The following is a 56526-nucleotide window of genomic DNA, read 5'->3' as shown; positions in this document are numbered from 1 at the left end:
CAGGCCGCTGAACGTGATGCACAGGACGTCGTCGGCGGCGAACGTGGCGGTGTGGTGGTGGGTGGCGCCGTCGAACAGGATCTTCTCGTAGATCTCGTCGCTCAGGAGCACCAGGTCGTGCTTGCGTGCCAGCTCGGCCAGCCCCTTGACGGTCGACTCGCTGTACACCGCGCCCGTCGGGTTGTTCGGGTTGATGATCACCAGTGCCTTCGTGGCGGGAGTGATGCGGGACTCGATGTCCTCCAGGTCCGGGTTCCACCCGTTGGACTCGTCGCAGCGGTAGTGCACGGGCGTGCCGCCCTGCAGGCTCACGGCCCCGGTCCACAGCGGGTAGTCCGGCGCCGGGACGAGCACCTCGTCGCCGTCGTCGATCAGGGCCTGCAGCACCATGCTGATCATCTCGGAGACGCCGTTGCCGATGTAGACGTCGTCCACGTGCGTGTCGATGCCGTGCGACTGGTAGTAGTGCGCCACGGCGGTGCGTGCCGAGTAGATGCCGCGGCTGTCGCTGTACCCCTGCGCCTGCGGCAGGTGGTGGATCATGTCCGCCAGGATCGCCTCGGGCGCCTCGAACCCGAACGGCGCGGGGTTGCCGATGTTCAGCTTGAGGATCTTGTGACCCTCGGCCTCCAGGCGGTACGCCTCCTCCAGGATCGGACCCCGGACGTCGTACCGGACGGACTTCAGCTTGCGGCTCTGCCTGATCTCTCGCACCCGCTCATGGTCGCAGGTCCGGTGCCCTGCCCGTGCACCCTCGCCCCGGGTCGAGATGACCGTTCCGAGTGCTTTTGGGAAGTTCACCCGGGCTGCGGTCCGATTTCGCCCGGGCAGGTCCGGCGGCGCCAGTAATCTCCGGTCGGGCACCGACGCCCCCCAGGATCCCGACCACCCCCGGACAGGTAACCGATGGCCACCACGCGCGACGCGGCGCCGACCGCGACCTTCTTCGACCCGCTGGCACACGTGCCCGACGGCGCCGCCCTGCGGGCGGCCCGTGACGCGGGGGACCCGGCGGCGGCGCTCGCGGTCGTCCGCGGCCTCACCGTGCCCGACGACATCGCGGCCGCGCTGTGGGAGATCGCGGACACGACAGCCGGTGTCACGGACGAGGCGCAGCGCCTCACGGCGGCGATCGAGGCCGCCGACGACGGCACGCCGCTCGCGCGTACCCTGCGCGCGGTCCGGTACGTCACGGTGGGCTGGGCCATCCGGTCGCACGCGCGCGCGGAGCACGTCTCGGCGAGTCAGTTCGAGCAGTTCCACGACTGGCTCCGGCAGGCCGAGCGCGTCCTGTTCGACGTGTGCTCGGAGCACCCCGGCTACGCACCGGCCTGGGAGCCCCGGATCACGACGGCTCGTGGCCTGCAGCTCGGGCATGGTGAGGCGCGACGCCGGTACGACCGGCTCGCGGCGCTCGACCCGCAGTTCTTCGCCGCGCAGCGGGTGTACCACCAGCAGATCCTGCCCAAGTGGAGCGGGTCGTGGGAGGAGGCGTCCCGGTTCGTCGAGGAGTGCGCGGCCGACGCCGCACCTGGAGCCCTCGGTCCGGCTCTCGTGGTCGACCACGCGATCGAACGGTGGCTCGACGGCGAGAAGAAGGTCCCGTCCGCGATGGTGGACCGGGTTCGTGAGGCGGCCGCCGCCACGGTGCTGCATCCCGACCACTCCCGTACCGCGGCGACGGCGACGGCTCACGCGAACTTCGCGTTGTTCTTCACGATCGCCAAGGTGCCTGCCGAGGCCTGGCCGCACTTCGAGGCCCTCGGGAACTCGCCCGTCGAGGGGATGTGGGGCTACTACGACGTCCGGGCCGAGGTGCCCTACAAGGTGCAGCGGGACAACGCCGCCAAGGCCGCAGCCAAGGTCTCCGCTCGTTCGGGCGTGCCGGCATGACGATCTCCGCGCTTCCGGACCTGGCGGACTTCCCTGGTGTCGTGCTTTCCGAGTCCGACGGGGTCCCTGTGCTCCTTGCTCCGCGTGAGGGGAACCTGGGCGCGGGGATCGTCTTCCGTGTCGGCACCGCGCACGAGACCCTCGCGACGTCCGGCATCACCCACCTGGTCGAGCACCTCGCACTGCGGGGGCAGGTCCTCAGCGAGGCGCACCTGAACGGACAGACGCACGCTGATGTCACGGTGTTCCATGTGGCCGGATCGGTCCACGACGTCGTGTCCTACCTGAACGATGTCTGCGCGTCGTTGCAGGACCTGCCGCTCGACCAGATCGAGACCGAGAAGGACATCCTGCGGTCCGAGGCGGAGGGCAGGAATCCGGGCTTCGGAGGCGCGCTGCGTGTCAACCGGCACGGGGCGCGCGGCTACGGACTGGCGGGGTACGGCGAGCGGGGCCTCGACCGGATCACGCCGGCCGAGGTACGGCAGTGGGCGGCACGGATGTTCACACGTGAGAACGCGGTCGCCTGGGTCACTGCCGACGCGCTTCCCGCGGGCCTGGACCTGAGCCTGCCGTCGGGTGAGCGCATGTACCCGCCCGCCGTGACCGACGTGCTCAAGGGCACACCCGCGTATCTGTCCGGGCTACGGGACGGCGTGTCCCTCGACGCGTTGGTGCCGCGAGGATATCCGGCGCTCCTGGCGACCGGGGTGATCCGGGAGGTGCTGCACCGCGACCTGCGCCGTAGCGCCGACATCGCACAGTCCTTGAGCGTGTCCTACGACCACCTGGACGATGAGCTCGCGCGGGTCTCCGTTGTCGTGCGGGCGGCCGAGGGGCGCCAGGACGCTGCGGCCGGTGGCCTGGCCGACGCGCTGGGCGGCCTCCGGTTCCACGTGACCGAGGACGACCTGGCCGCGGCCCGCGAGGGGATGCTCGAGGAGATGGCGGAGGCTGCGGCAGCGCCTGCCGCCGACCTGCTGCCGTCGCTCGCCTACCGCATGGTGACCGGTCGAGACCTCGACGGTTCGGACCAGGCTCGCGCCGCCGTGGAACAGGTGTCGGCGAACGACGTCCTCGGCACGATGCGCGAGGTATGGGGCAGCGCGCTCTGGTACGGGCCGGCACCCCTGGACTGGGCCGGGATGGCACCCGCCCCGGAGCAGTCACCTGCACTTGCGAAGGGGCGGTCCTACCCGCGCATCGACGTGCCGGACGTCTCGCTCGTGATCGGTCCTGACGGTGTCGGGAGTGCCTCGCCCGACGGCGTCGTGACGGTCCTGTTCGCCGACTGCGTGCTGATGGAGACGGTGCCCGACGGCGCGCGAGTGCTCACCGGGGCCGACGGGTTCCGGGTCGTGATCGAGCCGACGCTCTATCGCTCCCTCACGGTGGCTGACATCGCCGCGTCCGTCGACCGGCACGTGCCCGAGGACGTCGTGGTGCACCATCCCGCACGCGCCCCGCAGGACATCCCGGTTGCTGTGCCGCCGAAGAAGGCGGGCAAGGTCGCGCGCTCGGTGTGGGGGACCATCGAGCGTCTGATCGCGCTCTGGTTCGGCGTGTTCGTCCTGTTCGTCGTCGCGGAGCTGATCGCGCGGGAGCTTTTCGGAGCCGAGCTGCGCCTCGGCTTCCTTCCCCTGCTCGTCCTGGTGGCGACCACTGTCCAGCTCCTGCGCAAGCGGCACGGGAAGGGGGAGCGATGACCGGCGTTATGCGCGAGCTTCCCCGGACCCTCTTCGCTCGGCACCCCGGCCGCGTCGCCGGAGGTCTCGTGTTCCGCGTGGGCCTTGCCGACGAGACGCTCGCCACCAGCGGCATCACCGCGCTGGTGGTGGCGCTCGCCCTGCGCTCGGTCGAGCGGCCGGGTCTGGACATCACTGCCTCGGTCGGCCCTGTCGTGACCCACGTGCGGGTGAGCGGCTCCGCCGAGCGCGTGCGAACGACGCTCCGGGACCTGACACATGCCCTGGCGAACCTGCCGGTGCAGCACCGCGAGACCGAGACACGTGCGCTCGACGAGCGGCAGACAGATGCAGTCGGGGTCATGGCCTGGCGGTACGGGTTCCAGTCGTACGGCCTGGGCCCGGGGCAGCACGTGGGACTCCATGGCGCGACCGCCGCCGATCTCCGGTCGTGGTCCGCCGAGCGGTTCGCGAGCTCCAACGCGGTCGCGTGGTACGCGGGTGACGAGGAGCCGGACCTCGGCCTGGCGTTGCCGGCCGGAGGGCTCGCCGCAGCACCCTATCCGCCGCCGGCTGTCCCGGAGCCGGTGCTGTCACTCCCCGCCGAGGCTCCGGCCGGCGGCCCGAACGTCGTGTGGGAGGTCGTGGCCCCGGACGTGCCCGCGCTCCAGGTGCTCGCCGAGGTGGCCCGTCGGACGCTGTTCCGGCGCATGCGCCAGGACCAGGGCTGGACGTACGACGTCTCCGCCGCGATCGGCGTGCTCGACGGGCGGGAAGCCACGCTGCGGATCGCCGCGGGGCTGCGACCGGAGACGGCCGCCGAGGCCACAGGCGAGTTCCTGGACACCCTTGGTCGGCTGCGGTACTTCGTCGCCGAGGACGATGTCGCGGCAGCGCGTGCGCACCTGCTCCTGGCGTTCGACGAGCCCCACCAGGAGGCGATGTGGCTGCCCGACGAGGCCCTGCTGACGCTGCTGGGACAGCCCGTCCCGTCGCCGGCCGAACGGAGAGCGGCGATCGCCGAGGTCACCGCCGCCGACGTCGTCTCCCTGGCGCGCGCCGCCTGGGACACCGGGCTGCTGGTCGCGCCGGTCGGGTCCGGTTGGGCCGGGACCGCCGTCGCGCGGCGGGGTGCGGGTGAGGCCGTCACCGGCCGCGCCTTCGAGCGCATCGACGTGGACGCGACGATCGTCGTCGGGGACCACGGCGCCACGCTCCGGGACGGGCGGACCCGGACGACCGTCCGGTTCGCCGAGACGGCCGCGCTGCTGGCTCACCCCGACGGCGGGCGCCTCCTGGTCGCGCTTGACGGGGCGCGGATCCCGTTCGAGCCCACTCTGCACGACGACCTCGACGCGTCGACCGTCGCCGAGCTGGTGGACCGGCACGTGCCTGAGGAACTGGTCGTGCCCGTTCCCCGCGCGACGGCACCGGAGCGTCCCGACAAGGAACGGATCAAGCAGGCGGGCCGGGCCCGCGCCGACCGGGAGGTCGAGGAGGACGGGATCCTGCGCACCGCCGGAGCCGCGGTGGCAGGCACCGGCAAAGCCGTGCTCGAGCTCGGCAAGCTGGCCGGCATCCTCGCCCTGGTCCTCGTTCTCCTCGCCGCCGTCGGCGGCACGCTCTTCTCCGGCGTGCTGCTCATGGTCTGGATCGGCAGCCTGCTCGACGGCGAGCGGGACTGGCTGACGCTCGCCGTCGTCGTGCCCGCGGGTCTGGCCTGCGCCGGCATCACCTGGCTCACCTACAAGGCGGTCATCCGGCTGGGCGGCGAGGACAAGGGCAAGGCGGACGACGCCGGCTGACGCCCGGTGGCGGCGAGGCGGGTCAGCCCTCGGCGAGACGCGCCGGGAACCCGCCCGTCGCCACCGGACCCCAGCGCTCGATCGTGATGCGCACGAGCGACTTGCCCTGCTCGACCATCGCCGCGCGGTACTCGTCCCAGTCCGGGTGCTCCTTGCCGGCCGCCGCGCGGAAGTAGTCGACCAGAGGCTCCACCGACTCGGGGACGTCCAGCACCTCGGCCGTGCCGTCCACCTGCACCCAGGCGCCCCCGAAGTCCTCGCCGAGCGCCAGGAACGACGCCGCGGACCGCGCCTTCAGGTTCCGCACCTTGGCCCGCTCCGGGTACGTCGAGACGACGACACGGCCCTGCGGGTCCACGCCGTACGTCACGGGGCTGAGCTGCGGGGCGCCGTCGGCCCTGCTCGTCACGAGGATCCCGTTGCGGCGCGAGCGCAGGAACTCCAGCAGCTCGTCCCGGGACACGGTCGTGTTGGTCGCGATAGTCCTGGCCATGGGCGTCAGGCTACGCGCAGCGGCGCCCACCACGGCCGGCGGCGCGAAGGAGCCCCGGCGGTGACTAGAATTCTCGTCGACCCTCACCTCACGCTGGAAGGACTTCTTCGTGCTCCGCACCCACACGGCCGGCTCACTGCGGGCCGAGCACATCGGCCAGACCGTCACCCTCACGGGCTGGGTCGACCGCCGCCGTGATCACGGGGGAGTGGCGTTCATCGACCTGCGTGACGCGTCCGGCATCGCCCAGGTCGTCATCCGCGACGAGGAGATCGCCCACCCGCTGCGCGCCGAGTTCGTGCTGCAGGTCACCGGCGAGGTCGGCCGCCGCCCCGAGGGCAACGCCAACGCCAACCTCGCCACCGGCGAGATCGAGGTCGTCGCCACCGAGGTCGTCACCCTCAACGAGTCCGCGCCGCTGCCGTTCCAGGTGTCCACGGCGCTCGCGGACACCGAGGTGATCGGCGAGGAGGCGCGTCTCAAGCACCGCTACCTCGACCTGCGCCGTCCGGCCCCCGCGCACGCCCTGCGCCTCCGTGCCAAGGCCAACCAGGCCGCGCGCCGCGTGCTCGACGAGCAGGACTTCGTCGAGATCGAGACGCCGACCCTGACCCGGTCCACCCCGGAGGGTGCCCGCGACTTCCTGGTCCCGGCGCGCCTCGCGCCCGGCTCCTGGTACGCGCTGCCGCAGTCGCCGCAGCTCTTCAAGCAGCTCCTCATGGTGGGCGGCATGGAGCGCTACTACCAGATCGCGCGCTGCTACCGCGACGAGGACTTCCGCGCCGACCGCCAGCCGGAGTTCACGCAGCTCGACGTCGAGATGAGCTTCGTGGACCAGGAGGACGTGATCGCCCTCGGCGAGAAGATCCTCCAGGCGCTCTGGGCGTTGGTCGACGTCGAGATCCCCACGCCCATCCAGCGCATCACGTTCCACGAGGCGATGCGCTTGTACGGCACCGACAAGCCGGACCTGCGGTTCGAGAACCCGATCGTGGAGCTCACCGACTACTTCAAGGCCACGCCGTTCCGGGTGTTCCAGGCCGAGTACGTGGGCGCCGTGGTCATGACCGGCGGGGCGGCCCAGCCGCGCCGCCAGTTCGACGCCTGGCAGGAGTGGGCCAAGCAGCGCGGCGCCCGCGGACTCGCCTACGTGACCTTCACGGAGGAGGGAGAGCTCGGCGGCCCCGTCGCCAAGAACCTGTCCGACGACGAGCGCGCCGGCCTGGCGGCCGCGACCGGCGCCCGGCCCGGCGACGCCGTCTTCTTCGCCGCGGGCAAGACGTCGGAGGCGCGGGCCCTGCTCGGCGCCGCCCGCCTGGAGATCGCGCGGAAGCTCGGACAGATCGGCACGCCTGAGACGGATGACGCCTGGTCCTTCGTGTGGGTCGTGGACGCGCCCCTGTTCAAGCCGGCCGGCGAGGACGACGACGTCGACCTCGGCTCGTCCGCCTGGACCGCCGTGCACCACGCGTTCACGTCGCCCACGCCCGAATGGATCGACTCGTTCGAGAAGGAGCCGGGCGAGGCCCTGGCCTACGCGTACGACATCGTCTGCAACGGCAACGAGATCGGCGGCGGCTCGATCCGTATCCACCGCCGTGACGTGCAGGAGCGCGTCTTCGAGGTGATGGGCATCGGGCACGAGGAGGCGCAGGAGAAGTTCGGCTTCCTGCTCGACGCCTTCGCGTTCGGCGCCCCGCCGCACGGCGGCATCGCGTTCGGCTGGGACCGCATCGTGTCCCTGCTGACGAAGTCGGCCTCGATCCGCGACGTCATCGCGTTCCCGAAGTCGGGCGGCGGGTTCGACCCGCTGACGGCGGCGCCGGCGCCCATCACGCCGGAGCAGCGCAAGGAGGCCGGCGTCGACTTCACGCCCGAGGCCGCACCCGTGGCGGCCCCCACGGCGTGACGCGGCTGGGCGGCCACGGGCTCGACCACGTCTTCCACCGGGCGCGCTCCGACTTCTTCGAGGTCACGCGGACCTGGACGGACCGGACGAGTCCGGACGACGCCGGTGCGGCCGCCGTCGTCGAGCTCGTCGACCCGACGGGGGAGCGGCCCGGCCGGTGGCTCAACGCCGTCGGCCGGGCCGACCGGCTGGCGCGCCTGATGACCACGGTGGTGCCCGACGGCGACGTCGTGGCCGCCACGGTGACCCGCGGCACCGGGGCCCTGGCCGGCGAGACCCTCGCGGGCTGGGGCCTCGCGCCGGATTCCACCTGGGACCGCATGGTCACGGAGGTGGCGCCGCCCGTGCGCGACGGGTCGCCGGCCGTCGAGGTGCTCGACCTGGACCGGCACACCGACGAGATCGTCGGCCTGCTCGCCCGGGCGAACCCCCGCACGCGTTCCGGCGCGTCGGGACCCCGGGCACGACTGACCCGCTGGTACGGGGTGCGTGCCCCGTCTGCGTCCCCCGGGGAGCGCGCCGGCGCGCTGGTCGCCGTGGGATCGGCGACCCCGACCCCGACCGGGTCCGTCCACCTCGGGTCGATCGGGACCGACCCGACGCGCCGCGGGCGGGGGCTGGGCAGCGCCCTGACGGCCCGCATGACGGCGGACGGCGTCGCGGAGCACGGGCTGGTGACGCTCGGCCTCTACGACGACAACGCGCCCGCGCGCCGCGTCTACGAGCGCCTGGGCTTCGTGCTGGCGCACCAGGTGGAGACCTGGCGGCGCGAGTGAGGGCACTGCCGCGCGCGCAGGTCTGCGTCATCCCTGGTTAGGTGGAGGAGGGGCATCGGTCCCGGTGCTCCCAGCTCCCTGAACTGGAAGGGAAGGCAGCCTCATGACCGAGAACGAGGGCGGTACGCCGCGCGATCCCCAGCGGGAGACGCCGCCTACGCAGCCGTTGCCCGGGTCGACCCCTTCGCAGGGTTCGGACCCGACACCCACGCAGCCTCTTCCGGGCGAGCCGTACCGCGCGGAGCAGCAGCCCGCCGGACAGCAGCCCACACCGCAGCAGCCCGGCCCGCAGCAGCCCGGCCCGCAGCAACCCGGCCCGCAGCAGCCCGGCCCGCAGGAGCCGTACCCGGGCTCGGCGGCCGGTCCCGACGCGGGCGCACCCTACGGGCAGCAGGGCGTCCCGACGCCCTACGGCCAGCCCGGCGCCCCGGCCGCACCGCAGTACGGGTACGGGCAGACGCCGCCCAAGAACGACCTGGGTGTGTGGGCGCTGATCACGGGCATCCTCAGCTATGTGTTCTGCCCGCTCCTGCTCGGGATCGCGGCGATCATCACAGGCACGATGAGCCGCCGGGCCGCCGACGCGGGCCTGGCGAACAACCGCGGCATGGGCACCGCGGGTCTGATCCTGGGCTGGATCAACGTGGTGCTGGTCGTGCTCGCCATCGTGTTCTTCGTCATCGCGCTGGCGGTCGGGCTGTTCGCCGGCGGCCTGAACGGATGGGAAGACATGGACCCCAACGACTGGAACTACTGACCCCGCGCACGTGCGAACACGGGTAGGACTCCCCGCGCGGTTTTCCTGCCGCGCGGGGCGTCCTACCTGTAGGTTTGGCACCTCCGGGCCGGTCCAGTCCCCCGGCTCACCGCAAGCAGAGAGGTAGCACGATGACCCAGCCTGACGGCGGCCAGTCGCCCTACGACCCGCCGCAGCAGCCGCCCGAGCAGGGACAGCCGGCGACACCGGCTCCGGGCCCGGTCCCCGGCCAGCCCGCCCCGTACCAGCAGGCGCCGTACGGGCAGCAGCCGTACGACCAGCAGCAGCCGGTCTACGCGCAGGGCGGTCAGCCCGCCTACGGCGCGCCGCTGCCGAAGAACAGCCTCGCCGTCTGGTCGCTCGTGCTCGGCATCCTGTCCGTGCTCGGCTGCGGTCTGCTCACGGGTATCGCCGCAATCATCACCGGTACCAAGAGCCGGCAGGCGCAGCGCGAGGGTCTCGCGGACAACGGTGGCATGGGCCTCGCCGGTCTCGTCCTGGGCTGGATCGGGACGGTGCTGGTCACGCTCGGCGTGATCGCCTACATCGCGTTCGCGGCCTTCCTGGTCTCGACCCCGGAGTTCCAGGACAGCTTCGAGAACAGCTACGAGCAGGAGCTCGGCGACTCCGGCGCGACCATGGACCCTGAGCTCCAGGAGCTCATGGACGAGCTCGAGAACAGCTGAGCCCGCTCCGCAGCAGCCGGTCAGCCCGCCGCACCCGAGGTGAGACTCCCTCGGTCGTGCGGCGGGCTGACTCGTCGTCTCCCGTCAGCGCCCCCTGGCGCGCCCGAGCATGGAAGGCAGCACGATGACCCAGCCCGACGACGGGCACGGCCCGCGGGACCCGAACGACCAGCCGGCCGGCCCGCAGCCGCCGGTCGAGCAGACGGCGCCGGACCAGCCGACCGGGGAGCAGACGGCGGTCGCGCCCACGCCCCCGGCGCCGCCCCCGGGCCCCGCGTACGGGTATCCCGTGCAGCACCCGTCGGGCCAGCAGGTCCCGTACCCGGGTCAGCCCGGCCCTTATCCCTCGGGTCAGTACCCGTCCGGCCAGTACCCGTCCGGCCAGTACTCCTCCGGCCAGGTGCAGCCGTACCCGCCGCAGGGCCCCGCCGCGTACCAGTACGGCGCTCCGCCGCAGTACGCCTACCCGGTCGCGCCCCCGAAGAACGACCTGGGCGTCTGGTCGCTGGTGACGGGCATCCTGAGCTGGATCCTCTGCCCGCTCGTCCTGGGCATCGTCGCCATCGTCACCGGGAACGCCAGCCACAAGGCGGTCCGCGAGGGCCTGGCGAACAACCCCGGTTCGGCGACGGCGGGCCTGGTCCTGGGCTGGATCAACGTGGCGCTGACCGGCGCCGCGGTGCTGGTCTGGATCGTCTTCCTGGTGGTCGGGCTCCTCGGGGCGGCATTCTCGGTGACCCAGGTATGACCGCGGTCCGGCGGCCTGCGGCAGCACGCAGCATCCCGCGCACCCCGTGGAAGGGGGAGGCATGAGCCAGCCCGACGAGTGGAAGTCGCCCTACGACCCGCCGAAGCAGCCGGACGCCCCGCAGCCCGGCCCGGCCTATGGTCCCGGACCAGGGTCCGCGCCCGGCCAGGCCGGACCGCCGAGCCCCTACCAGCAGCCGTATCAGCAGCAGCAGTGGGACCAGCAGGGACAGCCCTACCCGGCCCAGCCCTACCCGCCCCAGCCGTACCCGGGGCAGCAGCCCTACCCGTACGGCGCGCCCTACTACGGCTACGCCGCACCGCTGGAGAAGAACTCGCTCGGGGTCTGGTCCCTCGTGCTGGGCATCCTCAGCGTCATCCTGCTGTTCGCCTGCGGTGTCGGCGGCTTCCTGGCCGGGATCCCGGCGATCATCACGGGGCACCTGAGCCGCAGGGCGCAGAAGGAGGGCCAGGCCGACAACGGCGGCATGGGCCTGGTCGGCATCATCACGGGCTGGGTGACGATCGGGCTGACCCTGCTCCTGGTCGTCGGGATCGTCATCCTGTTCAGCATCCCGGAGTTCCGGGAGGGTTTCTTCGACGAGAGCACGTCCGGCTACAGCTACGAGTACTGAGCCGCCGGGCACCAGGCCGACGTCGCCGGCGGTCGCGGGTCACGCACCCGCGACCGCGCCGGCCACGTAGCCGTCGGGGCGCACCAGCAGGGCGGTCGCGCCGCCGTCGGACCGGCGGACGACGACGCGCTCGGCCGGGTCGACCTCGCCGGGCGCGGCCGGCAGGCCGGGAGCCGGCGCGTCCGCCGGGGCGACCAGCACGAACCGCCCGGCGCGGAGGGCCTCGGCGAGACGCGACCCGCCCTCCAGCGGGAGGTCCCGCGCCCGGCTGCCGACCAGCGGGTGCGCTCCGCGGGGGTGCGGGTAGGCGACGCCCAGCGCGGACACCGTGAGCGCCGCCCGCCGGCGGACCGGGGCCACCCGGGAGACCAGGCCGACGACGCTGCGCCGTACAGCCGCGACCAGCGGCCCCGGCAGGGTGGCGACCCGCAGGATCCCGCCGCTGGTGCGCAGCACCTGCCGCCCCACCGGGTGCCGTTCGGCCTCGTAGCCGTCGAGCACGGCGTCCGCCGCGTCGTCGGGCAGGCGCAGCGCGGCGGCGAGCCGCCAGCCGAGGTTCGCGGCGTCCTGCATGCCGGTGTTCATGCCGAGCCCGCCCGCGGGGCTGTGCACGTGCGCGGCGTCGCCGGCCAGGAGGACGCGGCCCGCGCGGTAGGCGGGCGCCTGCCGCTCGTCGGCGTGGAAGCGGGACAGGAAGCGCGCCTCGGTCATGCCGAAGTCGTCGTGCAGCGTGGCGCGGGCGATGGTGCGCACCTCGTCGAGGTCGACCGGCTCGTCCTCGCTCACGTCGCGGTCGCCGTGCCAGCCGATGAACCGGTACCAGCCGTCGCCGAACGGGGCGAGGAACCCGAGGGAGTCGTTCGCGGCGGCGACCGTGAGCAGGTCGGCGGGCTGCCGCGCCAGCCGGACGTCGGCCAGGACCATCGAGCGGATCACTGCCCGGCCGGGGAACGGGATGCCGACGGCGTCACGCACCGTGGACCGCGCGCCGTCGGTGCCGACGACGTACCGGGCGCGCAGGTCCGGGCCGTCGGCGGTGGTGACCGTGACGCCGTCGTCGTCCTGGGCCAGGGCGGTGACCCGGGTGTCGTGCCGGAAGACGGCGCCCGCCTCCTCGGCGCGGCGCCGCAGCAGCCGCTCCACCTCGTACTGGGGCGCGACGAGCACGTACCGGAACCGGGACGGCAGGTCCGCCAGGTCGATGGTGAGCCGCTGGAAGAGCCGGAGGCTGGTGACCTGCTGCCCGCGGGTGAGCAGCTCGTCCGCCAGGCCGCGTGCGTCGAGCACCTCGAGGCTGCGCGCGTGCACGGCGAACGCCCGGGTCAGGTTGCTCAGCCCGGCCGGCCGCTTCTCCAGCACGGTGACGTGCGCCCCGGCCGTGGCGAGGTCCCCGGCGAGCAGCAGGCCGGTCGGGCCGGCCCCGACGACGACGACGTCCGTGTCCATGGTGTCCTCCTGGGGTGGGCCAACGAGTGTTTGCCAACGCTTGTTGACCAACGTAGCGGACCGGCTGGGCGAAGGTCAACGTGTGTTGGCATACAGTTGTTGGCATGACAGACACCGATGCTCCGCGGCGCCGCTCCGACGTGACCCGCGCGTCGATCCTGGACGCGGCCCGGGCACGGTTCGCGGCCGACGGCTACGAGCGCGCCACGGTGCGCGCCATCGCGCAGGACGCGGGGATCGACCCGTCGATGGTGATGCGCTACTACGGCTCCAAGGAGGGCCTGTTCGCTGCGGTCATCGACGTGGAGCTGGTGCTCCCGGACCTGGCCGCGATCCCGGTGGACGACGTCGGGGCGGTACTGGTGGGGCACTTCCTCGACCTCTGGGAGCACGACAGCGTGCTGCAGACGCTGCTGCGCGTGGGGGTGACGAACGAGGCCGGGGCCGCGCGGATGCGCGACGTGTTCTCCGGCCAGATCCTGCCGCTCGCGCAGCGGTTCGTCGGGGCCGGCGAGGACGCGGCGCGGCGGGCCGCCCTGGTCGCCTCGCAGGTGCTCGGCATGGCGCTGGTGCGGTACGTGCTGCGGTTCGGCCCCGCCGCGGACCTGACCAGGGCGGACGTCGTCGCCTGGCTGGGGCCCACCGTGCAGCGGTACCTCACGGCACCGCGGCCGTGACGGGCGGCGGGGGTGCCGTGATTCACGTTGCGCCCCGGCGTCGTCCCATGTCAGGCTGTGTGCGCTCCTGCGGGTGTGCCGCGCGTGTGAGGGAGCTACGGACAAGGACTGTGATGACGGGCATCTCCCGGTACGAGAACACCTCGCGCTGACGCCTGCCCTCCACGAGGGCTCCGGGCGTCGGCACCACGCCACCTCCCGGGAGTCCCTGCTGTGTTGTCCAACCCTTCTGTCGTGCTGCACGACGTCACTTTTGCCTGGCCCGACGGCGCCGTCGCGCTCGATCACGTCTCCGGCGCCTTCGGCCGCGGCCGCACCGGCCTGACCGGTCTCAACGGGGCCGGCAAGTCCACCCTGCTGCGCGTCATCGCCGGCCTGCTCACGCCCACCTCCGGCCGGGTCGCCCTGAGCGGCACCGCCGACTACCTGCCGCAGCGCATCACGCTCGACGTCCACGCGACGGTCGCCGACCTGCTGGGCATCACGCCCGTCGTGCGCGCGCTGCGGGCCATCGAGTCCGGCGACGTCGACGAGGCGCACTTCGACGTCGTCGGCGACGACTGGGACGTCGAGGAGCGGGCCGTCGCGCTGCTGGCGGCGACGGGCCTGCCCACCGGCCTCGACCGGTCGGTCGCCACCCTGTCCGGCGGCGAGACGATGCTGACGGCGATCACCGGTGTGCGGCTGCGCCAGTCGACCGGGAGCGCCGCCGTCGCGCTGCTCGACGAGCCGACGAACAACCTCGACGGCGCCGCCCGCGAGCGCCTGTACGAGCTGGTCCGCGGCTGGCGGGGCGCGCTGGTGGTCGTCTCGCACGACCTGGCCCTGCTGGAGCTGATGGACGACACGGCCGAGCTGCGTGCCGGGTCGCTGACGACGTTCGGCGGCCCGTACTCGGAGTACCGGGCGTGGCTCCAGGTGCAGCAGGAGGCGGCGGCGCAGACGCTGCGTGCGGCCGAGCAGACGCTGCGCCGCGAGAAGCGGCAGCGGATCGAGGCCGAGGAGCGGATCGCGCACAGCGAGCGCAAGGGCCGCAAGGACGCCGCGAACAGCAAGTACGTCAAGGCCGTGATCAACGACCGGCGCAACAGCGCGGAGAAGTCCGCCGGTGCGCGGCGCGGGATGCTGGACGACAAGGTGGACGCCGCACGGGCCGCCGTCGACCTGGCGGAGCGCGCGGTGCGCGACGACGACCGGATCTCCGTGGACCTGCCCGACCCGGGGGTGCCGGCCGGGCGGCGGCTGGCGGTGCTGCGGGGCGCGGACGGCCGGGAGGTCGTGATCCAGGGTCCGGAGCGGATCGCGCTGACGGGTCCGAACGGCGTCGGCAAGACGACCCTCCTGGAGCGCCTGCTCTCGATACCCGCCCCTGCCCCGTCGGGTGCTGGGTATGTGTCGGGCCAGGCCCCCTCGGGGCCGCAGACACCCAGCACTCAAGGAGATGGGCGGGACGGGCAGGGGTTCGCGGACGGGGAGCTGCTGACCGAGCGCGCGGCGTACCTGCCGCAGCGGGTCGACGTGCTGCCGGACGCGTCCTCCGTGCTGGACGCCGTGCGGGAGGGCGCGCCGCACGTGCCACCGGGGGAGCTGCGCAACCGGCTGGCGCGGTTCCTGGTGCGGGGCGCCGCCGTGGACCGGCCGGTGGCGACGCTGTCGGGCGGCGAGCGGTTCCGGGTGGCGCTGGCGCGCCTGCTGCTGGCGGACCCGCCGGCGCAGCTCCTGGTGCTGGACGAGCCGACGAACAACCTCGACATCGCGAGCACGGACCAGCTCGTGGACGCGCTGTCGGCCTACCGGGGTGCGCTGCTCGTGGTGAGCCACGACGGCGCGTTCCTGGAGCGGCTGGGCCTGGACGCGGAGATCCGGCTGGATCCGGAGGGAAATCTGACGCAGGTGCGCCGGTGACGTGTACGGGTTAACCCTGATGCGCCATTTTTCACCCGCTGTGTACGGTCTCGGTACGCATCCGACCGACATCTTCGGGAGACGACGATGAAGACCAACCCGAGGCGCCTCGCCCTGCTCAGCTCCGTGACCGCGATGGTCCTGGCGGCCGGCGGCATGGTCGGCGCCGCCGCGACGGAGGTCGCCGGGGCCCGGGCCGCCGGGCAGTCCGAGCCGCAGGCCGCCGCGGAGAAGCTGCCCGGCGCGCCCTACCTCTACCTGGGCTGGGGCGACCCGCAGAGCGCCACCTCGGTGATGAGCGAGACCGGGGTCTCGGCGTTCACCATGGCGTTCATGCTGTCGTCCGGCGGCTGCACGCCGGCGTGGGACGGGCAGCGTCCGCTGACCGGCGGCGTCGACGAGCAGACGATCGACGCGATCCAGGCCGCCGGCGGCCAGGTGCAGATCTCCTTCGGCGGCTACTCGGGCAACAAGCTGGGCCCGAACTGCTCCAGCCCGGAGGCGTTCGCCGGGGCCGTGCAGCAGGTGATCGACGCGCACGGGCCCGACGTCGTGGACTTCGACATCGAGAACACCGACGAGTACGAGGACTACGCCGTCCAGGACTTGATCCTGCAGGGGATCGCGATCGTCAAGCAGAACAACCCCGGCGTCAAGGCCGTGGTGACGATCCCGACCACCACGACCGGCCCGGGCGGGGCCGGCTCGCGCCTGATCACGCGGGCCGCCGAGCTGGGCACGCCGATCGACAACTACACGATCATGACGTTCGACTTCGGCGGCTCCGACATGGTGGCCGACACGATCAGCGCCGCCGAGGGCCTGAAGGACCAGCTCAAGGCGGCGCACGGCTGGTCCGACGCCGAGGCGTACTCGTACTCCGGGATCTCCGGCATGAACGGGCTGTCCGACGTCGGCGAGACCACCACGCCGGCGCAGTGGACCGAGATCCGCGACTGGGCGAACGCCCAGGGGCTGTCCCGGTTCGCGTACTGGGCGGTCAACCGGGACCGGGGCTGCGAGGGCGGCGGCGTGACGTCCAACTGCAGCGGCATCGCGCAGCAGGACCTCGAGTTCACGCGGATCACCGCGGGGTTCTGACCCCCGCCGCGCAGTGGTCGGGCACCGGTTCGCGGTCCGCGAGCCGGTGCCCGACGTCGTCCCGCCGGTGCCCGCTGCCGTCGGCCGGCCGAACCTGTGTGGTACCTGTACGGGTTAGCCCCAATGTTGCGGGTGGCAAGGAAGTCGTACGTTCTCCTCACTTACAGGCTTGAAAGTTCATGAGGAGGACGACCATGCAAGCACGTCTACGGCGCCGTGTCCTCGGCGGCCTCGCGACACTGTCACTGGCCCTCGCCACCGCGCTCGCGCTCGGCGGGGGCGCCCTGCCCGCGCAGGCCGCGACCGGGGCGATCACCGGGTACGGCGGCAAGTGCGTCGACGTCGCGGCGGCGAGCTCCGCGAACGGGACGCAGATCCAGCTCTACGGCTGCAACGGCACGAACGCGCAGAGCTGGGACGTGCGCACCGACGGCACGGTCCGCGCGCTCGGCAAGTGCCTCGACGTCGCGGACGCGAGCACCGCCAACGGGACCCGCATCCAGCTCTGGGACTGCAACGGCAGCGCCGCGCAGACCTGGACCGCGGGCGCGGACGGCACGCTGCGCGCGCTCGGCAAGTGTCTCGACGCGACCGGCCCGAGCTCCGCGGACGGCACGCCGCTGCAGCTCTGGGACTGCTTCGCGGGCGCCAACCAGCGCTGGACGCTCCCGTCCGGCGGCGGCAACCCCGAGCCCAACCCGGCGAAAATGCCGGGCGCGCCCTACCTGTACCTGGGCTGGGGCAACCCGCCCAGCGCCACGTCGGTGATGAGCCAGACGGGCGTGCGGGCGTTCACCATGGCGTTCATCCTCTCGTCCGGGGGCTGCAACCCCGCGTGGGACGGCAGCCGCCCGCTGACCGGCGGCGTCGACCAGCAGACCATCAACGCGATCAAGGCCGCCGGCGGCCAGGTGCAGATCTCGTTCGGCGGCTGGTCCGGCAACAAGCTGGGCCCCAACTGCTCGTCGCCCGCCGCGTACGCCGGGGCCGTGCAGCAGGTCATCAACGCGCACCAGCCCAACGTCGTGGACTTCGACATCGAGAACTCCGACGAGTTCGAGAACTACACCGTCCAGGACCGCATCCTGCAGGGCCTGACCATCGTCAAGCAGAACAACCCGAACGTGAAGATCGCCGTCACGATCGGCACGGGCCGCGGCGGCCCGGAGGGTGCGGGCACCCGGTTGATCAACCGGGCCGCGCAGCTGGGCGTCCCGATCGACAACTACACGATCATGCCGTTCAACTTCGGCTCCTCGAACATCGCGCAGGACACGATCAACGCGTCCGAGGGGCTGAAGAACCAGCTCAAGTCGGCCCGCGGCTGGACGGACGCCCAGGCGTACGCCCACATGGGCATCTCCGGCATGAACGGCAGCTCCGACCAGGGCGAGATCACGACCACCGCCGCCTGGACGCAGATCCGTGACTACGCGCGGAACAACGGGCTGACCCGGCTGGCGTTCTGGTCCGTCAACCGGGACCAGCCGGGGTTCGAGTTCACGCGCATCACGGGAGGCTTCTGATGGGGATCCGCAGCAGCAAGGCATCCGCCCGCACCCTGGTCGTGCTCGCCGTCGCCGTGGGGCTCGTCCTGCCCGCGGCCGCCGCGGGCACGGCGAGCGCCGCGCCCGGGGCGCGCGCCGCCGTCGGGCAGCAGGCGCCCGCCGTACCCGACGCGGTGCCGGACGCCGCTCCTGGTGCCGCGCCGGTGGCCGCTCCCGCCGACGTGCCCGCGACGTTCACGCACCCGGGCGTGCACGTCAGCGCGCCGCAGCTCGACTACATCCGGCAGCAGGTGCAGGCCGGCGCCCAGCCGTGGCGCAGCGCCTACGACTCGATGATGGGCAGCCGGTACGCGTCGCTGTCCTACACGCCGCACCCGCGGGCCGTGGTCGAGTGCGGGTCGTACTCCAACCCGAACTACGGGTGCACCGACGAGCGGGAGGACGCGATCGCGGCGTACACCCACGCTCTGGCCTGGTCGGTCACCCGGGACACGCGGTACGCAAACAAGGCGATCTCGATCATGAACGCGTGGTCGCCGGTGATCCGGGACCACACCAACTCCAACGCGCCGCTGCAGACGGCGTGGGCCGGGTCGGTGTGGCCGCGGGCCGCGGAGATCATCCGGTACACGGGCGCAGGCTGGGCCGCGGCCGACGTCGACCGGTTCGAGACGATGCTGCGGAACGTCTACCTGCCTGAGGTTATCAACGGGTCCAACAGCAACGGCAACTGGGAGCTGTCGATGATGGAGGCCGCCGTCGGCATCGCCATCTTCCTCGACGACCGCACCGCCTACGCGTCCGCCCGGCAGCGGTTCCTGGTGCGGGTGCCCGCGTTCATCTACCTGACCTCCGACGGGTCGGTGCCGCGCACCGTGCCCGGCTCCGGCCGGGACACCCCGGACCAGATCTTCGCCTACTGGCACAACCAGCGCACCCTGGTCAACGGCCTGTCCCAGGAGACCTGCCGGGACTTCACGCACACCGGCTACGGCATCTCGGCGATCTCGCACGTCGCCGAGACCGCCGCGATCCAGGGCGACGACCTGTACCCGCAGGTGGGGGAGCGGCTGCGGCACGCGCTCGGGTTCCACTCGACCTACCAGCGGGGCACCGCGGTGCCGTCCTGGCTCTGCGGCGGGTCGGTGCACCTGGGCCTCGGCCCGGTCACCGAGGTCGGGTTCAACGCCCTGCACAACCGGCAGGGTCACGCCATGTCGAACACGCAGGCCCTGACGGAGTCCACCCGCCCGGCCGGCACCAACAACCTGTTCGTGGCCTGGGAGACCCTGACCCACGCGAACAACCCGAACGTGCTGCCCTGACGCCGGTCTTCCGGCCGGCAGTCAGGCAGTCAGCCCCACCAGTTCGGTAGTCGGCTTCGAGATCGGCACAGGCCTGTGCCGATCTCGGAGCCGACTGCCGACCTCGACGTCGCACTGCCGACCTCGACCGCACTGCCGACCTCGGCGTGCGGAAGGGAGGCTCAGGGGCGGCGGGCGTACCAGGTGTGCATCAGGTAGTCCTTCTCGGGGCCCGTCACGTGCCAGCGCAGGTCCCACGAGTCCGCCGGCACCCGGACGGCGGGCACTCTTGCCGGGACCTGGGCAGGGAGGTCGATGCCGCCCCGGTAGAGGTCCCGGCCGCACAGGTGCTCGACGGCGCCGGCCGTCCAGGGGTGGAAGTCCCGGCCGTCCTCGAAGGTCACGCGCCACCCCGGCGCGGCCCCGTCGTCGGGCGGCGGTTCGCGGACCAGGAACAGGGTGCGCGTCACCGGGGTGCTCCCCGTGGCCCAGCGCAGGGTGCCGCGCTCGGCCCAGCGGATGCGCCCGTCCTCCTGCGGGGTGAGCTCGGCCCCGCCGTCGGCGGCGTACTGCGTGCCGTCGGCGTGCCGGATCTCCCGCCGGAAGTCCCAGGTACCGACGAGCCGCAGAGGATCCACGCCCTGACCCTAACGGCTCCGCCGGTCGGCAGTCCGCGCCGAGAGATCGGCAGTTCGCACCGAGATCGGCACAGGCCTGGACCGATCTCGGTGCGTCGTGCCGACCTCACGGAAAGGGCGCGTCCACGAGGCAACCGATGGGCGAGGATGTTCCCCATGACCTCGACCCATGAGACCACCGCGCCCGCGGACCTGGACCCGGCCAACCCGTTCGCCGCCCCGTCCACCCTCCCGTACGGCCTGCCCGACTTCGCCGCGATCCGCGAGGAGCACTACGAGCCGGCGATCCTGGCCGGCATGGCCGCCCACCGCGCCGAGGTCGACGCGATCGCCACGAACCCGGAGCCCGCCACCGTCCAGAACACGCTGGAGGCGCTGGAACGGGCCGGGCAGCTCCTGGGCCGGGCCGCCCGGGCGTACTTCAACCAGCTCCCCTCGGACTCGACCCCCGGCCTGGAGGACGTCCAGGAGCGGCTCGCGCCGCGGTTCGCGGCCCACCAGGACGCGATCAACATGGACGCGCGCCTCCACGCGCGCGTGCGTTCCCTGGCCGACGCCGCCGCCGCGGGCGACCTCGACCTGGAGCCCGACACCGCGTACCTGGTCGAGAAGCTCATGAAGCAGTTCCAGCGCTCCGGCATCGAGCTGTCGCCCCAGGACCAGGACACGCTGCGCGACCTCAACGCGCGCATCACGTCGCTGGAGGCGAGCTTCGGGCGCAAGCTCCTGGCCGGCGCCAACGAGGCGAGCGTGCTCGTGACCGACGAGGCGGAGCTCGCCGGCCTCTCCGCCGACGCCCGGGCGGGCGCCCGGGCCGCCGCCGAGGCACGCGGCCAGGACGGCTGGCTCCTGGAGATGCAGCTCTTCACGCACCAGAACGTGCTGGCCTCGCTGGAGAACCCGAGCACGCGCGAGCGTGTGCAGAGCGCCTCCATGGCGCGCGGCGCGACGGGCGGCGAGAACGACACCCGCGAGGTGCTCCTGGAGCTCGCCCGGCTGCGGGCCGAGCACGCGCAGCTCCTCGGCTACGAGCACCACGCGGCCTACATCGCCGCGGACGCGACGGCGGGCACCACGGCGGCGGTCAACGAGATGCTGGGGCGCCTCGCGCCCGCCGCCGTCGCCAACGCGCGGCGCGAGGCGAGCGAGCTCGCGAAGGTGAGCGGGGCGCCGGGCAGCGGCGGCGCGGACGGCGTGGCCGCCGCCGACTGGTCCTACCTCAACGAGGCCGTGCGCAAGCAGCGCTTCAACCTGGACGACGCCGCCCTGCGGCCCTACCTCGAGCTCGAGCGCGTGGTGCACGACGGCGTGTTCAAGGCGGCCGGACTGCTGTTCGGGCTCTCCTTCACCGAGCGCGTCGACCTGCCGGGCTACCACCCGGACGTGCGGGTCTACGAGGTGTTCGACTCGGTCGAGCCGGGGGAGCCGGGCACCGGCCTCGGGCTGTTCCTCGCCGACTTCTACACCCGCGAGTCGAAGCGGGGCGGCGCCTGGATGGACAGCCTCGTCGTGCAGAGCGACCTGCTGGGCGAGAAGCCCGTGGTCGTCAACAACCTCAACATCGTCAAGCCCCCGGCGGGCGAGCCCACGCTGCTCGTGTGGGACGAGGTGACCACCCTGTTCCACGAGTTCGGGCACGCGCTGCACGGCCTGCTCAGCGACGTCCGCTACCCGTCGCAGTCGGGCACCTCCGTGCCGCGCGACTTCGTCGAGTACCCCTCGCAGGTCAACGAGATGTGGTCGTGGGAGCCGCAGATCCTGAGGTCGTTCGCCGTGCACCACACCACCGGCGAGCCGATGCCGGCCGAGTGGGTCGACACCATGCTCGCCTCCCGCGTCTGGGGCGAGGGCTTCTCGACCACCGAGTACCTCGCCGCCGCGCTGCTCGACCAGGCGTGGCACCAGCTCACGCCGGAGCAGGTGCCGACGTCGGTCGAGGACGTGCTGCCCTTCGAGGCGGCGGCGCTCGCCGCGGCCGGGGTCGACTTCGCGTCCGTGCCGCCGCGGTACCGGAGCACCTACTTCAACCACATCTTCGGCGGCGGGTACTCGGCCGGGTACTACTCGTACATCTGGTCCGAGGTGCTCGACGCGGACACCGTGCAGTGGTACGCCGAGAACGGCGGGCTGACCCGGGAGAACGGCGAGGCGTTCCGCCGCAAGCTGCTCGCCCGCGGCGGCTCGCAGGACCCGCTGGCCTCGTTCGAGGACCTGCGGGGGCGCGCCGCCGAGATCACGCCGCTGCTCGAGCGCCGCGGCCTGGTCTGAGGGGTGAGGCGCCGTCCGAGGGGCGCGGCCTGGTCTGAGGGATGAGGCGCCGTCCGAGGGGCGCGGCCTCGTCTGAGGGGTGAGACGCCCGGCCACGGTGGACCGGCCGCCTCGTGCGGCCGGTTACCGTGGCCCTGTGACTGAGACTGTTCCCACCGCCGCGCCCGTGCCCACCGCCGCCGACGAGGTCATCCGGATCTGTCAGGAGCTGATCCGGTTCGACACGTCGAACTACGGCGACAACGAGGGCCCAGGGGAGCGTGCCGCGGCCGAGTACGTCATGGAGCTGCTGCACGAGGTGGGGCTTCAGCCCGAGCTGTTCGAGTCCAGCCCGGGACGGGCCTCCGTCGTCGTCCGGCTGGAGGGGCAGGACCGTGGCCGGCCCGCGCTGGTGCTGCACGGGCACCTCGACGTGGTGCCCGCCGCGAAGGACGACTGGAGCGTGGACCCGTTCGGCGCCGAGCTCACAGAGGGGCTCCTGTGGGGCCGCGGCGCCGTCGACATGAAGGACATGGACGCCATGATCCTGGCGGTCGTGCGGCAGATGGTGCGCGAGGGCCGCAAGCCCGCGCGCGACGTGGTGGTCGCGTTCTTCGCCGACGAGGAGGCGGGCGGCGTGTACGGCGCCCGCTGGGCCGTGGACCACCGCCCCGACCTGTTCGAGGGAGCCACGGAGGCGATCTCCGAGGTGGGCGGCTACTCGGTCGAGGTGGGCGGCAAGCGGGCCTACCTGCTGCAGACGGCGGAGAAGGGCATCGCCTGGCTGCGGCTGATCGCCGACGGGCGGGCCGGGCACGGCTCGCAGGTCAACGAGGAGAACGCGGTCACCGAGCTCGCCGCCGCCGTCGCGCGGATCGGGCAGCACGCCTGGCCGACCACGATCACCCCGACCGTGGACGCGCTGCTGCGCGGCGTCGGCGACCTGACGGGGCTGCCCGTGGACCACGAGGACCCGGCCACGATCGACGCCCTGGTCGCCGCGCTCGGCCCGGTGGCGAAGTTCGTGGGCGCCACGGTGCGCAACACGTCCAACCCGACCCAGCTCGCCTCCGGGTACAAGGCGAACGTGATCCCGGGCCGCGCCGAGGCGACCGTGGACGTACGGCTCCTGCCGGGGCACGAGGAGGCCGGGATGGCCACGCTGCGCGAGCTGGCCGGACCCCGGGTGCGGATCGAGCCGATCCACCTGGACACGGCGCTGGAGGTGCCGTTCAGCGGGTCGCTGGTCGACGCGATGGTCGCCGCGATCGACGCCGAGGACCCGGGCGCGAAGGTGCTGCCGTACACGCTGTCCGGCGGCACGGACAACAAGTCGCTGCACCGGCTGGGCATCACCGGCTACGGCTTCGCGCCGCTGCAGCTCACGAACGACCTGGACTTCGCCGGCATGTTCCACGGCGTGGACGAGCGGGTGCCGACCGAGGCGCTGAAGTTCGGCACGCGCGTGCTGGACCGCCTGCTCGCCACCTGCTGACCCGTCCGGAGCACTGACGCCCGGCGCACGCGCGCACGTGCCGGACGCTCAGGTCACCCGGGTGACCTGAGCATCCGGCACGGGGTCAGAGGGTCGAGGAGACCTTGATGATCTTGCGGCGGAGCCAGACCTTGCGTCTGCCGCCGATGTAGAGAAGGGTCCTTGCCAGTTCCCAACGGCCGTACTCGGCTTCGTCGGTGAGCACCTTGCGGGCGTCCGGCACCGTGGTGTCCGGCTCGAAGGTCACGACGCGGTACTCGTACTGACTGTTCTTGCGGAACACGGAGCCGTCTCTCGCCATCTGATGCACCGTCCTCGGGTCGCGGGTGAGGTCAGTTTATGCCGGTTTGATTGCAGACCGGTGACAGCAATGAATTTCGTCTGCCCATTGTGGCCCATGGGGCGCTACCTTCAAGGCATGACCGTTGAACCGCGTGCCGCGCTCGACCGCCTCGTAGCCGCACTCGAGGCCCACCACCACGCGGTCGCCACTCGCCGGAGTGACGACGACCCCGCCGTCGACGACGCCTACGACGTCCTGGCCGACGCCTACGAGGTGTACGAGGACTCCCTGGCCACGGTGTTCGGCGAGGTGACGCCGTTCTACCTGGCCGACGAGGTGGACGAGGACGACGACGACGAGGACGACGAGTCGGACGAGGACCTGGAGGACCTCGAGGACCTCGACTTCGACGACGACCTGGGCGAGGTCGAGGAGTCGGAGGACCAGCCGCAGCCTGCGCAGCAGCGCTGACCCGGCGCGGGCTCAGGCCCGGGCGGGCGAACGGTCACCAGCGTTCCGGATAGCCGATCTCCGGGGCGGAGACGTCGTCGAGGGCGGCGTGCACCTCGTACGGCAGCTCGAGGGTCACGGCCGCCAGCGACGAACGGAGCTGGGTGGGCGTCCGCGCGCCCACGATCGCCGACGCGATGCCCTCGCGCTCCAGGAGCCAGGCGAGCGCCACCTCCCCGGCGGCGCGGCCCAGCCCCTCGGCGGCGGTCGCCACGGCCTCGACGACAGCGGACGCCGGCCCCTCCAGGTACGGCTGGACGAAGCCCGCCAGCGCCCCGGCGGCCCGTGAGTCGGCGGGGATGGCACGCCGGTACTTGCCGGTGAGCACGCCGCGCCCGAGCGGGGACCAGGCCAGCAGCCCGGCACCGAGGGCGTCGGCGGCCGGGACGACGTCGCGCTCCACGCCGCGCTGCAGCAGCGAGTACTCGAGCTCCACGGCGGCCAGGCCGACGTCGGGCTCCAGGAGCGTCGCCACGCGCGCCGTCGCCCAGCCGGGGTGGTTGCTCAGGCCCACGTACCGGGCGCGCCCGCTGGTCACGGCGATCCGCAGCGCGTTGCACGTCTCCTCGAGCGACGTATTGGGGTCGGGGCAGGCCACGAGGAACAGGTCCACGTGGTCGGTGCCCATCCGCACCAGCGACTCGTCGAGGCTGTCGAGCAGCGCGCCGCGGGAGGCGCCCACGACGCGGCCCGGGCCGCCGTCGGGCCGCGTCTCCGACCGGATGCCGGCCTTGGTGGCGAGCACCAGCTCGTGCCGGCCCACCTTGCCGGACAGGAGCGTGCCGATCACGCGCTCGGAGTCGCCGTCGGCGTAGCTGGCCGCGGTGTCCACGAGGGTGCCGCCGGCGTCGAGGAAGTCCCGTACCTGCTCGGCCGCGTCGATCTCGTCGGTGTCGCGGCCCCATGTCATGGTGCCGAGCCCGAGTTCGGAGACCCGCAGGCCCGACCTGCCCACCCGGCGTCGTTCCATGTGCGGCAGGCTACCCGCGGCCGCCGCGGGTGCGTCAGGAGGCGCGCCGTGGGGTAGTGTCACGGCCCGTGACTGCGTGGGAAGCCATCCTTCTGGGCCTGGTCCAGGGCCTGACCGAGTTCCTCCCGATCTCCTCGTCGGCGCACCTGCGGATCGTCGGTGAGCTGATCGGGTCGGGTGACCCCGGCGCGGCGTTCACCGCCATCACGCAGATCGGTACCGAGCTCGCGGTGATCATCTACTACCGCAAGAAGATCGGCGTCATCCTCGTCGCCTGGTCCAAGGCCCTGACGGGCGCCTACGGCAAGGGCTGGCGTGCCCGCACGGGCCTGGGGCCGCGCCCTGGTTCCGTCGACGTGCGGCACGGCCGCCCCGGTGTCACCGCGAACCACGACGCCGCGATGGGCTGGTACATCATCCTCGGCTCGATCCCGATCGTGGTGCTGGGCCTGCTGTTCGAAGAGCAGATCGAGTCCACGTTCCGAAACCTCTGGCTCACGGTCTTCACGCTCACGTTCTTCGGGATCCTGCTGCTCCTGGCCGACGTGTTCGGTCGCCAGGAGCGCGAGCTGACGTCGCTCACGGGGTCCACGGCCATCGGCTTCGGCCTGGCCCAGGCGCTCGCGCTGGTGCCGGGTGTGTCCCGCTCCGGCGGCACGATCACCGCCGGCATGACCATGGGCTTCACGCGGAAGGCGGCGGCAGACTACTCGTTCCTGCTCGCCCTTCCCGCCGTGCTCGGCTCGGGCTTCTACCAGCTCGTCAAGACCGTGGGGGAGCCGATCCCCGAGGGGGCGCCCGGATGGGGCGCCACGATCATCGCCACCATCATTGCGTTCGGCGTGGGCTACGCGGTGATCATCGGGTTCCTCAAGATCATCGGCAACTACTCCTACAAGCCGTTCGTGTACTACCGGTTCGTGCTCGCCGGCGTGGTCGTGTGGCTGCTGATGTCGGGCACGATCGACGCGACCGGCGGCGTCGCGTAGAACACACGCCCCGGGCCCCTGACATGGTCAGGGAGTGTCACAGGCGGCGGTTATCGTTGGTCGCGTGCACGCCTGGCCCACACCCCAAGTCCCGCTGCTCCCCGGCTCTCCCGCGCCCGCCCCGGTGCGGGTCCACGACTCGTCGACGGGTGAGCTCGTGGAGGCGGCGCCGGGCCCGCAGGCGCGGTTGTACGCGTGCGGCATCACGCCGTACGACGCCACCCACATCGGGCACGCGAACACGTACGTGACGTTCGACCTGCTGGTGCGCGCCTGGCGCGACGCCGGCAAGGACGTCACCTACGCCTCGAACGTGACCGACGTCGACGACCCGCTGCTGGAGCGCGCCGAGGCGACCGGCATGGACTGGCGCGAGCTCGCGGCCTCGCAGATCGCGCTCTTCCGCGAGGACATGACGGCGCTGGGCGTCATCCCGCCCGCGACGTGGACCGGAGCCGTGGAGTCGGCCCCGGACGTCGCGCGGGCCGTGGCGGCCATGCTGGAGTCCGGCGCGGCCTACCGCGTGTCGCTGGAGCCGGGCGCCGGCGGTTCCGCGCCGGAGCTGGGCGACGTCTACGCGGACCTCACCGCCGACCCGCGCTTCGGCGCGGTCGCGCACCTCGACCGCGAGCAGGCCCTGGCCACCTTCGCGGAGCGCGGCGGCGACCCGGACCGTGAGGGCAAGAAGGACCCGCTGGACCCGCTGCTGTGGCGCCGTGAGCGCGCGGGCGAGCCCGCGTGGGACGGCGGGCCGCTCGGCACCGGCCGCCCGGGCTGGCACATCGAGTGCGCGGTGATCGCGCGCGACGGGCTGGACGTGGCGGCGGGGGAGCGGTTCGACGTGCAGGGCGGTGGCTCGGACCTGCTGTTCCCGCACCACGAGATGTCGACGTCGCACCTGCGTGTGCTGTGTCCGGCCGCCGGCGACGGCGAGCCGGCCGGCGCCCGCACGCACGTCCACGCCGGCCTGGTCGCCTACCAGGGCGAGAAGATGAGCAAGTCGCTCGGCAACCTCGTGCTGGTCTCGCGGCTGCGGGACGAGGGGCACGACCCGATGGCGATCCGCCTGGCGCTCCTGGCCCACCACTACCGCACCGAGTGGGAGTGGGACGAGAGCTCGCTGCCGGAGGGCGAGGCGCGGCTCGTCCGGTGGCGCGACGCGGTCTCAGGGAACGGCGGTCCGTCGGCCGACTCGACCCTGGCGGCGGTCCGCGCGGCACTCGCGGACGACCTCGACGCACCGGCCGCGCTGGCCGCCGTCGACGCGTGGGCCGAGAGCTCCCTGGACCCGTCCCGGGACACCTCCGCCGACGAGGAGGGCGCCCCCGGGATCATCGCGCGAACGGTAAACGCCCTGCTCGGGGTGCGTCTTTGACCCCTCGCGCGCCGCATTCCGACCCGGTTTCGGCGAGGTAGGCCAGAACCGCGCCGGGCGCCCGACAGGTTAGTTTTGGCCCCTGCTTCCGTTTGCATTTAACCCGGGGCAGGATGGGGAGCATGACGGAGTACGAGGAAGACTTCACGGGTGAGACCCGGGTCACCGTCACGACGGCGCCCAGGTGCAGCACGCGATACCGAGTGGTACGTAACGGACCGGGATACGCACCGGTCTACGACCGCGTCGAGGACGCCGCACGGTGTCTTGAGACATGGGTGGGCTTCCACGGGCCGGACGCAGGTGTGCGGATCGAGCCCATCTCCAGCAGCGCGTGACCGTCACGCCGGACAACACGTCAGAGGCCTGAGCCCCACGGGGGACTCAGGCCTCTGTGCTTCGTCGCCCTGTTCCGGACCGGGTGGCCGGATGCGGGCTCAGAGCCGTTCGGGCCCGCTGTCCTTGCCGCCGCCGTCGCGCCGGCGCAGGTAGCGCTCGAACTCGCGCGCGATGGCGTCGCCGGACGCCTCGGGCAGCTCGGCGGTGTCCTTGGCCTCCTCGAGCTGGGCCACGTACTCGGAGATCTCCGAGTCCTCGGACGCCAGCTCGTCCACGCCGTGCTGCCAGGCCGCGGCGTCGTCGGGCAGCTCACCCATCGGGACCGTCTCGCCCAGGATCTCCTCCACGCGCGTGAGGATCGCCAGCGTCGCCTTGGGCGACGGAGGATTGGCCACGTAGTGCGGCACGGCCGCCCACAGGCTGACGGACTGCAGGCCGCGCTCCGCGGCCTCGTGCTGCAGCACCCCGACGATGCCCGTGGGGCCCTGGTAGGTGTTGGCCTCGATGTCCAGCACGGACTGCAGGCCCACGCTGTCCGAGGTGGCGGTCATGGGGATGGGCCGCGTGTGCGGGACGTCCGCCAGGAGCGCGCCGAGCGTGATCACGGTGCGGACCCCCAGCTCGTCCGCCACGCGCAGCAGCTCCTCGCAGTACTTGCGCCAGCGCATCGACGGCTCGACGCCGTGCACCAGCACGACCTTGCGCTCGCCCACCTGCGCCACCGAGATCGTGGTCGTGGGCCAGGTGATGGAGCGTTTCCCGTCGTCGTCCAGCGAGATGTACGGGCGGTTGACCTGGAAGTCGTGGAACTCCTCGGGGTCGAGCTCGGTCACCTTCTCGGCGCCCCACACCTCGGCCAGGTGCGTGAGCGCCGTCGTGGCGGCGCTACCCGCGTCGTTCCAACCTTCGAAGGCAGCGAGGAGCACGGTCTGGCGAGGCGAGGCCTGCTCCGGCTGCTCGTGATGCGCGTCGGTCATCCCCCCACCCTAGGGTGTGCGGCGCTCGGCGTGACCAGGGGCACGGCCGCGTTCGCGGACGGGCGAATCCATGCCGTGACGGCGTGTCGGAGCCGGGCCGCCGGCTCAGAAGACCGGCACGCCGGCACGCAGCGCGCCGCGCACCTGCACCTCGACACCGCGCCACTCGCCCGACCACAGCGTGTACCCGGGGTTCAGCATGCGCTGGTCGATGGCGTGGTCCAGGCCCAGCGCCCGCGCGATGCTCTCGCCGTCGTCCAGGTGCCAGGGCTGCAGGCACACGCGCTCGGGCGTGACCGTCAGGACCTCGATCCAGTCCGCGCGGACATGCCGCAGCAGGTCGATGACATCGCCGAGACGTTCTGTGACCGACTGCGAGGCAATGGGGTTCACGAGGCTCTCCGGGACACGGGTCGGACAGGTGGACTGGCTGATACCACTGTGCGCCGGGCACATGGGACGTGCCATCGGCAGCGCACGGGACGTTTCGGTGATAGATACGTCCCTGAGGGGGTGAGATGACACGTGAGAAACCAACGACTGGTCGCGGCGATGAACCAGGCCGGCCTGAGCCAGGTCCGGCTCGCGGCCGCCGTCGGCGTCGACCCGAAGACCGTGGAGCGGTGGGTGGCCCAGGGGCGCACGCCGCACCCGCGCCATCGCGTCGCGGTCTCCGAGGCGCTGGGCTGTGACGTCGCGGCGCTGTGGGGCGACGTCGACCGGGCGGAGGCCGCCGCCCAGGAGATCGTCGGCGTCTACCCGGCGCGGCGCGCCGTGCCGTCCGGGACCTGGCGGGCCTTCCTCGCCGGCGTGGAGCAGCGGTTCGAGCTGCACGCGTTCGCGGCGACGTTCCTGCCGGACCAGACCCTGGACCTGACCACCGAGATCGTCACCATGGCGGAGCGGGGCGTCCAGGTACGGCTGCTGCTGGGCGACCCGGACGGCAGCGCGGTCACCGTGCGCACCGAGGAGGAGGGCGGCACGGGCCTCGCCGGGCGCATCGCGCTGGTGCTGGCCTACCTGGCCCCCGCGCTCGGCACGCCGGGCGTCGAGGTGCGGCTGCACGACCGCACGCTGTACGCCACGACCTTCCGGTTCGACGACGACCTGCTGGTCAACACCCACGTCTGGGGCTCGCCCGCCGGAGCGAACCCGCTGCTGCACCTCAAGGACGGCCCCGAGGCGTCGATGGCGCCGGCCTACCAGGCGGGCTTCGAGCGGGTCTGGAACGCCGCGACGCCGCTGACGGTCTGGCCGCGGACGGAGGACCTGGGCGAGGTGTCGTGATGACCCGGCTCGACTACTTCGACGATCCGACCGCGCCGGCGGTGAACTCCGTGGTCCCCTCGGTCACGGTGGCGGTGCGCGACGGCGGTGGCCGCCTGCTGCTCATCCACCGCACCGACAACGACCTCTGGGCCCTGCCGGGCGGCGGCATCGACCCGGGGGAGACCGTGCGGCAGGCCGGCGTCCGCGAGACCGAGGAGGAGACGGGCTACCGCGTGCGGATCACGGGCCTGGTCGGGATCTACACCGACCCCCGGCACGTGATCGTCTACTCGGACGGCGAGGTCCGGGCGCAGTTCTCGATCTGCATGCGCGCCACGGTCACGGGCGGCGCCGTCCGGACCTCGCACGAGTCCAGCGAGGTGGTGTGGCAGCCCGTGGACCGGCTCGGTGAGCTGGAGATCCACCCGTCGATGCGGCTGCGCATCGACCACGCGGTGGACCTGTCGCGCACCGAGCCGTTCCTGACCTGAGCCGTTCTGACCTGAGCGGTTTCCTGGACCGGGCGGCGGGCCGGGGGCTCAGCCGCGCCGGAGGCGCTCGTCGACGGCGGACACGAGCCGCCGCAGCTGCGGCTCCGCGCGGTGGATGCTGCGCGACACGAGGTGGCCCGGTGCGTAGCGGTCGTAGATGCAGTCCAGCCGCTCGTCCACGGTGACGGGGCGGCCCTGGGCCGAGGTGGTCATGTCGCAGTAGGTGAGCAGGTCCAGCAGGTCGCTGTCCGTCGGCACCGGGAACTCGCCCCGCAGGTGCGCGTCGAGGTGGCGTTCACCGGCCTCGACCAGGGCCGACGTGTGGTGCGCGACGAGGCTCGTCAGCTCGTCCGGTGCGCCCAGCCGGCGCAGGTAGCGGGCGCCGTCGAGCTGGTGCAGCCCGGTGTCGCGGGCCGCGGCGGCGTAGCCGATGTCGTGCAGGTACGCCGCGGACACGAGCAGGTCGGACCGGCCCAGCACGCGGGCGACGCGCTCGGCCCGCCGGCCGACCCCGAGCGAGTGGGCCAAGCGGTCGGTGCTGGGCTCGAAGACCTCGGCCAGCAGTGCTCGTGCACCTGCGGGACCGAGGTCCCGCGGGGTGGTTCCGTGCATCGGTTCACCGTAGGCCGGGGGGCCGTGGACGGCGCGGCGTGCGGCACGTCGCCCGGTGAAGAGGGCGGTCAGAGAAGGCGTGCTGGTGTGCATCATGGCTCCCCCTGCGTCGTCGTCAGAGCTGCGTTCCTCCGAGCTGCGTTCCTCCGAGCTGCGGTACTCAGAGCTCCGGGCGGCCCTTCGCGATCCACTCGCGCACCAGCGCCGTCGCGCGCCGGTGCCCGGCCAGTGCGTCCTCCCGCGTGGCGTGCATCTCGGCGTACTGCTCCGTGCAGTCGAGGCGCTCGTCCTCGGAGAGCACACCGTCCGGGTCGAGCCGTTCGACGAAGACCATCGTCTCGTAGATGAGCGGGGTGTGGTCGTCGTCGTCCTCGAGCGGCGCGGCGGTGTCGATACCCGTCCACACGGTGGACACGTGGTAGATCCCGAGGTGGTCGCGGGCGATGTGCGCGGCCCCGGCCCCGAGCCGCAGCACCGACCACTGGTCCTGGGTGATCGGGTGACCGTCGAGGTCGTAGTACATCCGCTGCGAGAGTCGCTCGAAGAAATCGGGTCCGAACACGGTCTGTCTTCCCTTCGGTCGCTGCCGGGACTCGTCGGCCGAAACCGTCGATCGAGGGCCAGCATCGCGCAGGACGACGCGACGCGCGCGGCGGGGGCGTGGTGGGTGCGCCCGCGCGGCCCGCCTCCCGGCGGTTCGCGCGATCGGGGTGTTTTCCCAGCGCACGGGCCCGGGACTTCGCTATCGTCGCGAACCGTGACCAGGGGGCGGCAGGGGGACGGGACGCGCGGGAGCCTCGAGCACCTGACCGGTGTCGTGCGCGAGCTGACCGGGCGCGGCGGCGCGCCGGGACGCCGCGGCACCGGCCTGGACGGCTGGCGCGTCCAGGACTGGCATGCCGCGCTCCTCGACGTCCCGCTCGACGAGCGGGCGTACGCGGACCGGTTCCAGGTCACTCGCGAGCAGGAGATCGAGCTGCTGTGGGCCTGGTGGTCGGGGCGGGCCCGACCGGTGGAGCCGCGCACCGCCGGCTATCTGGGGTACTACCTGCTCACGCTCGTCGCCATGCACAGCTCGGACCGGATGCGGTTCCACGGCGATGCCCCGTGGGACGTCACGGTCGCCGGGTGCCTCACGGCCGAGGTCAGCGGCGCGCTCGTCGGGGACCCCGACGTGCGGCGCGCCCTCGCCGCGCTCCACGACCCGGGCCGGGCGGACGGCCCCGGTTCCGGCGCGGGCTCCGGCTCCGGCGCGGCGGACGCCGGGACGACCGGGTCTGCACGGGCGCTGGCGGAATGGGCGGCGCTCGACCTCACCAGCCTGGAGTTCTTCCGGCACGGCACGACGTCGATCATCCTCATCGGGCGGCTCGCGCAGCCGTCCCGGGGCCGGACGGCGGCCTTCGTGCTCAAGTGCGTCATCCACCCGTACCTGACCATCCCGACGATCGTGGCCGCGACCCGCGGGTACCTGACCGAGCACGGCCGCCCCGACGCCGACGAGCCGTCCCCGGCGGTGCCTGTCTGGGCGAGCCACGACAGCTGGATCCTCATGGACCTGGTGCGGGGCCGGACGATTGGGGAGTACCTGGCCGGACGTGCCGCCGAGCAGCCGGCGCCGCCCCCGCGCGAGATCCTGCGACCGGTGGACACCCCGGCGCTGCGCGACCTCGGCGGGGCGCTGCTGAGCGCGCTCGCGGATCTCGAGCGCGACGGGCGGCGGCACGACGACCTCACACCGTCCAACATCATCGTCCAGGACGAGCAGCCCGGACGGATCCGGCTGCGGTTCGTCGACCTGGGGGTCAACCACCTCCACGCCCGGTCGATCACGGGCCAGGGGCAGGGTGAGGGGGTGTTCACGGCGCCCGAGGTGCGCCGCGACGGCGTCGGGCACCCCCTGGCCGACGTGTACTCGCTGGGCGCGCTCCTCGTCGCGATCGCCGGGATACCGCACAACCCCGACGGCACGGTGCCCGACCAGTTCTACGTGGTGTCGGTCGGCCTGGCCCGGCTCCTGGAGGACCTGACGGACGCCGACCCGCGACGCCGCCTGCTGGTCACGCCGGTCGACCCGGCCCGCCCTCGGTTCGAGCAGATCGGCCGGGTGTCCGCCGACGAGGTGGCCATCCTTGAGCAGGACGGCAGGGAGCGGCCGCGCACCGCGTGGCAGCGGCTGCGCGACCTCTCGCCGGGGGCCGGGACGGTGGCCCGCCAGCGCCGCATGCTGCAGGTGCGCACCGGCCAGGTCCGGGACGCGACGGGGGCGGCGCACCTGCGGCAGGCCCGCCGGCTCCAGCGCTGGGCGTGGCTCTTCGCCGTGCTGGTGTGGTCCGCCACCGCGCTGGTCGTGACGTGGTGGTCCCGCGACCTCGGGCTGTCCTGGCAGGCCAAGTGGTTCGAGATGGCGGACGAGGTGTTCGGCCGGTCGGGGGTCGGCCTGGTCTTCCTGGACGACGTCCGCGCGGACGACTACCCGATCCCGGACCCGTGGGGCAACCTGCCGGTGCGCCTGGTCACGCTGACGTTCGCTCTGGTCACCGCGCGGCTGTACCTCAACGTCTTCGCCGAGCTGAGCACCGTCTGGGCCCTGCCCGCCGGCCGGGGACCACGCGTGCGGGCGGTGACCGCGGAGGTCGGCCTGCGCTCGCTGGCGGTGCTGCCGGTGATCTACGTGGTGCTGCCCACGTTGGTGCAGCGGGACTGGTGGCCGCTGGGCACCCTCGTCGGTCACGTCACGTTCGCCGTCGTGGTCCAGGCCTGCCTGTGGTTCGCGTGGGACACGAACGCGCGCGCCCGGGCGGCCGGGCTCTCGTCCGTGCCGCGGGGCGAGATCGCGACGCTCGGCCGGCTCGCGGCCTGGCAGCCCACCGTGGCCGTGTACCTGGCGCCGATCATCGGCATCGGCACGCTCCTGTCCCTGGGGCTGGTGCAGGACGAGCTGGTCTACGCGTCATTCGTCAGCCTCATCAACCTGGGCATCTTCTACCCGAAGAGCGCCGGTACGGACGCGCCGTACATCCGTGCCGGGATGAACCGCGCGGCCCTGGCCGCCGAGCGGCTGGAGCACCTGCGGCGCACCCGTGAGTGACAGCGAGCGACAATTGGTGACCGGAATAGGATGATATGACCGTTAGTTCCGTCGCGGATCACACTCGTCAGCGCGCGGAACGCCCCACGTCCGGGTGACGATGAACTAATGCTCAACCTGCGAAATCACCGGGTCCTGCTCTCCGCCGTCGGTGCGCTCGTCGTCGCCGGCGCCGGAAGCGGCATCGCCTGGTCCCAGGCCGAGGGCACCAGCGAGCCCGCTGACGTGCTGCTCGACGCCGTGGAGCACAGCGAGTCCACGATGCGTGACTACATCGACGAGGTGAGCGGACGGTTCGGCGAGATCGAGGCCACGTCCGACGTCGACAAGAAGGAGGAGCTCGCCGCCGCGCTCATGACCGACGTGCCCGACCTGGCCGAGGAGGCCCGGTCCGGCGTCCTGTCCGCCAAGGAGGACGCCCAGGCGGTGCCGCTGTCCGACGGCAGCAGGCTCGACCTGGCCCGCGATGCCTACGTGGCGCACATGGACGCCTGGATCGCGGAGTACGAGCGGGCGATCGTCACCCCGGCGAGCGTCGTCGAGATCGAGCCGCGGGTGAACCGCACGTTCGACAAGGCCGTGGCCGCGTTCGAGCGGACCGACCTCGACGCCGGCCAGGAGGAGCGGGCCGAGGAGCTGCTCGCGGACTGACCGGTCCCGCTTGCCGTCCCGCTCACCGGAGCCGAGCCGGCGCGGCCGCCCGGCCCGCCGGTTCAGTCGCGCCAGCTCATCGGGGACTGCGTGAGCGCGGCGTCCGCCACCCGCTTCGCGGCGTCGGTGCCCAGCGCTGCGTAGGACGAGTCGATCCACTCCTGCACGCCGTCCTGGCCGCCGTGCCGGTACTCGACGGCCTGGACGAGGCACTCCAGCTTGTCCGCGTCGCGGGCGCACCGCGCCTCCGGCGTCTCCTGCGCCTCGAACTCGGTGACCGCGCCGAGCACGGTGGCCGCCGCGGCCTCGGGCAGCCGGGCGACCTGGTCCCGCGTGACCGCGACGTTGTCCGGCTTGGTGAGGTACGGCCGGGCCGTGTGCGGCAGGTCCGTGATGCGGGTCTCCTGCGAGTCGTGCCACAGCGCGAGGTAGGCGGCGCGCGCCGGGTCGGCGCCCTCCTCGGCGGCCAGCAGGGCGGCGAGCTGCGCGACGCGCAGGCTGTGCTCGGCCACCGACTCCGGGTCGCGCACCCCGACCTGCCACCAGCCCGATCGGCGCAGGCGCTTGAGCACGCCCATCTCGAAGGTGAAGGCGGCGATGCCGGAGGCGGCGGTGTGCGTCATGGCGCTATCGTCCGGCATCCGGCCCGTCGCACGCCCGTTACCGGCCGTTCCATGTCGGCACCTAGCATGTGTCGGTGCCCCGCGAATCGTCAGCCCTGCCCGCCGCCGTCCTGTTCGACATGGACGGCACCCTCGTCGACTCCGAGGCCTACTGGATGCGCGCCGAGCACGAGATCGTCGTCGCGCACGGGGCCATGTGGACGCACGAGGACGCGCTCGGCGCCGTCGGGCAGGCGCTGCTCACGACGGGCGGCATGCTGCACGACGCCGGCGTCCCGCTGGAGCCGGCCGAGATCGTGACCTGGCTCGTGGCCCGGGTCAACGAGCAGCTCCGCGAGGCCGTGCCGTGGCGCGCGGGCGTCCTGGAGCTGCTGGAGGACCTGCGCGCCGCCGACGTGCCGTGCGCCATCGTCACCATGTCCTACCGCAGCCAGGCCCAGGTCGTGGCCGACGGCGCTCCCGCGGGCACCTTCACCCACCTGGTCACGGGCGACGAGGTGACGCACGGCAAGCCGCACCCGGAGCCGTACCTGGTGGCTGCCGGCCTGTTCGGCGTGCGGGCCGAGGACTGCGTGGCGATCGAGGACTCGGGCCCCGGCATCACGTCCGCGCTCGCGTCGGGCGCCCGCACCCTCGGCGTGCCGGCAGAGGTGCCGGTGCCGCCGCGTCCCGGCCTCAGCCGGGCCGCGTCCCTCAAGCAGGTCGACCTCGACCTGCTCGGCCGGATCGCGTCCGGCGAGGTCGTCGACCTGCTCGGCGCCGGCGACCTGGCCGGCTGAGCCGACCGGCGGCGGGTCAGCCCGTGATGCCCAGCCGCAGCGCGACCGCGCCCTCCGGGACCTGAGGCGGCGTGCCCCCGAACTCGGGGCACATCGCCTGGTGGGCGCACCAGCCGCACAGCTTGGACCGGCGGGGTTTCCACTCGCCGGTCCGCGCGGACTCCTCGATGCCGGACCAGATCGCGCGGATCTTCTGCTCCGTGTGCTCCAGGTGCTCGGTCGTCGGCTCGCCGCGCAGGACCTGGCCGTCACCCAGGTACACGAGCTGCAGCATCTTGGGCAGCACCCCGCGCTCGCGCCACAGCACCAGGCCGTAGAAGCGCATCTGGAAGACGGCCGACGTCTCGTAGCCGGGCCGCGGCGACTTCCCCGTCTTGTAGTCGACCACCCGCAGCGCGCCGTCGGGCGCCACGTCCAGCCGGTCCACGATGCCGCGCAGCAGCGGCCCGCCGTCGAGCTGCGACTCGACCAGGAGCTCCCGCTCGGCCGGCTCCAGCCGGTTCGGGTTCTCCAGCGTGAAGTACGTGCCCAGCAGCGAGCCCGCCCCGGCGAGCCAGCCCGCGCGGTCCTGTCCGTCCGGGCCGATCCCGTCGGTGAACAGCGAGGTGTACCGCTCGTCCGCCTCCAGCAGCCGGTCCCACTCGCCGGGCAGCAGGTCGTGCGCTGCGGCCAGCGTCCGCTCGCCCAGCGGGGCGTCGTAGAGCCGCTCCAGCACCGCGTGCACCAGCGTGCCGCGCGCCGCGGCGGCCGACGGCGGTTCGGGAAGCCGGTCCACCGTGCGGAACCGGAACAGCAGCGGGCACTGCATGAAGTCGTTGGCGCGCGACGGGGACAGGGCCGGCGGTCGCGAGGGCGCGCGCACGGCCGGCGCGGCGTCGGCCGCCTCCGTCGCCACGCCCTGCCCCAGCTCTTCGGTCAGCTCCGTCGTCGTCATGCCCCAACCCTAGGGGCGGGCACTGACATCCCCCGGTAGTTGTCCACAGCGTGCCGTCACCCGCATGCCCGGCGGCCGGTTAGGTTTGTCCGGTGACCACCTCGGAGCCCGCCTCCACGCCCCCACCCGCCCCGGAACGCTCGAAGGGGATCGTGGTCGGCCGCGTCGCCGGCGCGCCCGTGATCATCACGCGGTCGTGGTTCCTCGCGGCCCTCGTCCTGACCATCCTGTTCGTGCCGAACGTGCAGGTGATCGCGCCGCACCTCGGGGCGGGCGCCTACCTCGTCGCGTTCGTGTTCGTGCTGCTGCTGTTCGGCTCGGTGTTCCTGCACGAGACCGCCCACGCCCTCGTGGCCAGGGCGCGCGGGCAGCAGGTGACCGAGCTCGCCGTCACGATCTGGGGCGGCCACACCGCCTACACGGGTGGGCTCGGCAAGCCGCTCGACGGCTTCCTCGTGGCCGTCGTCGGGCCGCTCACCAACCTGGTCCTCGCCGCCGGCTTCTGGCTCGCGTACACCGCCGCGCCGGTGCAGGACGTGCCCACGCTCCTGCTGTACGCGGGCGCGATCTCCAACGCCTTCGTCGGCGCGTTCAACCTGCTCCCCGGCCTGCCGCTGGACGGCGGCCAGATCCTCGAGTCGCTGGTCTGGGCCGTCACCGGCAAGCGTTCGACGGGCACCATCGCGGCCGGCTGGGTGGGGCGCGTCGTCGCCGTCGGCGTGCTGCTGTGGGCCCTGGTGGTGCCGTTCGCGCAGGGCACCACACCCAACCTCACCACCGTGCTGTGGTCGGCGCTGATCGGCGCGTTCCTCTGGGCGGGCGCGGGGGCGGCGATCACCAACGGCCGTCGCCGTGAGGCGATCGCCGCGCTGTCCGCGAGCCGGCTCGCGGTCCCGGCGCTCTCGGTCTCGCTGGGCTCCACGGTCGCCGAGGCGCTGTCCGCCCGGACGGCGGCGGTCGCCGCGGGCGTCCCGGAGGCGGCGTCGTACCGCCTGGTCGTGGTGGGGCAGGGCGGTGCCCCGGTCGCCGTGCTCGACGACGACGCCGTCGCCGCCGTGCCGGCCTCCGCGCACCACCTGACCCCGCTGGACGCCGTGGCGGTCCCGTTCGTGCCGGGCAGCGCCGTCCACCCGGCGACGTCGGGCACGGACCTGCTCAACCACCTGGCCACGCGGTCCGGCGGCGCCCGGCTGGTCCCGGTGGTCGAGGGGGACCGGGTCACCGGCGTGCTCGATCTCGCCGACGTCGCCCGGGCGGTGCGCGGCACCTAGACTGGTCGGTTGTGACCACACCCACCGATGCCCCTACCGCCACCGGCGCCGAGCTGCGCCGCGGCCCGTTCCGAGTGGGCGACAAGGTCCAGCTGACCGACCCCAAGGGCCGCCTGCACACCATCACCCTGCAGCCGGGCGGCACCTTCCACACGCACAAGGGCTACTTCAAGCACGAGCAGATCATCGGGCAGCCGGAGGGCTCGGTGGTCGTGAACACGGCCGAGATCGAGTACCTCGCGCTGCGCCCGCTGCTGGCCGACTACGTGCTGTCGATGCCGCGCGGCGCCGCCGTCGTCTACCCGAAGGACGCCGGGCAGATCATCGCCATGGCCGACATCTACCCGGGCGCCCGGGTGGTCGAGGCAGGCGTGGGCTCGGGCGCGCTGACCATGTCCCTGCTGCGCGCCGTCGGCGACGCCGGGCACGTGCACTCGATCGAGCGGCGCGAGGACTTCGCCGCGATCGCGCAGGGCAACGTCGAGACGTTCTTCGGCGGGCCGCACCCCGCGTGGGACCTGTCCGTGGGCGACCTCGCCGACGTGCTGCCCGAGGTGGCCGAGCCCGGCACCGTGGACCGCGTGGTCCTGGACATGCTCGCGCCGTGGGAGAACGTCGACGCCGTCGCGTCCGCGCTCGCGCCCGGCGGCGTGCTCGTCTGCTATGTGGCCACCACGACCCAACTTTCGCGCACAGCAGAAGATCTTCGCGCGGACGGCCGGTTCGCCGAGCCGGCCGCCTTCGAGACGATGGTCCGGGGGTGGCACCTGGAGGGGCTGGCGGTCCGTCCCGAGCACCGGATGATCGGGCACACGGGCTTCCTCATCACGACCCGCCGGCTGGCCGACGGAGTGGTCCCGCCCGAGCGGAAACGGCGTCCTGCCAAGGGTGCGTACCCCGTGACGGCCGAGGCGGAGTGGTCGCCGGAGGAGCTGGGGGAGCGCGCCATATCGGACAAGAAGATCCGAAAGGTGCGACGTGACCTCGGGGTTGCGCCCGAGGCGGGAAACACCCCGTCCGCGTGAACAGGCTGTAACGATCGGGTACCCCGGACGTCTCAAACGGGTGTTCTCACTCCCGGTGTGTCAGTGACTGTGCTTAGAGTGCTGTTCTCGGAGGCGATTGCGTCATATGGTCGCCTCTCGGGCACTACGAGAGGGGATGTCATGACCGAGAACACGTCAGGATACAACCATCCCGAGCACGAGCCTTTGCCAAGCCGCGACTACGAGCGCCAGATCGCCCTCCTCTCAGCAAAGAACGAGCGTCTCGCGGAAGCACTCCGTGCGGCGCGTGATCAGATAGTCGAGCTGAAGAAACAGCTCGACGACCTGGCCAAGCCACCGGGCACCTACGCCGTGTTCCTGGGGGCCCATGCCGACGGCTCGGTGGACATCTCGTCCGCCGGTCGCAAGATGCATGTCTCCGCGAGCCCCAGCCTGGACGTGACCCGGCTGAGTCCCGGCCAGGAGGTCAAGCTCAACGAGGCCATGACCGTGGTCGGCGCGGGCGACTACGAGCGCACCGGCGAGCTGGTGACCGTCAAGGAGATGCTGGGCGGCGACCGCGTGCTCGTGGTGGGCCGTGCCGACGAGGAGCGCGTCGTGCGCCTCGCCGGCTCGGTGATGGACGCCCCGCTCCGGGTCGGTGACTCCCTCACGGTCGACACGCGCAGCGGCTTCGTGTTCGAGATCGTGCCCAAGTCCGAGGTCGAGGAGCTGGTCCTCGAAGAGGTCCCGGACATCGAGTACGAGGACATCGGCGGCCTCGGGCCGCAGATCGAGGCCATCCGGGACGCGGTGGAGCTGCCCTTCGCGCACCCCGACCTGTTCCGGGAGCACGGGCTGCGCCCGCCCAAGGGCGTGCTCCTGTACGGCCCGCCCGGCTGCGGCAAGACGCTCATCGCCAAGGCCGTCGCCCATTCCCTGGCCGGGATGGTGGCGCGCGCCAACGGGGGCAACCCCGAGGTGAAGAGCTTCTTCCTGAACGTCAAGGGCCCGGAGCTGCTCAACAAGTACGTCGGCGAGACCGAGCGGCACATCCGGCTGATCTTCGCCCGGGCGCGGGAGAAGGCCAGCCAGGGCATGCCGGTCGTCGTCTTCTTCGACGAGATGGAGTCGCTGTTCCGCACCCGCGGCACCGGCCTCTCCTCCGACGTGGAGACCACCATCGTGCCGCAGCTCCTCGCCGAGATCGACGGCGTGGAGCGGCTCGACAACGTCATCGTCATCGGCGCCTCCAACCGCGAGGACATGATCGACCCGGCCATCCTGCGCCCGGGGCGTCTCGACGTGAAGATCAAGATCGAGCGGCCCGACGCCGAGGGCGCCAAGGAGGTCTTCGGCAAGTACCTCACCAAGGAGCTGCCGATCCACGCGGACGACCTGGCGGAGTACGGCGGCAACGTCTCCGAGGCGCTGGACGGCATGATCACCTCGGTGGTGGAGCGCATGTACTCCGAGGACGAGGAGAACCAGTTCCTCGAGGTCACCTACGCCTCCGGGGACAAGGAGACCCTCTTCTTCAAGGACTTCAACTCGGGCGCCATGATCCAGAACGTGGTGGACCGGGCCAAGAAGAACGCGATCAAGGACTTCCTGGCCTCCGGCCAGAAGGGCATCCGCGTGGAGCACCTGCTGACCGCGTGCGTCGACGAGTTCAAGGAGAACGAGGACCTCCCGAACACGACCAACCCCGACGACTGGGCGCGCATCAGCGGCAAGAAGGGCGAGCGCATCGTCTTCATCCGCACCATCGTCCAGAAGAAGGGCGAGGGCGCCACGCCCCGCACCATCGACACCGTCCAGAACACCGGCCAGTACCTCTGACCACAACCGGGCAGGTCCGCGTCCGTCGACCGGGCGCGGACCTGCCCGACCAACGGGACTACTCCGGCATAGGGTGGTGGACGTGAGCGTGCGTCGTGTGATGGGCATCGAGACCGAGTACGGAGTGCTGCAGCCTGGCCGGCCCCTGGCCAACCCCATGCTGCTGTCGAGCCAGGTGGTGACCACCTACCGGGCCATCTCCACCCGCGCCGAGGGTTCGGGTGGCAAGGCCCGGTGGGACTACGACGACGAGGACCCGCTGCAGGACGCGCGCGGGTTCCACCTCGACCGCGCCTCCGCGCAGCCGTCGATGCTGACCGACGACCCCGCGCGGCCCGCGCCGTCCGGACCCGTCACGGGCCAGGTGCCCGTCGTGGAGCCCGGCCTGCCGGGCCGTGGCCGGCGCCGGCCCGGTTCGACCCAGGAGGTCGAGCGGCCGGCCGCCGACGAGTACGACGACCCGAGTGCCGCCAACGTGATCCTCACCAACGGCGCGCGGCTGTACGTCGACCACGCCCACCCCGAGTACTCCTCGCCCGAGGTCATGACGCCCGAGGACATCGTGCGCTGGGACGTCGCCGGCGAACGGGTCATGCTCGCCGCCCTGCGGGAGCTCGCCGGCTTCCCCGGCAGCGAGGTGGTGCTCTACAAGAACAACGTGGACGGCAAGGGCGCCAGCTACGGCACCCACGAGAACTACCTCGTGGACCGCGCGCTGCCGTTCACCACGCTGGCCGAGCTCATCACGTCGTTCCTCGTCACGCGCCAGGTGTTCACCGGCTCCGGCCGGGTGGGCCTGGGTGCGACGAGCGGCACGGCCGGGTTCCAGATCTCGCAGCGCGCCGACTACATCGAGGCCGAGATCGGCCTGGAGACGACGCTGCGCCGGCCGATCGTCAACACCCGCGACGAGCCGCACGCCGACCGGCAGCGGTGGCGCCGCCTGCACCTGATCCTCGGGGACGCCAACCTGATGGAGGTGCCGACCTACCTCAAGACCGGTACGACGTCGCTGGTCCTGTGGGTGCTGGAGCACCTGGACGAGCTGGCCGACGCCGGGGTGGACGCGCGCGGCGAGCTGGGTGCCCTGCGGCTGGCGGCGCCCGTGAGCGACGTGCAGAAGGTCTCGCGGGACCTCGACCTGACCGCCGCGCTCGAGCTCGCGGACGGCCGCACCATGACGGCGCTCCAGATCCAGGGCGAGGTGGTCGACGTCGTGCGGCGCTCGCTCAAGGTGCTGGGCACCGACCCCGAGTCGGACGCCGTGCTGGACCGCTGGGCGTCCCTGGTCGACCGGCTGGGCACCGACCTGGCCGGGTGCGCGCGCGAGGTGGAGTGGGTCGCGAAGCTGCGCCTGCTGGAGCGCCTGCGCTCGCGCGACAACCTGGACTGGGACCACCCGCGGCTGCACGCGATGGACCTGCAGTGGTCGGACGTGCGCCCCGAGCGCGGCATCTACCACCGGCTGCTCGCCAAGGGCGCGGTGGACCGGATCGTCGACGAGGAGAGCGTCGCGCGGGCGGTCCAGCACCCGCCGACGGACACCCGGGCCTACTTCCGGGGCGAGGTGATGGCGCGCTACGGCAGCCAGATCTCCGCCGCGAGCTGGGACTCGGTGATCTTCGACGTCGACGGCGCCCAGGCGCTGCAGCGCGTGCCGATGCTCGACCCGACCCGGGGGACGCGGCGCCACATCGGCGCGCTCCTCGACGCGAGCCCGGACGCGGCGGCGCTGCTCGCCGGACTCTCCGGGCGAAGGTGACCCTCCATGTCGGTGTCACCGCCTAGGGTCAGTCCCTAGGGTCAACACCAAGCCTCAGGGCCTAGGCTTCAAGACCAGCACTACGTCAGAGAATCACCAGGAGGCGATCATGGCCGGTCAGGAAAGAATCAACCCGTCGCACGAGGACCGCACTCCCGACGACGACGCCGGGACGCCGGCGCCCGCCGCGGCGGCAGCGCAGAAGGACGACGACGAGGTCGACGCCCTGCTCGAGGAGATCGACGAGGTGCTGGAGACCAACGCCGAGTCGTTCGTGCGCGGATTCGTCCAGAAGGGTGGGCAGTGAACCTGAACGTAGACCGCACCGCAGGACGACTCCCGGACGCTTTCCTGCGTCCGGGATCGTCGTCCTTCGTGGACTTCCTGGCCGAGCACGCCCCCGACCGCCTGCCCGGGAACCGGACCCTGCCCGCGGGCATGACCGACCCGGCGACCCTGTCCCCCCACGCCACCACGATCGTGGCGCTGACCTTCGACGGCGGCGTCCTGCTGGCCGGTGACCGGCGCGCCACCGCCGGCCCGATGATCGCCAGCCGCAGCATCGAGAAGGTGTTCCCGGCCGACGAGTACTCGGCGGTCGGCATCGCCGGCTCGGCGGGCATCGGGCTGGAGCTGGTCCGCCTGTTCCAGCTCGAGCTTGAGCACTACGAGAAGATCGAGGGCTCGCTGCTGTCGCTCACGGGCAAGGCGAACCGCCTGGCCACGATGCTGCGCGGCAACCTGGCCATGGCGATGCAGGGGCTGGCGGTCGTGCCCCTGTTCGCGGGCTACGACCTGGACAAGGACACAGGCCGGATCTTCAGCTACGACGCCACCGGCGGCCGGTACGAGGAGCACGAGCACCACGGCGTGGGCTCCGGCTCGCTCTTCGCGCGCGGCTCGCTGAAGAAGCTGTGGCGCCGGGGGATGGACGCGGACGCCGCGGTCGAGGTCGCTGTCGAGGCGCTGTACGACGCGGCGGACGACGACTCGGCGACCGGCGGGCCGGACACCGTGCGCGGCATCTTCCCGGTGGTCGCCACCGTGACCGTGGACGGTTACCAGCGCATCGAGGACGCAGAGATCGCCCGCGTGGCGGAGCAGATCGTGGCACAGCGCCGCGAGAGGGGGTCGATCGCATGAACATGCCGTTCTACGTCTCGCCCGAGCAGCTGATGAAGGACCGGGCGGACTTCGCCCGGAAGGGCATCGCCCGCGGCCGGTCCGTGGTGGTGCTCGCCTACGACGGCGGGATCGCCTTCGCCACGGAGAACCCCTCGCGGGCGCTGCACAAGATCTCGGAGATCTACGACCGCATCGCCTTCGCGGCCGTCGGCAAGTACAATGAGTTCGAGAACCTGCGGGTGGCCGGCGTGCGGTACGCCGACATGCGCGGGTACTCCTACGACCGCTCCGACGTGACGGCGCGCGGCCTGGCGAACGCGTACGCCCAGACGCTCGGCACCGTCTTCATCACCGAGTCCAAGCCGCTCGAGGTGGAGATCGTCGTCGCCGAGGTGGGCGCCGAGGCCGCGGACGACCAGATCTACCGGCTCACCTACGACGGGACCGTGGCCGACGAGCACGGCTTCGTCGTCATGGGCGGGCAGGCCGAGCAGCTCGGCCGCCGGGTCAAGGAGGGCTGGCGCGCCGACCTCTCGCTGGGGGAGGCGCTGCGGCTCGCCGTGGCGGCGCTCGGTTCGGGCGAGGGCTCGACGCCGCGCACGATCGAGGCGGCCCAGCTCGAGGTGGCGGTCCTGGAGCGGGACCGCCCGCGCCGGGCATTCCGCAGGCTGAACCGGCAGGTCCTGGCCGACCTGCTGGCCGAGGGCGCGCCGACGCCGTCGGGCGAGACCCCCGCCGACGACCTCCCGCCCGCGGGTGACGTCGCGGTCGGGGCGGCGACGCCGGGCCTGGGCACGGCGGACACGGTTCCACCCGAGACACCCGCCGACGAGCCCACCGAGGACTCCCCGACGGAGGAGAAGCCGGGCGAGGGGCCGGACGCCTCCGGCACCACGCCCGGCGCCGACCGATAGCACCAGGTTCCGCGAACAGGGAGGGGATTCCATGGACCGCAGGATCTTCGGTCTCGAGACCGAGTACGGGGTCACGTGCGCGGCCGACGACGGGCGTGGCCTGTCGGCAGACGAGGTCGCCCGCTACCTGTTCCGGAAGGTGGTGGCGTGGGGCCGTTCCTCGAACGTGTTCCTGAGGAACGGTTCCCGCCTCTACCTCGACGTCGGCTCCCACCCGGAGTATGCGACGGCGGAGTGCGACGACGTGCGCCAGCTCGTCTCGTACGACCGGGGCGGCGAACGCATCCTGGAGGGCCTCGTGGCCGACGCGCAGCAGCGTCTGGAGCACGAGGACCTGCCAGGACGCATCCACCTGTTCAAGAACAACACCGACTCGGCGGGCAACTCCTACGGGTGCCACGAGAACTACCTGGTGCGGCGGTCGGGCGACTTCTCGCGCCTGTCCGACGTGCTCGTGCCGTTCCTCATCACCCGGCAGATCCTGGTCGGGGCGGGCAAGGTGCTCTCGACCCCTCGGGGTGCAGTGTTCTGCCTCTCGCAGCGCGCCGACCACATCTGGGAGGCCGTCTCCAGCGCCACGACCCGGTCCCGCCCGATCATCAACACGCGCGACGAGCCGCACGCGGACGCCGAGCTGTACCGCAGGCTGCACGTCATCGTGGGCGACTCGTCGATGGCGGAGCCCACCACGATGCTGAAGGTGGGCACGACCGACCTGGTGCTGCGCCTGGTCGAGGCGGGCGTCCCCATGCGGGACCTTACGCTGGAGAACCCGATCCGGGCCATCCGGGAGATCAGCCACGACCGCACGGGCAAGCACGCCGTGACGCTGGCCAACGGCCGGACCATGACGGCGATCGAGATCCAGTCGGAGTACTACGAGCGCGCGCGTGAGCTCGTGGAGGCCAACCTCGAGGTCACCCCGGTGGTCAAGCAGGTGCTCGACCTGTGGGAGCGCGGGCTGCGCGCGCTGCAGGCGGAGAACCTGTCGCTCGTGGACCGGGAGCTGGACTGGGTCATCAAGCTCAAGCTGATCCGGCGCTACCAGGAGAAGCACGACCTGGGGCTCGACGACCCGCGGATCGCCCGTCTCGACCTGGCCTACCACGACATCTCGCGCACCGAGGGCCTGTACAACCTGCTCGCGGCGCGCGGCATGGTCGAGCGGGTCACCACCGACCTGGAGGTCTTCGAGTCGACGGCGCTGCCGCCGCAGACCACCCGGGCCAAGCTGCGCGGCGACTTCGTGCGCGCGGCGCAGGAGGCGCGACGCGACTACACGGTCGACTGGGTGCACCTCAAGCTGAACGACCAGGCGCAGCGCACCGTGCTGTGCAAGGACCCGTTCAAGAGCGTGGACGACCGCGTGGAGCGGCTCATCGAGAGCATGTGACGTTCTCGGCGTCGCCCCGGGACCGGCCCGTCGGCCGGTCCCGGGGCGGCGCCGTCCCGGGACCGCCGTCGCGGCATGGGAGACTCTGCGGGTGAGTTCCTGGGTACGCGTCCTGGTCGGTGCGCTGTCGGCGGCGACGGTGACCGTGACCGCCGCGTGCTCGCCGGCCTCGCTCCCGGTGGAGGTGGGCCCCGCGCCGACGTCGTCGGCGTCGCAGGAGCCGCTGCAGGTCACGGGCGCGAGTGGCACCCCGCCGACGCTCGAGTACGAGAAGCCGTTCGAGGTCGTGCAGTCCGGCTCGCGGATGATCTGGCCCGGTACGGGCGACCTGCTGGAGCGCGACGACCCGGTGCTGCTGAACCTCTACGCGCAGGACGGCCGCGACGGCACGGAGCTGCAGAACACCTTCCGCACCGCGCCCGCCGGGTACACGATGACCGAGCAGTCGCTCGGCAACCACCTCTTCGCCGCGCTGGAGGGCCGCAGGGTCGGCACGCGCCTGGCGCTCATGGAGGAGCAGGACGGCGTCCCGGTGCTGCTGGTGGTGGACGTGCTGCCGACCCGCGCGGCGGGTACGGAGGGCGTGCCGCCGGGCAAGGACCTGCCGCAGGTGCGCCTCGACGACCTCGGGGCCCCGACCGTGCGCGTCCCGCGGGGCGTCGACCCGCCGTCCGACCTGGTGGTGCACCCGCTGCTGCGCGGCACGGGCCCGCAGGTGCGGGCCGGCCAGATCCTGACCGTGGAGTTCACCGCCGTCCGCTGGAGCGACGGCAAGGTGGTCGACACGACCTGGACCGAGGACACCCCGCCCCAGTCCGCCGAGATCGGCATCGGCCGCCTCGTCGAGGGCTGGGACCAGGGCCTCCTGGAGCAGACCGTCGGGTCGCAGGTGATGCTGGTCGTGCCGCCGGACAGCGGGTACGCGAACACCGCCAGCGAGCTGGCGGGCGAGACCATGGTGTACGTGGTCGACATCCTCGACGCGCACAAGGCCGTCGCGGGTGACGACGAGGAGCCGAAGAAGAAGGAGGGCTGATGTCCGTCGCGATCCGAGTGATCCCGTGCCTGGATGTCGACGCGGGCCGAGTGGTCAAGGGCGTCAACTTCGCGGACCTGCGCGACGCCGGGGACCCGGTCGAACTCGCGGGCCGGTACGACGCCGAGGGCGCCGACGAGCTGACGTTCCTGGACGTGTCGGCCTCGTCGGGCGACCGCGAGACCATGGTCGACGTGGTGCGGCGCACCGCCGAGCAGGTGTTCGTGCCGCTCACGGTGGGCGGCGGCGTGCGCTCCACGGACGACGTCGACCGGCTGCTGCGCGCCGGAGCCGACAAGGTGGGCGTGAACACCGCGGCCATCGCGCGCCCGGAGCTCATCTCCGAGATCGCGCAGCGGTTCGGCTCGCAGGTGCTGACCCTGAGCGTCGACGCGCGCCGCGTCACCGGCGACGTCACGACGCCGTCGGGGTACGAGGTGACCACGCACGGAGGGCGGCGCGGCACGGGGATCGACGCCGTGGAGTGGGCCGAGCGCGCCGCGAAGCTGGGCGCGGGCGAGATCCTGCTCAACTCGATGGACGCCGACGGCACCACCGCGGGGTTCGACCTGGAGATGCTGCACGCCGTGCGCGAGCGGGTGCACGTGCCGCTCGTCGCGTCGGGCGGCGCGGGCACGCCGGAGCACTTCGTCGAGGCGGCCCGGGCGGGCGCGGACGCCGTCCTCGCGGCGTCGGTCTTCCACTTCGGCGCGCTGACGGTGGGCCAGGTCAAGGACGCGATGCGCGCCGCGGGTTTCGACGTCCGCTGAGCCGTCCTCCGGGACTTCCTTGACCTCAACCGTCGTTGAGGTCATAGCGTCGGCGATGCCGAGGGCGTAAATCCGTCGAATCGATTCCCGCGCCGTGAGAAAATTACGGGGTCCCCCCAGGAAGCGAGGTCTTGCCGTGCCCCCAGAAGCCCCGCGACCCACCCCGATGGCCCTCACGGGCTCTCGTGTGCGCCGCTCGATCTCGTTGATGTGGCGCGGGATGCGCTCGCACCCCGGCATCTACCTGCTCGCCGTGGGGGCGTCCGGAATCTTCGGCGCCCTGACCGTGGGCGTGAGCCGCGCGGTCGGCTGGGCCACCGACTCCGTCGTCGTCCCGGCCATCGCGGGCGACGAGGCTGCCCGTGACCGGGTCTGGCTCGCCGGCCTCGTGCTCGCGGCCGTCGCGCTCATGCTCGCCCTGTCCGTCGCCGGCCGCCGCATCTGGGCGGGTTACGGCGTCGTCCGCATCCAGGCCGACCACCGCACCGCCCTGACCCGGCAGTACCTGCGGCTGCCCGGCTCCTGGCACCGCTCGCACCCCGCCGGCCAGCTCCTGAACCACACAACCTCGGACACCGAGGCCGCCACCGGCGTCTTCAACCCGCTGCCGTTCGCCCTCGGCGTCGTGGTCATGATCGGCGTCTCCGTGGTGATGCTCGTGACGATCGACCCGTGGCTGGCGCTCGCGGCGCTCGCCGTCATCCCGGTCACCGTGGCCGTGAACGCCGTCTACCAGCGGCACATGTCCCCGGCCGTGACCCGGGCGCAGCGCCTGCGGGGCGACGTGGCCGACGTCGCGCACGAGAGCTTCGAGGCCGCCCTGCTCGTCAAGGCGCTCGGCACCGAGGACCGCGAGGAGAGCCGGTTCGGCGCCCGCACGCAGGAGCTGCGCGCCGCGAACGTGCGGGTCGGCATCGTCCGCTCGCTCTTCGACCCCGTGATCCAGACCCTGCCGTCGATCGGCACCCTGCTGGTGCTCGGTGTCGGCACCTGGCGCATCTCCGCGGGCGCCGTCGAACCGGGCGACCTCGTCACCGCCGCCTACCTGCTCACCATGATGACCGTGCCCGTGCAGGCGTTCGGCTGGGTGCTCGGCGAGCTGCCGCGCGCCCTGGTCGGCTACGAGCGCATCGCCCAGGTCGCCGACGCGACCGGCGCGCTGGCCCACGGCGACGCCCGCCTGCCGCGGGCCGCTCGCCCGACCGGGATGGCGGTACGCCTGACGGACGTGGGCGTCGACGTCCCCGCGATCAGCGGGGCGGTCGGCCGCTCGATCACCCTGCTCGACGGCGTGGACGTCGACGTCCGGCCGGGCGCCACGGTCGCCGTCGTCGGCACGACGGGGGCCGGCAAGACCACCCTCGTGAGCCTCCTGGCGCGGCTCTCCGACCCGACGCGCGGGCAGGTGCTGCTCGACGGCGTGGACGCCCGCATCCTGGCCGACGGCGAGATCCCCGCCCACGTCGCGCTCGTCACGCAGTCCACCTTCATCTTCGAGGACACCGTGCGCGGCAACGTGACGCTCGCCGACGCGGGCGCCCCCGGGGCGCCGTCGGACGACGAGGTGTGGGACGCCCTCCGGCTCGCCCGTCTCGACGAGACCGTCCGTGAGATGCCCGGCGGCCTCGACGCCCCGCTGGGCGAGCGCGGTGCCAACCTGTCCGGCGGGCAGCGACAGCGCCTCGCCATCGCGCGCGCCCTGGTGCGCGCCCCGCGCCTGCTCGTGCTCGACGACGCGACCAGCGCGGTCGACCCCCGCGTGGAGCAGGAGATCCTGCGCGGCCTGGCCGCCCGGACCGACGGCGACACCACGCCCGGCGCCGGCGCGCCCGGTGCCGAGGCCCCGGGCACCACCGTGATCATGGTCGCCTACCGCATGTCGTCGGTGGCGCTCGCGGACCGCGTGGTGCACGTCGAGGGCGGCCGCGTGGTCGACGTCGGGACGCACGACGAGCTCATGGCGCGCGACCCCGGCTACCGCGCGCTGGCCACGGCCTACGAGGCCGAGACCGAGCGTCGTGAGCAGGAACGGGCGGACGAGGCGGCCGCCGGGACGCTGGACGACGAGCTGGAGGAGGTGGCCCGATGACCGCGGTGACGGACGAGCCCGACGTGACCGACGTGCCCGAGGACCTGCTCGACGCCGACGGCGCCCGCATCGAGTCGGCCAGCAGCCTGGGCGTGTTCGCGACCCTGCGCCGCGGGATCGAGATCAGCCCCGAGATCACCCGGGGGCTGTGGGTCACGCTCGGCCTCGCGTCCCTCGCGGCCGCGGGCCGCGTGGTGGTGCCGCTCGCGGTGCAGCAGACGATCGACGTCGGCATCCTGGCCGACGGCGGGCCGGACGTCGGCCAGGTGGCCATGCTCGCGTCGCTGGCGGCGGGGGCGCTCGTGCTGGCCGCGCTGTGCGCCGCGCTCGTCAACGTGCGCCTGTTCCGCTCGGCCGAGGCCGGGCTGGCGACGCTGCGCGTCAAGGCGTTCCGGCACGTGCACGACCTGTCGACCCTCACGCAGAACACCGAGCGCCGCGGCGCTCTGGTCTCGCGCGTGACCAACGACGTCGACACGGTCTCCCTGTTCGTGCAGTGGGGCGGCATCATGCTGCTCGTCAACGTGCTGCAGGTGCTCGTGGCGACCGGGCTGATGCTGGTCTACTCGCCGATCCTGACCGCCGTGGTGTGGATCGCCTTCGTGCCGATGTTCCTCGTGATCCGGTACGGACAGAAGTACGTGAACCGCGCGTACACCCTGGTGCGCGAGCGGGTCGGCGCGATGCTCGGCGCCATCTCCGAGTCCGTGGTGGGCGCCGAGACGGTGCGCGCCTACGGCGTGTCCGAGCGCACGGGGCGCCGCATCGGCGGCGCCGTCGAGGCGACCCGCAGTGCCCAGGCCCGGTCCCAGGTGCTGGTCGCGGCGACGTTCTCGTCGGGCGTGCTGATCTCCAACCTGGTGCTCGCCGTCGTGGTGGTCGTGGGCACGTTCCTCGGCGTGGGCGGCGGCCTGACGGCGGGTCAGCTCGTGGCCTTCCTGTTCCTGGTGCAGCTCTTCACCGGGCCGGTGCAGATGGCCACGGAGATCCTCAACGAGCTGCAGAACGCCGTGGCCGGCTGGCGGCGCGTCATCGCGGTCATCGAGACGCCGGTCCAGGTGGCCGAGAAGCCCGGCGCCGTGACCCAGGAGCGCGGGCCGGCGCACGTGACGCTGCGCGACGTCCGGTTCGCTTACCCGGGCGGCCCCGAGGTGCTGCACGGCGTGACGCTGGACCTGCCGCCGCGCACCAAGGTGGCCGTGGTCGGGCAGACCGGCTCCGGCAAGACGACCGTCGCCAAGCTCGTCACCCGGCTCATGGACCCGACGGCGGGCGTCGTGGAGCTCGACGGCACGGACCTGCGCGAGCTGACGTTCGCCTCGCTGCGCGAGCGCGTGGTGCTGGTGCCGCAGGAGGGCTTCCTGTTCGACGGCACGGTGCTCCAGAACGCGGCCTACGGGCTGCGTGCGCCGCTGGAGGCGCCCACCGCTGCCTCAGCCGAGGACGACGGCGAGCCCGCCGCCGGGCACCGCGTGGCGGTGGAGCGCGCCTTCGCCGAGCTCGGCCTGGCCGACTGGGTGGCGGACCTGCCCGACGGGCTCGAGACGGCCGTCGGCCAGCGGGGCGAGGCGCTGTCCGCGGGGGAGCGGCAGCTCGTCGCGATCGCGCGCGCCTACCTCGCGCAGCCGGACCTGCTGGTGCTCGACGAGGCGACGTCGGCCGTGGACCCCGCGACCGAGGTGCGGATCGCGCGGGCCCTGGACTCCCTGACCGCCGGCCGCTCCACGATCACGATCGCGCACCGGCTGTCCACGGCCGAGGCGTCCGACCTGGTGGTCGTGGTGGACCAGGGCCACGTCGCCGAGGTCGGCGCCCACGCGGAGCTGGTCGCGGCGGACGGTGTCTACGCCCAGATGTACGAGAGCTGGGTGGCCCAGACCCGGTAGGTCCGGTCGGCTCTCGGACCGGATCGCGGGCCGGCGGCGGACATCACACCGCCGTCGGCCCACGACGTGGCAGGATTCTCAGGTGCCCGAAGTTCTCGACCCCACGATCTCCGCCCGCCTCAAGCGCGACGACGCCGGCCTGGTCGCCGCCGTGGTCCAGCAGCACGACACGGGCGAGGTGCTCATGGTCGGCTGGATGGACGACGAGGCCCTGCGCCGCACGCTCACACAGGGGCGGGTGACGTTCTGGTCCCGCAGCCGGGAGGAGTACTGGCGCAAGGGCGACACGTCCGGCCACGCCCAGTACGTCAAGGCCGTGAGCATCGACTGCGACGGCGACGCCCTGCTGGTCCAGGTGGACCAGGTGGGTGCCGCGTGCCACACGGGCGCGCGCACCTGCTTCGTCGCCGGGGGCGACCTGGGCGCCGTGGTCGGCGACCGCAACCAGCACGACGAGGAGATCCGGTGACCCAGCTCGACAGCCAGCCCGGCACCCACGAGGCCCGCGCGGCGACCGCACCGGCCGACCTGCCCTGGGGCCGCACCTGGCCGAGCCTGCCCGAGTTCCGGGGGATGGCCGCCGACCGCCGGGTGATCCCCGTGGTCCGCCCCCTGCTGGCCGACGACGCCACGCCCGTCGGCCTCTACCGGACCCTGGCGCAGGGCCGGCCGGGCACGTTCATCCTGGAGTCGGCGGAGTCCGACGGCGTGTGGGCGCGCTGGTCGTTCGTCGGCGTCGCGTCGCGCGCGACCCTGACCAGCGACGGCGGCCAGGCCGTGTGGACCGGCGACGTGCCCGTGGGCATCCCGACGCGCGGCGACGTCGTCGACGTGGTCGAGGCGGCGCTCACCGCCCTGCGCACGCCCGGCGTCGAGAACCTGCCGCCCCTGACCGGCGGACTGGCCGGCGTGCTGGGCTGGGACATCGTGCGGCACTGGGAGCCGACGCTCCCGGCGACGGCCCCGGACGAGACGGGCGCGCCCGAGCTCGCCCTGTGCCTCGCCACCGACCTCGCGGTGGTGGACCACCGCGAGGGCACGGTCTGGCTGGTCGCCAACGCGATCAACGCGGACGCCACGGACGAGCGCGTCGACGAGGCCTACGCGGACGCCGTCGCGCGGCTCGACGCCATGCAGGCGCAGCTCGCGGCCGGCGGGCCGCGCGTCACGTCCGTGGTGGCCGAGGACGTGCCCGAGCCGCAGCTCGAGTTCCGGTCCACGCGCGAGGAGTTCGAGAACGCGGTCCTCGCGGGCAAGGAGGCCATCCGCGACGGCGAGGTGTTCCAGGTGGTGCTCTCGCAGCGCCTGGACCTGGAGTGCGCGGCCGACCCCCTGGACGTGTACCGGGCGCTGCGCACGATCAACCCGAGCCCGTACATGTACTACTTCCACCTGGCCAAGCCCGACGGCGCCGAGTTCGCCGTGGTCGGCTCCAGCCCGGAGACGCTGGTCAAGGTGGACGACGGCCACGTCACCACCTACCCGATCGCCGGCTCCCGCCCGCGCGGCGCGCACCCGGAGGAGGACGCCGAGCTGGGCGAGGAGCTCCTGGCCGACCCCAAGGAGCGGGCCGAGCACATCATGCTCGTCGACCTGTCCCGCAACGACATGGTCAAGGTCTGCGAGCCCACCAGCGTCGAGGTGGTCGAGTTCATGAAGGTGCGGCGGTTCAGCCACATCATGCACATGTGCTCCACCGTCGTGGGCCGGCTGCGGCCGGGCTTCGGCGCCCTGGACGCCCTGCGGGCGACCTTCCCGGCCGGCACCCTGTCCGGGGCGCCCAAGCCCCGGGCGATCGCTCTGATCGACGAGCTGGAGCCCGCCTCGCGCGGCATCTACGGCGGGGTGTGCGGCTACTTCGACTTCGGCGGCAACATGGACATGGCCATCGCCATCCGCACCGCGTACATCGCGGACGGCCGAGCCAGCGTCCAGGCGGGCGGCGGCATCGTGGCCGACTCGGTGCCCGCGTCCGAGTACCAGGAGTCGCGCAACAAGGCCGCGGCTGCGGTCCGCGCCATCCAGCTCGCGTCGCGCCTGACGCCGCTGCGCACGGCCGGGGGCGACCGGTGACCCGCACCCGCACCGTCCTCGCCCTCCTCGTGCTGGGCGCGCTGACGTTCGGCACGGGCTCGCCCACCTGGATCACCACCACGGTGGCCACGGCGCTGGAGCCCGAGGTGGCGGTCGCCGCCTCCGGCACCTCGGCCGCGCCGGGCGTCGGGGCCGGAGCGCTCGTGCTGCTGGCCGCGGGCATCGCCTGCGCGCTGACCGGCCGTGTGGCCCGGTACGTGGCGCTCGTGGTCGCTGCGGCGGCCGGCGTGCTCGTGGTGGCCAGCACGCTCGTCGTCATCGGCGACCCGACGCCCGCCGCGACCAACGCCGCGTCCGCCACGAGCGGCGTCACCGAGCTCACCTCGCCCGTCACGCTGACCGCGTGGCCCTGGGCGGCGGTCGCCACGGGCGTGCTCGCCGTGGCCGTCGCCGTCTGGGGCGCCGTCGCGGCCCGCGGCTGGACGGCGACGTCGGGCCGGCACGAGCGCGCGGGTCAGGGCCCGGCCGCCGGCACGGCGACCACCGCCGGCGCCCCCGCCACGGCCGCGGGAACGGCCCCCGCCGACGGCGCCGCGGGCAGGCCCGCGGGCGACGGCGGCACCGGACCCGCGCCCGAGGAGCCCGGCGCCGACGACGACGAGATCGACCCCCACGACGCCTGGGACGCCCTGTCCCGGGGCGACGACCCGACGGGCCGCTGACCCGGCCGCGAGCGGTTAGGCTGGGCGCGTACCGCACGACACGAAAGGCATCAAACCTGCGATGACCGAGAACAAGCCTGAGATCGCCTACCTCCCGCCGGGCGTCCCGCCGACCAACCACGGCCACACGGTCGCCGCGTGGGTCACGATGGTCGGGATCACGCTGGGTGTGCTGATCTCCTCGTGGGGCGTCATCGTGGCCCAGTCGTGGTCGGCCTGGCTGGTCCTGTTCGTGCTCGGCTTTGTCGTCATCGGGGCCTCGCTCATCATCGGTCTGGTGCTCCGCAACCTCGGCCTGGGCCAGAAGCCGGTCGGACGGTAGCCACACCATGACCGCCCTGGAGATGGCCGCGCCGTCCGCCGCGTACCCCCGCAACAGCCTGGGGGTCTGGTCGCTCGTGCTGGGCATCGTGTCGATCGTGCTGGCGCTCGGCATCCTCACGGGGATCCCCGCCATCATCGTCGGCAACCAGGGCCGCCGCGCCGTGCGCGCCGGCGAGGCGAACAACGAGGGGATGGCGCTGACCGGCGTCGTGCTGGGCTGGCTCTCGCTCGCGATCCTCGTGTTCGTGATCGGGCTGGTCGTCGTCCGCTTCCTGGCGGGTGGGCCGAATTCCTGACGCCGCCGTCCGGCCGGCGGCGCCCGCCCTGCGGGCGCCGCTCCTGGCCGGTGCGGCCGTCGGTGCGGCCACCCTGCTGGTGGCGCTCCGCGACCCGCACGTGCCCGGCTCCTACGGGTTCTGCCCGCTGCTGGAGCTGACCGGCCTGGCCTGCCCGCTCTGCGGCGGGCTGCGCGCCACGCACGACCTGGCGCACCTCGACCTGGCCGGCGCCTGGTCGGCCAACGCGCTGTGGACGGTCACCGCCCCGGTGGTCGTGGTCGTCTGGCTGGCCTGGCTTTTGGCCGCGGTCCGCGGCCGCCCGTTCCGCGGCCTGTCGAGCACGGCGGGCTGGGTCACGCTCGGGGTCGCGCTCACGTTCTTCGTGGCACGCAACCTGCCGGGGCTGCAGCAGTACCTGACCCCCTGGATCTGATCCCGGCCCTGATCAGGCGATCTCCAGGGAAACGAGGCGGACGGCGCCGTCCGGGATCTGA

The 56526-nt window shown here is 72.8% G+C and carries 55 protein-coding genes (1 of these 55 only partly in view); 43 read left to right on the top strand and 12 right to left on the bottom strand.

Features of this window, described 5'->3' with window-relative positions; all coding sequences use genetic code 11:
- Nucleotides 1-714 carry the 5' portion of a pyridoxal phosphate-dependent aminotransferase gene (locus QRN56_RS08610; RefSeq protein WP_285102411.1) on the bottom strand. Its footprint begins 501 nt before the window's first position, so the window shows 714 of its 1215 coding nt (coding positions 1-714); it begins with the start codon at nucleotides 712-714; its stop codon lies beyond the left edge, outside the window.
- A gap of 192 nt (nucleotides 715-906) precedes the next feature.
- On the opposite strand from QRN56_RS08610, the gene QRN56_RS08605 reads away from it, so the two are divergent.
- The 3 genes from QRN56_RS08605 to QRN56_RS08595 are packed head-to-tail and all read left to right on the top strand — an operon-like array spanning nucleotide 907 to nucleotide 5383.
- Nucleotides 907-1893 carry a hypothetical protein gene (locus tag QRN56_RS08605; protein WP_285102409.1) on the top strand — a complete coding sequence of 329 codons (987 nt, stop codon included), beginning with the start codon at nucleotides 907-909 and terminating at the stop codon, nucleotides 1891-1893.
- 41 nt (nucleotides 1894-1934) lie between these two features.
- On the top strand, nucleotides 1935-3599 hold the full coding sequence (locus QRN56_RS08600) for a peptidase M16 family protein (RefSeq protein ID WP_285102408.1): 1665 nt from the start codon (nucleotides 1935-1937) through the stop codon (nucleotides 3597-3599).
- Nucleotides 3596-5383 (top strand): insulinase family protein, encoded by a 1788-nt coding sequence (locus QRN56_RS08595; RefSeq protein WP_285102407.1) that lies wholly within the window; start codon nucleotides 3596-3598, stop codon nucleotides 5381-5383. The genes QRN56_RS08600 and QRN56_RS08595 overlap by 4 nt, the downstream gene beginning before the upstream one ends.
- Nucleotides 5384-5405: 22 nt before the next feature.
- Here the strand turns inward: QRN56_RS08595 and QRN56_RS08590 are convergent, their stop codons facing one another.
- Nucleotides 5406-5876 (bottom strand): PPOX class F420-dependent oxidoreductase, encoded by a 471-nt coding sequence (locus QRN56_RS08590; protein WP_285102406.1) that lies wholly within the window; start codon nucleotides 5874-5876, stop codon nucleotides 5406-5408.
- Between the two features lie 109 nt (nucleotides 5877-5985).
- On the opposite strand from QRN56_RS08590, the gene aspS reads away from it, so the two are divergent.
- From aspS to QRN56_RS08560, 6 genes are all read left to right on the top strand, one after another.
- Nucleotides 5986-7785, top strand: a complete 1800-nt coding sequence (gene aspS, locus QRN56_RS08585) for an aspartate--tRNA ligase (RefSeq protein ID WP_285102405.1) — start codon at nucleotides 5986-5988, stop codon at nucleotides 7783-7785.
- Complete coding sequence (locus QRN56_RS08580) at nucleotides 7782-8561, top strand: GNAT family N-acetyltransferase (RefSeq protein ID WP_285102404.1); 780 nt, start codon at nucleotides 7782-7784, stop codon at nucleotides 8559-8561. Before aspS ends, QRN56_RS08580 begins: the two co-directional genes overlap by 4 nt.
- Nucleotides 8562-8664: 103 nt before the next feature.
- The gene (locus QRN56_RS08575; protein ID WP_285102403.1) at nucleotides 8665-9318 is read left to right on the top strand and encodes a DUF4190 domain-containing protein; all 654 of its coding nucleotides are present in this window, start codon (nucleotides 8665-8667) and stop codon (nucleotides 9316-9318) included.
- 131 nt (nucleotides 9319-9449) lie between these two features.
- Nucleotides 9450-10004: a DUF4190 domain-containing protein gene (locus QRN56_RS08570; protein ID WP_285102401.1), complete on the top strand. Its 555-nt coding sequence runs from the start codon at nucleotides 9450-9452 to the stop codon at nucleotides 10002-10004.
- A gap of 124 nt (nucleotides 10005-10128) precedes the next feature.
- Nucleotides 10129-10752 (top strand): DUF4190 domain-containing protein, encoded by a 624-nt coding sequence (locus QRN56_RS08565; RefSeq protein WP_285102400.1) that lies wholly within the window; start codon nucleotides 10129-10131, stop codon nucleotides 10750-10752.
- Between the two features lie 61 nt (nucleotides 10753-10813).
- Nucleotides 10814-11386, top strand: a complete 573-nt coding sequence (locus tag QRN56_RS08560; RefSeq protein WP_285102399.1) for a DUF4190 domain-containing protein — start codon at nucleotides 10814-10816, stop codon at nucleotides 11384-11386.
- A 39-nt stretch (nucleotides 11387-11425) separates the two neighbouring features.
- Here the strand turns inward: QRN56_RS08560 and QRN56_RS08555 are convergent, their stop codons facing one another.
- Entirely contained in the window at nucleotides 11426-12832 is a 1407-nt protein-coding gene (locus tag QRN56_RS08555) for an FAD-dependent monooxygenase (RefSeq protein WP_285102398.1), read from the bottom strand.
- A 104-nt stretch (nucleotides 12833-12936) separates the two neighbouring features.
- On the opposite strand from QRN56_RS08555, the gene QRN56_RS08550 reads away from it, so the two are divergent.
- The 5 genes from QRN56_RS08550 (at nucleotide 12937) to QRN56_RS08530 (ending at nucleotide 19348) form a co-directional block, all read left to right on the top strand.
- On the top strand, nucleotides 12937-13509 hold the full coding sequence (locus QRN56_RS08550; RefSeq protein WP_285102396.1) for a TetR/AcrR family transcriptional regulator: 573 nt from the start codon (nucleotides 12937-12939) through the stop codon (nucleotides 13507-13509).
- A 234-nt stretch (nucleotides 13510-13743) separates the two neighbouring features.
- The gene (locus tag QRN56_RS08545) at nucleotides 13744-15414 is read left to right on the top strand and encodes an ABC-F family ATP-binding cassette domain-containing protein (RefSeq protein ID WP_285102395.1); all 1671 of its coding nucleotides are present in this window, start codon (nucleotides 13744-13746) and stop codon (nucleotides 15412-15414) included.
- A gap of 87 nt (nucleotides 15415-15501) precedes the next feature.
- Nucleotides 15502-16515, top strand: coding sequence for a chitinase (locus QRN56_RS08540; protein WP_285102393.1), 1014 nt, complete (start codon nucleotides 15502-15504; stop codon nucleotides 16513-16515).
- Between the two features lie 194 nt (nucleotides 16516-16709).
- Nucleotides 16710-18041, top strand: a complete 1332-nt coding sequence (locus QRN56_RS08535; protein WP_285102392.1) for a ricin-type beta-trefoil lectin domain protein — start codon at nucleotides 16710-16712, stop codon at nucleotides 18039-18041.
- Nucleotides 18041-19348 (top strand): alginate lyase family protein, encoded by a 1308-nt coding sequence (locus QRN56_RS08530; RefSeq protein WP_285102391.1) that lies wholly within the window; start codon nucleotides 18041-18043, stop codon nucleotides 19346-19348. The genes QRN56_RS08535 and QRN56_RS08530 overlap by 1 nt, the downstream gene beginning before the upstream one ends.
- A 161-nt stretch (nucleotides 19349-19509) precedes the next feature.
- Here QRN56_RS08530 and QRN56_RS08525 read toward each other — a convergent pair whose 3' ends face one another.
- A complete protein-coding gene (locus QRN56_RS08525) occupies nucleotides 19510-19965 on the bottom strand; it encodes a DUF6314 family protein (RefSeq protein WP_285102390.1) in 456 nt (151 codons plus the stop codon).
- Between the two features lie 156 nt (nucleotides 19966-20121).
- Here QRN56_RS08525 and QRN56_RS08520 point away from each other — a divergent pair, with 156 nt between their 5' ends.
- Entirely contained in the window at nucleotides 20122-22233 is a 2112-nt protein-coding gene (locus QRN56_RS08520) for a M3 family metallopeptidase (protein ID WP_285102389.1), read from the top strand.
- A gap of 136 nt (nucleotides 22234-22369) precedes the next feature.
- Nucleotides 22370-23707: a M20/M25/M40 family metallo-hydrolase gene (locus tag QRN56_RS08515; protein WP_285102388.1), complete on the top strand. Its 1338-nt coding sequence runs from the start codon at nucleotides 22370-22372 to the stop codon at nucleotides 23705-23707.
- 85 nt (nucleotides 23708-23792) lie between these two features.
- Here the strand turns inward: QRN56_RS08515 and QRN56_RS08510 are convergent, their stop codons facing one another.
- Complete coding sequence (locus QRN56_RS08510) at nucleotides 23793-24008, bottom strand: DUF5703 family protein (protein WP_285102387.1); 216 nt, start codon at nucleotides 24006-24008, stop codon at nucleotides 23793-23795.
- A 117-nt stretch (nucleotides 24009-24125) separates the two neighbouring features.
- On the opposite strand from QRN56_RS08510, the gene QRN56_RS08505 reads away from it, so the two are divergent.
- Nucleotides 24126-24461 (top strand): primosomal protein, encoded by a 336-nt coding sequence (locus QRN56_RS08505; RefSeq protein ID WP_285102386.1) that lies wholly within the window; start codon nucleotides 24126-24128, stop codon nucleotides 24459-24461.
- Nucleotides 24462-24495: 34 nt separating this feature from the next.
- On the opposite strand, the gene QRN56_RS08500 is transcribed toward QRN56_RS08505, so the two are convergent.
- The gene (locus QRN56_RS08500; protein WP_285102384.1) at nucleotides 24496-25470 is read right to left on the bottom strand and encodes an aldo/keto reductase; all 975 of its coding nucleotides are present in this window, start codon (nucleotides 25468-25470) and stop codon (nucleotides 24496-24498) included.
- A gap of 68 nt (nucleotides 25471-25538) precedes the next feature.
- On the opposite strand from QRN56_RS08500, the gene QRN56_RS08495 reads away from it, so the two are divergent.
- From QRN56_RS08495 to QRN56_RS08485, 3 genes are all read left to right on the top strand, one after another.
- Nucleotides 25539-26459: an undecaprenyl-diphosphate phosphatase gene (locus QRN56_RS08495; protein WP_285102383.1), complete on the top strand. Its 921-nt coding sequence runs from the start codon at nucleotides 25539-25541 to the stop codon at nucleotides 26457-26459.
- Nucleotides 26460-26523: 64 nt separating this feature from the next.
- Nucleotides 26524-27834, top strand: coding sequence for a cysteine--1-D-myo-inosityl 2-amino-2-deoxy-alpha-D-glucopyranoside ligase (gene mshC, locus QRN56_RS08490; protein WP_285102382.1), 1311 nt, complete (start codon nucleotides 26524-26526; stop codon nucleotides 27832-27834).
- A gap of 122 nt (nucleotides 27835-27956) precedes the next feature.
- On the top strand, nucleotides 27957-28172 hold the full coding sequence (locus QRN56_RS08485) for a hypothetical protein (protein WP_285102381.1): 216 nt from the start codon (nucleotides 27957-27959) through the stop codon (nucleotides 28170-28172).
- Nucleotides 28173-28271: 99 nt separating this feature from the next.
- Here QRN56_RS08485 and QRN56_RS08480 read toward each other — a convergent pair whose 3' ends face one another.
- A complete protein-coding gene (locus QRN56_RS08480; RefSeq protein WP_285102380.1) occupies nucleotides 28272-29150 on the bottom strand; it encodes a PAC2 family protein in 879 nt (292 codons plus the stop codon).
- A 105-nt stretch (nucleotides 29151-29255) separates the two neighbouring features.
- Nucleotides 29256-29543: a hypothetical protein gene (locus QRN56_RS08475; protein WP_285102379.1), complete on the bottom strand. Its 288-nt coding sequence runs from the start codon at nucleotides 29541-29543 to the stop codon at nucleotides 29256-29258.
- A gap of 132 nt (nucleotides 29544-29675) precedes the next feature.
- Here QRN56_RS08475 and QRN56_RS08470 point away from each other — a divergent pair, with 132 nt between their 5' ends.
- Together QRN56_RS08470 and QRN56_RS08465 are read left to right on the top strand one after the other, a co-directional pair.
- Complete coding sequence (locus QRN56_RS08470; RefSeq protein ID WP_285102378.1) at nucleotides 29676-30437, top strand: helix-turn-helix domain-containing protein; 762 nt, start codon at nucleotides 29676-29678, stop codon at nucleotides 30435-30437.
- Nucleotides 30437-30910 (top strand): NUDIX hydrolase, encoded by a 474-nt coding sequence (locus tag QRN56_RS08465; RefSeq protein WP_285102377.1) that lies wholly within the window; start codon nucleotides 30437-30439, stop codon nucleotides 30908-30910. Before QRN56_RS08470 ends, QRN56_RS08465 begins: the two co-directional genes overlap by 1 nt.
- 48 nt (nucleotides 30911-30958) lie before the next feature.
- Here QRN56_RS08465 and QRN56_RS08460 read toward each other — a convergent pair whose 3' ends face one another.
- Nucleotides 30959-31522: an HD domain-containing protein gene (locus QRN56_RS08460; RefSeq protein ID WP_285102375.1), complete on the bottom strand. Its 564-nt coding sequence runs from the start codon at nucleotides 31520-31522 to the stop codon at nucleotides 30959-30961.
- Between the two features lie 160 nt (nucleotides 31523-31682).
- Entirely contained in the window at nucleotides 31683-32084 is a 402-nt protein-coding gene (locus QRN56_RS08455) for a hypothetical protein (protein WP_285102374.1), read from the bottom strand.
- Nucleotides 32085-32279: 195 nt separating this feature from the next.
- On the opposite strand from QRN56_RS08455, the gene QRN56_RS08450 reads away from it, so the two are divergent.
- Both QRN56_RS08450 and QRN56_RS08445 read left to right on the top strand, forming a co-directional pair.
- The gene (locus tag QRN56_RS08450) at nucleotides 32280-34613 is read left to right on the top strand and encodes a protein kinase family protein (RefSeq protein ID WP_285102373.1); all 2334 of its coding nucleotides are present in this window, start codon (nucleotides 32280-32282) and stop codon (nucleotides 34611-34613) included.
- Between the two features lie 108 nt (nucleotides 34614-34721).
- Nucleotides 34722-35264 carry a hypothetical protein gene (locus QRN56_RS08445; protein ID WP_285102372.1) on the top strand — a complete coding sequence of 181 codons (543 nt, stop codon included), beginning with the start codon at nucleotides 34722-34724 and terminating at the stop codon, nucleotides 35262-35264.
- A gap of 62 nt (nucleotides 35265-35326) precedes the next feature.
- On the opposite strand, the gene QRN56_RS08440 is transcribed toward QRN56_RS08445, so the two are convergent.
- Nucleotides 35327-35887 carry an HD domain-containing protein gene (locus QRN56_RS08440; RefSeq protein ID WP_285102371.1) on the bottom strand — a complete coding sequence of 187 codons (561 nt, stop codon included), beginning with the start codon at nucleotides 35885-35887 and terminating at the stop codon, nucleotides 35327-35329.
- A gap of 74 nt (nucleotides 35888-35961) precedes the next feature.
- On the opposite strand from QRN56_RS08440, the gene QRN56_RS08435 reads away from it, so the two are divergent.
- Nucleotides 35962-36666, top strand: coding sequence for an HAD family hydrolase (locus tag QRN56_RS08435; RefSeq protein ID WP_285102370.1), 705 nt, complete (start codon nucleotides 35962-35964; stop codon nucleotides 36664-36666).
- Between the two features lie 16 nt (nucleotides 36667-36682).
- On the opposite strand, the gene QRN56_RS08430 is transcribed toward QRN56_RS08435, so the two are convergent.
- Nucleotides 36683-37600, bottom strand: a complete 918-nt coding sequence (locus tag QRN56_RS08430; protein ID WP_285102369.1) for a RecB family exonuclease — start codon at nucleotides 37598-37600, stop codon at nucleotides 36683-36685.
- 92 nt (nucleotides 37601-37692) lie between these two features.
- Here QRN56_RS08430 and QRN56_RS08425 point away from each other — a divergent pair, with 92 nt between their 5' ends.
- The 18 genes from QRN56_RS08425 to QRN56_RS08340 all read left to right on the top strand — a co-directional run bounded on the left by QRN56_RS08425 (nucleotide 37693) and on the right by QRN56_RS08340 (nucleotide 56465).
- Nucleotides 37693-38871, top strand: coding sequence for a site-2 protease family protein (locus tag QRN56_RS08425; RefSeq protein ID WP_285102368.1), 1179 nt, complete (start codon nucleotides 37693-37695; stop codon nucleotides 38869-38871).
- Nucleotides 38872-38882: 11 nt separating this feature from the next.
- Nucleotides 38883-39896, top strand: coding sequence for a tRNA (adenine-N1)-methyltransferase (locus QRN56_RS08420; protein ID WP_285102367.1), 1014 nt, complete (start codon nucleotides 38883-38885; stop codon nucleotides 39894-39896).
- Between the two features lie 141 nt (nucleotides 39897-40037).
- A complete protein-coding gene (arc, locus tag QRN56_RS08415) occupies nucleotides 40038-41699 on the top strand; it encodes a proteasome ATPase (RefSeq protein WP_285102366.1) in 1662 nt (553 codons plus the stop codon).
- Between the two features lie 100 nt (nucleotides 41700-41799).
- A complete protein-coding gene (gene dop, locus QRN56_RS08410; protein ID WP_285102486.1) occupies nucleotides 41800-43461 on the top strand; it encodes a depupylase/deamidase Dop in 1662 nt (553 codons plus the stop codon).
- A 109-nt stretch (nucleotides 43462-43570) separates the two neighbouring features.
- Entirely contained in the window at nucleotides 43571-43768 is a 198-nt protein-coding gene (locus QRN56_RS08405) for a ubiquitin-like protein Pup (RefSeq protein ID WP_285102365.1), read from the top strand.
- A complete protein-coding gene (prcB, locus tag QRN56_RS08400; RefSeq protein WP_285102364.1) occupies nucleotides 43765-44604 on the top strand; it encodes a proteasome subunit beta in 840 nt (279 codons plus the stop codon). Before QRN56_RS08405 ends, prcB begins: the two co-directional genes overlap by 4 nt.
- Nucleotides 44601-45500 (top strand): proteasome subunit alpha, encoded by a 900-nt coding sequence (gene prcA, locus QRN56_RS08395; RefSeq protein ID WP_285102362.1) that lies wholly within the window; start codon nucleotides 44601-44603, stop codon nucleotides 45498-45500. Before prcB ends, prcA begins: the two co-directional genes overlap by 4 nt.
- A gap of 31 nt (nucleotides 45501-45531) precedes the next feature.
- Nucleotides 45532-46893 carry a Pup--protein ligase gene (gene pafA, locus QRN56_RS08390; RefSeq protein ID WP_285102360.1) on the top strand — a complete coding sequence of 454 codons (1362 nt, stop codon included), beginning with the start codon at nucleotides 45532-45534 and terminating at the stop codon, nucleotides 46891-46893.
- 91 nt (nucleotides 46894-46984) lie between these two features.
- Nucleotides 46985-47929, top strand: coding sequence for an FKBP-type peptidyl-prolyl cis-trans isomerase (locus tag QRN56_RS08385; RefSeq protein ID WP_285102359.1), 945 nt, complete (start codon nucleotides 46985-46987; stop codon nucleotides 47927-47929).
- The gene (gene hisF / locus QRN56_RS08380) at nucleotides 47929-48699 is read left to right on the top strand and encodes an imidazole glycerol phosphate synthase subunit HisF (RefSeq protein WP_285102358.1); all 771 of its coding nucleotides are present in this window, start codon (nucleotides 47929-47931) and stop codon (nucleotides 48697-48699) included. Before QRN56_RS08385 ends, hisF begins: the two co-directional genes overlap by 1 nt.
- Nucleotides 48700-48865: 166 nt before the next feature.
- Entirely contained in the window at nucleotides 48866-50788 is a 1923-nt protein-coding gene (locus tag QRN56_RS08375; protein ID WP_502928772.1) for an ABC transporter ATP-binding protein, read from the top strand.
- Nucleotides 50785-52674, top strand: a complete 1890-nt coding sequence (locus QRN56_RS08370; protein WP_285102357.1) for an ABC transporter ATP-binding protein — start codon at nucleotides 50785-50787, stop codon at nucleotides 52672-52674. The genes QRN56_RS08375 and QRN56_RS08370 overlap by 4 nt, the downstream gene beginning before the upstream one ends.
- Nucleotides 52675-52756: 82 nt before the next feature.
- Complete coding sequence (gene hisI / locus QRN56_RS08365; protein WP_285102356.1) at nucleotides 52757-53143, top strand: phosphoribosyl-AMP cyclohydrolase; 387 nt, start codon at nucleotides 52757-52759, stop codon at nucleotides 53141-53143.
- Entirely contained in the window at nucleotides 53140-54747 is a 1608-nt protein-coding gene (locus QRN56_RS08360; RefSeq protein WP_285102355.1) for an anthranilate synthase component I, read from the top strand. The genes hisI and QRN56_RS08360 overlap by 4 nt, the downstream gene beginning before the upstream one ends.
- Nucleotides 54744-55430, top strand: a complete 687-nt coding sequence (locus QRN56_RS08355) for a Trp biosynthesis-associated membrane protein (RefSeq protein WP_285102354.1) — start codon at nucleotides 54744-54746, stop codon at nucleotides 55428-55430. The genes QRN56_RS08360 and QRN56_RS08355 overlap by 4 nt, the downstream gene beginning before the upstream one ends.
- Nucleotides 55431-55491: 61 nt before the next feature.
- Nucleotides 55492-55752, top strand: coding sequence for an HGxxPAAW family protein (locus tag QRN56_RS08350; RefSeq protein WP_285102353.1), 261 nt, complete (start codon nucleotides 55492-55494; stop codon nucleotides 55750-55752).
- 7 nt (nucleotides 55753-55759) lie between these two features.
- Nucleotides 55760-56050: a DUF4190 domain-containing protein gene (locus QRN56_RS08345; RefSeq protein ID WP_285102352.1), complete on the top strand. Its 291-nt coding sequence runs from the start codon at nucleotides 55760-55762 to the stop codon at nucleotides 56048-56050.
- Nucleotides 56034-56465 carry a DUF2752 domain-containing protein gene (locus QRN56_RS08340; RefSeq protein WP_285102351.1) on the top strand — a complete coding sequence of 144 codons (432 nt, stop codon included), beginning with the start codon at nucleotides 56034-56036 and terminating at the stop codon, nucleotides 56463-56465. Before QRN56_RS08345 ends, QRN56_RS08340 begins: the two co-directional genes overlap by 17 nt.
- Nucleotides 56466-56526: the final 61 nt, after the last annotated feature.

Source organism: Promicromonospora sp. MEB111, assembly GCF_030209445.1.
GTDB lineage: Bacteria > Actinomycetota > Actinomycetes > Actinomycetales > Cellulomonadaceae > Promicromonospora.
The sequence above is the reverse complement of the archived record's forward strand: the minus strand, read 5'-3'. Positions and strand labels throughout refer to the sequence as shown.

Excerpts from the sequence above, each read along its gene's own strand:
- QRN56_RS08465 (WP_285102377.1), top strand. The coding sequence starts at position 30,437 with ATGACCCGGCTCGACTACTTCGACGATCCGACCGCGCCGGCGGTGAAC.
- QRN56_RS08440 (WP_285102371.1), bottom strand. The coding sequence starts at position 35,887 with ATGACGCACACCGCCGCCTCCGGCATCGCCGCCTTCACCTTCGAGATG.
- QRN56_RS08530 (WP_285102391.1), top strand. The coding sequence starts at position 18,041 with ATGGGGATCCGCAGCAGCAAGGCATCCGCCCGCACCCTGGTCGTGCTC.
- QRN56_RS08510 (WP_285102387.1), bottom strand. The coding sequence starts at position 24,008 with ATGGCGAGAGACGGCTCCGTGTTCCGCAAGAACAGTCAGTACGAGTAC.
- QRN56_RS08605 (WP_285102409.1), top strand. The coding sequence starts at position 907 with ATGGCCACCACGCGCGACGCGGCGCCGACCGCGACCTTCTTCGACCCG.
- hisF (WP_285102358.1), top strand. The coding sequence starts at position 47,929 with ATGTCCGTCGCGATCCGAGTGATCCCGTGCCTGGATGTCGACGCGGGC.
- QRN56_RS08345 (WP_285102352.1), top strand. The coding sequence starts at position 55,760 with ATGACCGCCCTGGAGATGGCCGCGCCGTCCGCCGCGTACCCCCGCAAC.
- QRN56_RS08590 (WP_285102406.1), bottom strand. The coding sequence starts at position 5,876 with ATGGCCAGGACTATCGCGACCAACACGACCGTGTCCCGGGACGAGCTG.
- QRN56_RS08480 (WP_285102380.1), bottom strand. The coding sequence starts at position 29,150 with ATGACCGACGCGCATCACGAGCAGCCGGAGCAGGCCTCGCCTCGCCAG.
- QRN56_RS08555 (WP_285102398.1), bottom strand. The coding sequence starts at position 12,832 with ATGGACACGGACGTCGTCGTCGTCGGGGCCGGCCCGACCGGCCTGCTG.
- pafA (WP_285102360.1), top strand. The coding sequence starts at position 45,532 with ATGGACCGCAGGATCTTCGGTCTCGAGACCGAGTACGGGGTCACGTGC.
- QRN56_RS08520 (WP_285102389.1), top strand. The coding sequence starts at position 20,122 with ATGACCTCGACCCATGAGACCACCGCGCCCGCGGACCTGGACCCGGCC.
- QRN56_RS08565 (WP_285102400.1), top strand. The coding sequence starts at position 10,129 with ATGACCCAGCCCGACGACGGGCACGGCCCGCGGGACCCGAACGACCAG.
- QRN56_RS08350 (WP_285102353.1), top strand. The coding sequence starts at position 55,492 with ATGACCGAGAACAAGCCTGAGATCGCCTACCTCCCGCCGGGCGTCCCG.
- QRN56_RS08445 (WP_285102372.1), top strand. The coding sequence starts at position 34,722 with ATGCTCAACCTGCGAAATCACCGGGTCCTGCTCTCCGCCGTCGGTGCG.
- QRN56_RS08375 (WP_502928772.1), top strand. The coding sequence starts at position 48,866 with ATGGCCCTCACGGGCTCTCGTGTGCGCCGCTCGATCTCGTTGATGTGG.
- prcA (WP_285102362.1), top strand. The coding sequence starts at position 44,601 with ATGAACATGCCGTTCTACGTCTCGCCCGAGCAGCTGATGAAGGACCGG.
- QRN56_RS08595 (WP_285102407.1), top strand. The coding sequence starts at position 3,596 with ATGACCGGCGTTATGCGCGAGCTTCCCCGGACCCTCTTCGCTCGGCAC.
- QRN56_RS08535 (WP_285102392.1), top strand. The coding sequence starts at position 16,710 with ATGCAAGCACGTCTACGGCGCCGTGTCCTCGGCGGCCTCGCGACACTG.
- arc (WP_285102366.1), top strand. The coding sequence starts at position 40,038 with ATGACCGAGAACACGTCAGGATACAACCATCCCGAGCACGAGCCTTTG.
- QRN56_RS08405 (WP_285102365.1), top strand. The coding sequence starts at position 43,571 with ATGGCCGGTCAGGAAAGAATCAACCCGTCGCACGAGGACCGCACTCCC.
- QRN56_RS08500 (WP_285102384.1), bottom strand. The coding sequence starts at position 25,470 with ATGGAACGACGCCGGGTGGGCAGGTCGGGCCTGCGGGTCTCCGAACTC.
- QRN56_RS08460 (WP_285102375.1), bottom strand. The coding sequence starts at position 31,522 with ATGCACGGAACCACCCCGCGGGACCTCGGTCCCGCAGGTGCACGAGCA.
- QRN56_RS08370 (WP_285102357.1), top strand. The coding sequence starts at position 50,785 with ATGACCGCGGTGACGGACGAGCCCGACGTGACCGACGTGCCCGAGGAC.
- QRN56_RS08570 (WP_285102401.1), top strand. The coding sequence starts at position 9,450 with ATGACCCAGCCTGACGGCGGCCAGTCGCCCTACGACCCGCCGCAGCAG.
- dop (WP_285102486.1), top strand. The coding sequence starts at position 41,800 with ATGGGCATCGAGACCGAGTACGGAGTGCTGCAGCCTGGCCGGCCCCTG.
- QRN56_RS08575 (WP_285102403.1), top strand. The coding sequence starts at position 8,665 with ATGACCGAGAACGAGGGCGGTACGCCGCGCGATCCCCAGCGGGAGACG.
- QRN56_RS08485 (WP_285102381.1), top strand. The coding sequence starts at position 27,957 with ATGACGGAGTACGAGGAAGACTTCACGGGTGAGACCCGGGTCACCGTC.
- QRN56_RS08550 (WP_285102396.1), top strand. The coding sequence starts at position 12,937 with ATGACAGACACCGATGCTCCGCGGCGCCGCTCCGACGTGACCCGCGCG.
- QRN56_RS08560 (WP_285102399.1), top strand. The coding sequence starts at position 10,814 with ATGAGCCAGCCCGACGAGTGGAAGTCGCCCTACGACCCGCCGAAGCAG.
- QRN56_RS08540 (WP_285102393.1), top strand. The coding sequence starts at position 15,502 with ATGAAGACCAACCCGAGGCGCCTCGCCCTGCTCAGCTCCGTGACCGCG.
- QRN56_RS08430 (WP_285102369.1), bottom strand. The coding sequence starts at position 37,600 with ATGACGACGACGGAGCTGACCGAAGAGCTGGGGCAGGGCGTGGCGACG.
- QRN56_RS08505 (WP_285102386.1), top strand. The coding sequence starts at position 24,126 with ATGACCGTTGAACCGCGTGCCGCGCTCGACCGCCTCGTAGCCGCACTC.